55 protein-coding genes, 1 other RNA gene, 1 pseudogene, 1 riboswitch and 1 other annotated feature (2 of these 59 cut by a window edge) are annotated in these 57,671 nt (G+C 36.1%); of the genes and pseudogenes, 7 read left to right on the top strand and 50 right to left on the bottom strand.

Annotation, left to right across the window (positions count from 1 at the left end):
• The 5 genes in view from ruvB to U8526_RS11595 are tightly spaced (at most 15 nt apart) and all read right to left on the bottom strand, a layout consistent with a single transcriptional unit that may run on beyond the window.
• A protein-coding gene (gene ruvB, locus U8526_RS11615; RefSeq protein ID WP_334342127.1) for a Holliday junction branch migration DNA helicase RuvB crosses the window boundary here: on the bottom strand, positions 1-170 show its beginning. The gene continues 880 nt to the left of window position 1, outside the view; only the first 170 of its 1,050 coding nucleotides appear in the window; the start codon lies at positions 168-170; the stop codon falls past the left edge of the window.
• 13 nt (positions 171-183) lie between these two features.
• Entirely contained in the window at positions 184-777 is a 594-nt protein-coding gene (ruvA, locus tag U8526_RS11610) for a Holliday junction branch migration protein RuvA (RefSeq protein ID WP_334342126.1), read from the bottom strand.
• A 2-nt stretch (positions 778-779) separates the two neighbouring features.
• Positions 780-2,738, bottom strand: a complete 1,959-nt coding sequence (gene mutL / locus U8526_RS11605) for a DNA mismatch repair endonuclease MutL (protein WP_334342125.1) — start codon at positions 2,736-2,738, stop codon at positions 780-782.
• A gap of 15 nt (positions 2,739-2,753) precedes the next feature.
• On the bottom strand, positions 2,754-5,402 hold the full coding sequence (gene mutS / locus U8526_RS11600) for a DNA mismatch repair protein MutS (RefSeq protein WP_334342124.1): 2,649 nt from the start codon (positions 5,400-5,402) through the stop codon (positions 2,754-2,756).
• A 13-nt stretch (positions 5,403-5,415) separates the two neighbouring features.
• Positions 5,416-6,219: a TIGR00282 family metallophosphoesterase gene (locus tag U8526_RS11595; protein WP_334342123.1), complete on the bottom strand. Its 804-nt coding sequence runs from the start codon at positions 6,217-6,219 to the stop codon at positions 5,416-5,418.
• A 431-nt stretch (positions 6,220-6,650) separates the two neighbouring features.
• Between U8526_RS11595 and U8526_RS11590 the strand changes: the two are divergent.
• Both U8526_RS11590 and U8526_RS11585 read left to right on the top strand, forming a co-directional pair.
• Positions 6,651-7,163 (top strand): annotated as a pseudogene (locus tag U8526_RS11590) (restriction endonuclease subunit S); the annotation flags it as partial.
• A gap of 87 nt (positions 7,164-7,250) precedes the next feature.
• The gene (locus U8526_RS11585) at positions 7,251-7,877 is read left to right on the top strand and encodes a restriction endonuclease subunit S (protein ID WP_334342159.1); all 627 of its coding nucleotides are present in this window, start codon (positions 7,251-7,253) and stop codon (positions 7,875-7,877) included.
• A 42-nt stretch (positions 7,878-7,919) separates the two neighbouring features.
• Here U8526_RS11585 and U8526_RS11580 read toward each other — a convergent pair whose 3' ends face one another.
• The 7 genes from U8526_RS11580 to U8526_RS11550 all read right to left on the bottom strand — a co-directional run bounded on the left by U8526_RS11580 (position 7,920) and on the right by U8526_RS11550 (position 16,747).
• A complete protein-coding gene (locus U8526_RS11580; RefSeq protein WP_334342122.1) occupies positions 7,920-8,846 on the bottom strand; it encodes a site-specific integrase in 927 nt (308 codons plus the stop codon).
• Between the two features lie 89 nt (positions 8,847-8,935).
• Entirely contained in the window at positions 8,936-9,676 is a 741-nt protein-coding gene (locus U8526_RS11575) for a restriction endonuclease subunit S (RefSeq protein ID WP_334342121.1), read from the bottom strand.
• Between the two features lie 40 nt (positions 9,677-9,716).
• Positions 9,717-10,187: a restriction endonuclease subunit S gene (locus U8526_RS11570; protein WP_334342120.1), complete on the bottom strand. Its 471-nt coding sequence runs from the start codon at positions 10,185-10,187 to the stop codon at positions 9,717-9,719.
• Entirely contained in the window at positions 10,180-11,829 is a 1,650-nt protein-coding gene (locus tag U8526_RS11565; protein ID WP_334342119.1) for a type I restriction-modification system subunit M, read from the bottom strand. The genes U8526_RS11570 and U8526_RS11565 overlap by 8 nt, the downstream gene beginning before the upstream one ends.
• 8 nt (positions 11,830-11,837) lie before the next feature.
• Complete coding sequence (locus U8526_RS11560) at positions 11,838-14,912, bottom strand: type I restriction endonuclease subunit R (protein ID WP_334342158.1); 3,075 nt, start codon at positions 14,910-14,912, stop codon at positions 11,838-11,840.
• A gap of 250 nt (positions 14,913-15,162) precedes the next feature.
• Positions 15,163-15,858 carry a DUF554 domain-containing protein gene (locus U8526_RS11555; RefSeq protein ID WP_334342118.1) on the bottom strand — a complete coding sequence of 232 codons (696 nt, stop codon included), beginning with the start codon at positions 15,856-15,858 and terminating at the stop codon, positions 15,163-15,165.
• 76 nt (positions 15,859-15,934) lie between these two features.
• Positions 15,935-16,747, bottom strand: a complete 813-nt coding sequence (locus tag U8526_RS11550; RefSeq protein ID WP_334342117.1) for a MerR family transcriptional regulator — start codon at positions 16,745-16,747, stop codon at positions 15,935-15,937.
• A gap of 166 nt (positions 16,748-16,913) precedes the next feature.
• On the opposite strand from U8526_RS11550, the gene U8526_RS11545 reads away from it, so the two are divergent.
• Both U8526_RS11545 and U8526_RS11540 read left to right on the top strand, forming a co-directional pair.
• On the top strand, positions 16,914-19,532 hold the full coding sequence (locus tag U8526_RS11545; protein WP_334342116.1) for an isopeptide-forming domain-containing fimbrial protein: 2,619 nt from the start codon (positions 16,914-16,916) through the stop codon (positions 19,530-19,532).
• Positions 19,533-19,788: 256 nt separating this feature from the next.
• Positions 19,789-20,919 (top strand): GGDEF domain-containing protein, encoded by a 1,131-nt coding sequence (locus U8526_RS11540; protein ID WP_334342115.1) that lies wholly within the window; start codon positions 19,789-19,791, stop codon positions 20,917-20,919.
• A gap of 261 nt (positions 20,920-21,180) precedes the next feature.
• On the opposite strand, the gene U8526_RS11535 is transcribed toward U8526_RS11540, so the two are convergent.
• The 4 genes from U8526_RS11535 to groES form a co-directional block, all read right to left on the bottom strand.
• Positions 21,181-21,741 (bottom strand): hypothetical protein, encoded by a 561-nt coding sequence (locus tag U8526_RS11535; RefSeq protein ID WP_334342114.1) that lies wholly within the window; start codon positions 21,739-21,741, stop codon positions 21,181-21,183.
• Between the two features lie 116 nt (positions 21,742-21,857).
• Positions 21,858-24,254, bottom strand: coding sequence for a phosphoenolpyruvate synthase (gene ppsA / locus U8526_RS11530; RefSeq protein WP_334342113.1), 2,397 nt, complete (start codon positions 24,252-24,254; stop codon positions 21,858-21,860).
• A 962-nt stretch (positions 24,255-25,216) separates the two neighbouring features.
• Positions 25,217-26,854, bottom strand: coding sequence for a chaperonin GroEL (groL, locus tag U8526_RS11525; protein WP_334342112.1), 1,638 nt, complete (start codon positions 26,852-26,854; stop codon positions 25,217-25,219).
• A 55-nt stretch (positions 26,855-26,909) separates the two neighbouring features.
• Positions 26,910-27,194 (bottom strand): co-chaperone GroES, encoded by a 285-nt coding sequence (gene groES, locus U8526_RS11520; protein WP_334342111.1) that lies wholly within the window; start codon positions 27,192-27,194, stop codon positions 26,910-26,912.
• Between the two features lie 142 nt (positions 27,195-27,336).
• Between groES and U8526_RS11515 the strand changes: the two genes are divergently transcribed.
• Positions 27,337-27,963 (top strand): CPBP family intramembrane glutamic endopeptidase, encoded by a 627-nt coding sequence (locus U8526_RS11515; protein WP_334342110.1) that lies wholly within the window; start codon positions 27,337-27,339, stop codon positions 27,961-27,963.
• A gap of 81 nt (positions 27,964-28,044) precedes the next feature.
• Here U8526_RS11515 and U8526_RS11510 read toward each other — a convergent pair whose 3' ends face one another.
• The 5 genes from U8526_RS11510 to U8526_RS11490 all read right to left on the bottom strand — a co-directional run bounded on the left by U8526_RS11510 (position 28,045) and on the right by U8526_RS11490 (position 32,915).
• Positions 28,045-28,647 (bottom strand): NADPH-dependent FMN reductase, encoded by a 603-nt coding sequence (locus U8526_RS11510; protein WP_334342109.1) that lies wholly within the window; start codon positions 28,645-28,647, stop codon positions 28,045-28,047.
• An 11-nt stretch (positions 28,648-28,658) separates the two neighbouring features.
• Positions 28,659-29,618: a quinone oxidoreductase family protein gene (locus U8526_RS11505; RefSeq protein ID WP_334342108.1), complete on the bottom strand. Its 960-nt coding sequence runs from the start codon at positions 29,616-29,618 to the stop codon at positions 28,659-28,661.
• 141 nt (positions 29,619-29,759) lie between these two features.
• Complete coding sequence (locus tag U8526_RS11500; protein WP_334342107.1) at positions 29,760-31,040, bottom strand: cation:dicarboxylate symporter family transporter; 1,281 nt, start codon at positions 31,038-31,040, stop codon at positions 29,760-29,762.
• A 236-nt stretch (positions 31,041-31,276) separates the two neighbouring features.
• Positions 31,277-32,245, bottom strand: coding sequence for a mannose-6-phosphate isomerase, class I (gene manA / locus U8526_RS11495; RefSeq protein ID WP_334342106.1), 969 nt, complete (start codon positions 32,243-32,245; stop codon positions 31,277-31,279).
• A 19-nt stretch (positions 32,246-32,264) separates the two neighbouring features.
• Positions 32,265-32,915, bottom strand: a complete 651-nt coding sequence (locus tag U8526_RS11490) for a redox-sensing transcriptional repressor Rex (RefSeq protein ID WP_334342105.1) — start codon at positions 32,913-32,915, stop codon at positions 32,265-32,267.
• A 136-nt stretch (positions 32,916-33,051) separates the two neighbouring features.
• On the opposite strand from U8526_RS11490, the gene U8526_RS11485 reads away from it, so the two are divergent.
• Together U8526_RS11485 and U8526_RS11480 are read left to right on the top strand one after the other, a co-directional pair.
• Positions 33,052-34,962 carry an ABC-F family ATP-binding cassette domain-containing protein gene (locus tag U8526_RS11485; RefSeq protein ID WP_334342104.1) on the top strand — a complete coding sequence of 637 codons (1,911 nt, stop codon included), beginning with the start codon at positions 33,052-33,054 and terminating at the stop codon, positions 34,960-34,962.
• A gap of 81 nt (positions 34,963-35,043) precedes the next feature.
• Positions 35,044-35,895 carry a DUF368 domain-containing protein gene (locus U8526_RS11480; RefSeq protein WP_334342157.1) on the top strand — a complete coding sequence of 284 codons (852 nt, stop codon included), beginning with the start codon at positions 35,044-35,046 and terminating at the stop codon, positions 35,893-35,895.
• 257 nt (positions 35,896-36,152) lie between these two features.
• On the opposite strand, the gene U8526_RS11475 is transcribed toward U8526_RS11480, so the two are convergent.
• The 29 genes from U8526_RS11475 to rlmB form a co-directional block, all read right to left on the bottom strand.
• Positions 36,153-38,624, bottom strand: coding sequence for a hypothetical protein (locus tag U8526_RS11475; protein ID WP_334342103.1), 2,472 nt, complete (start codon positions 38,622-38,624; stop codon positions 36,153-36,155).
• Positions 38,625-38,833: 209 nt separating this feature from the next.
• Positions 38,834-39,526 carry a hypothetical protein gene (locus tag U8526_RS11470; RefSeq protein WP_334342102.1) on the bottom strand — a complete coding sequence of 231 codons (693 nt, stop codon included), beginning with the start codon at positions 39,524-39,526 and terminating at the stop codon, positions 38,834-38,836.
• A 219-nt stretch (positions 39,527-39,745) separates the two neighbouring features.
• Positions 39,746-40,747, bottom strand: a complete 1,002-nt coding sequence (gene tsaD, locus U8526_RS11465; RefSeq protein ID WP_334342156.1) for a tRNA (adenosine(37)-N6)-threonylcarbamoyltransferase complex transferase subunit TsaD — start codon at positions 40,745-40,747, stop codon at positions 39,746-39,748.
• A 32-nt stretch (positions 40,748-40,779) separates the two neighbouring features.
• Positions 40,780-41,319 (bottom strand): ribosomal protein S18-alanine N-acetyltransferase, encoded by a 540-nt coding sequence (gene rimI, locus U8526_RS11460; RefSeq protein ID WP_334342101.1) that lies wholly within the window; start codon positions 41,317-41,319, stop codon positions 40,780-40,782.
• Positions 41,294-42,019 (bottom strand): tRNA (adenosine(37)-N6)-threonylcarbamoyltransferase complex dimerization subunit type 1 TsaB, encoded by a 726-nt coding sequence (gene tsaB / locus U8526_RS11455; protein WP_334342100.1) that lies wholly within the window; start codon positions 42,017-42,019, stop codon positions 41,294-41,296. Before tsaB ends, rimI begins: the two co-directional genes overlap by 26 nt.
• 62 nt (positions 42,020-42,081) lie before the next feature.
• A complete protein-coding gene (locus U8526_RS11450) occupies positions 42,082-42,606 on the bottom strand; it encodes a folate family ECF transporter S component (protein WP_334342099.1) in 525 nt (174 codons plus the stop codon).
• 54 nt (positions 42,607-42,660) lie between these two features.
• Positions 42,661-42,757: riboswitch (THF riboswitch) on the bottom strand.
• A 599-nt stretch (positions 42,758-43,356) separates the two neighbouring features.
• Positions 43,357-44,100, bottom strand: coding sequence for an acyl-[acyl-carrier-protein] thioesterase (locus tag U8526_RS11445; RefSeq protein ID WP_334342098.1), 744 nt, complete (start codon positions 44,098-44,100; stop codon positions 43,357-43,359).
• The gene (gene rsmI, locus U8526_RS11440) at positions 44,100-44,969 is read right to left on the bottom strand and encodes a 16S rRNA (cytidine(1402)-2'-O)-methyltransferase (RefSeq protein WP_334342097.1); all 870 of its coding nucleotides are present in this window, start codon (positions 44,967-44,969) and stop codon (positions 44,100-44,102) included. The genes U8526_RS11445 and rsmI overlap by 1 nt, the downstream gene beginning before the upstream one ends.
• A gap of 18 nt (positions 44,970-44,987) precedes the next feature.
• Positions 44,988-45,350, bottom strand: a complete 363-nt coding sequence (locus U8526_RS11435; RefSeq protein ID WP_334342096.1) for a DNA replication initiation control protein YabA — start codon at positions 45,348-45,350, stop codon at positions 44,988-44,990.
• Between the two features lie 11 nt (positions 45,351-45,361).
• A complete protein-coding gene (locus U8526_RS11430; protein WP_334342095.1) occupies positions 45,362-46,315 on the bottom strand; it encodes a DNA polymerase III subunit delta' in 954 nt (317 codons plus the stop codon).
• A gap of 2 nt (positions 46,316-46,317) precedes the next feature.
• On the bottom strand, positions 46,318-46,644 hold the full coding sequence (locus tag U8526_RS11425) for a cyclic-di-AMP receptor (protein WP_334342094.1): 327 nt from the start codon (positions 46,642-46,644) through the stop codon (positions 46,318-46,320).
• 2 nt (positions 46,645-46,646) lie between these two features.
• Positions 46,647-47,297: a dTMP kinase gene (gene tmk / locus U8526_RS11420; RefSeq protein WP_334342093.1), complete on the bottom strand. Its 651-nt coding sequence runs from the start codon at positions 47,295-47,297 to the stop codon at positions 46,647-46,649.
• A gap of 724 nt (positions 47,298-48,021) precedes the next feature.
• A complete protein-coding gene (locus U8526_RS11415) occupies positions 48,022-48,309 on the bottom strand; it encodes a YaaL family protein (protein WP_334342092.1) in 288 nt (95 codons plus the stop codon).
• A 1-nt stretch (position 48,310) separates the two neighbouring features.
• Positions 48,311-48,910 carry a recombination mediator RecR gene (gene recR / locus U8526_RS11410; protein WP_334342091.1) on the bottom strand — a complete coding sequence of 200 codons (600 nt, stop codon included), beginning with the start codon at positions 48,908-48,910 and terminating at the stop codon, positions 48,311-48,313.
• A complete protein-coding gene (locus U8526_RS11405; RefSeq protein WP_218960995.1) occupies positions 48,910-49,218 on the bottom strand; it encodes a YbaB/EbfC family nucleoid-associated protein in 309 nt (102 codons plus the stop codon). The genes recR and U8526_RS11405 overlap by 1 nt, the downstream gene beginning before the upstream one ends.
• A 33-nt stretch (positions 49,219-49,251) precedes the next feature.
• Positions 49,252-50,967: a DNA polymerase III subunit gamma/tau gene (dnaX, locus tag U8526_RS11400; protein WP_334342090.1), complete on the bottom strand. Its 1,716-nt coding sequence runs from the start codon at positions 50,965-50,967 to the stop codon at positions 49,252-49,254.
• A gap of 131 nt (positions 50,968-51,098) precedes the next feature.
• An RNA gene (gene ffs / locus U8526_RS11395) (signal recognition particle sRNA small type) lies at positions 51,099-51,196 on the bottom strand.
• 35 nt (positions 51,197-51,231) lie between these two features.
• A complete protein-coding gene (locus U8526_RS11390; RefSeq protein WP_334342089.1) occupies positions 51,232-51,708 on the bottom strand; it encodes a nucleoside deaminase in 477 nt (158 codons plus the stop codon).
• A gap of 6 nt (positions 51,709-51,714) precedes the next feature.
• Positions 51,715-52,029: a hypothetical protein gene (locus U8526_RS11385; RefSeq protein WP_334342088.1), complete on the bottom strand. Its 315-nt coding sequence runs from the start codon at positions 52,027-52,029 to the stop codon at positions 51,715-51,717.
• A 44-nt stretch (positions 52,030-52,073) separates the two neighbouring features.
• The gene (locus U8526_RS11380; protein ID WP_334342087.1) at positions 52,074-52,676 is read right to left on the bottom strand and encodes a class I SAM-dependent methyltransferase; all 603 of its coding nucleotides are present in this window, start codon (positions 52,674-52,676) and stop codon (positions 52,074-52,076) included.
• Positions 52,677-52,747: 71 nt separating this feature from the next.
• The gene (gene rplL / locus U8526_RS11375) at positions 52,748-53,116 is read right to left on the bottom strand and encodes a 50S ribosomal protein L7/L12 (RefSeq protein WP_334342086.1); all 369 of its coding nucleotides are present in this window, start codon (positions 53,114-53,116) and stop codon (positions 52,748-52,750) included.
• A 38-nt stretch (positions 53,117-53,154) separates the two neighbouring features.
• Positions 53,155-53,661 (bottom strand): 50S ribosomal protein L10, encoded by a 507-nt coding sequence (gene rplJ, locus U8526_RS11370; protein ID WP_054642518.1) that lies wholly within the window; start codon positions 53,659-53,661, stop codon positions 53,155-53,157.
• A 47-nt stretch (positions 53,662-53,708) separates the two neighbouring features.
• Positions 53,709-53,828 (bottom strand) — a sequence feature (ribosomal protein L10 leader region).
• A gap of 30 nt (positions 53,829-53,858) precedes the next feature.
• Positions 53,859-54,539 (bottom strand): 50S ribosomal protein L1, encoded by a 681-nt coding sequence (gene rplA, locus U8526_RS11365; RefSeq protein ID WP_334342085.1) that lies wholly within the window; start codon positions 54,537-54,539, stop codon positions 53,859-53,861.
• Positions 54,540-54,642: 103 nt separating this feature from the next.
• Complete coding sequence (rplK, locus tag U8526_RS11360; protein WP_010018673.1) at positions 54,643-55,065, bottom strand: 50S ribosomal protein L11; 423 nt, start codon at positions 55,063-55,065, stop codon at positions 54,643-54,645.
• A gap of 119 nt (positions 55,066-55,184) precedes the next feature.
• Positions 55,185-55,733 carry a transcription termination/antitermination protein NusG gene (nusG, locus tag U8526_RS11355; protein ID WP_334342084.1) on the bottom strand — a complete coding sequence of 183 codons (549 nt, stop codon included), beginning with the start codon at positions 55,731-55,733 and terminating at the stop codon, positions 55,185-55,187.
• A gap of 94 nt (positions 55,734-55,827) precedes the next feature.
• On the bottom strand, positions 55,828-56,013 hold the full coding sequence (gene secE / locus U8526_RS11350) for a preprotein translocase subunit SecE (RefSeq protein WP_025085250.1): 186 nt from the start codon (positions 56,011-56,013) through the stop codon (positions 55,828-55,830).
• 14 nt (positions 56,014-56,027) lie between these two features.
• Positions 56,028-56,177 carry a 50S ribosomal protein L33 gene (gene rpmG, locus U8526_RS11345; protein ID WP_075887434.1) on the bottom strand — a complete coding sequence of 50 codons (150 nt, stop codon included), beginning with the start codon at positions 56,175-56,177 and terminating at the stop codon, positions 56,028-56,030.
• An 81-nt stretch (positions 56,178-56,258) separates the two neighbouring features.
• Positions 56,259-56,822 (bottom strand): sigma-70 family RNA polymerase sigma factor, encoded by a 564-nt coding sequence (locus U8526_RS11340; protein ID WP_334342083.1) that lies wholly within the window; start codon positions 56,820-56,822, stop codon positions 56,259-56,261.
• A 181-nt stretch (positions 56,823-57,003) separates the two neighbouring features.
• Positions 57,004-57,671, bottom strand: partial view of a 23S rRNA (guanosine(2251)-2'-O)-methyltransferase RlmB gene (rlmB, locus tag U8526_RS11335; RefSeq protein WP_334342082.1) — the 3' portion only. The gene runs 121 nt beyond the window's last position; only the last 668 of its 789 coding nucleotides appear in the window; its start codon lies off the right edge, out of view — the gene reads right to left on this strand; it ends in the stop codon at positions 57,004-57,006.

Raw genomic sequence — 57,671 nt, 5'->3', positions numbered from 1 at the left:
ATATAGACATCCAATTCCTTCTTAGCTTTCTCTTGACCTAAATACTGGTCAAAAGTTTGCGGACGGAGTGTTTGTTCAATGACATCTTCAGTGTTATCTAGTGAATCAGCGTCTGTTAAACGTTCACTTTCATCATTTTCGTTATTTTCGATTTTTAACACTCCCTTCATTTCAAAAATTCATTTACTTGCTTAATAATTTAAGACCAGCACGAAGATACTCATCAGCACTCTTCAAATGTTCCTTTTCAAGCGTCGACTTGACCTTACTGATTTCTTTAGGTGAGTAACCTAAGGATTCCAAGGCTGCCAAGCCATCTTCTAATTCTTGACTCAAACCACTACTGAATTCAACTGGTGCTTCACCAAGTGTCATTTGACCCTCAGCGGTAAATTTACCGGATAGATCCAAAATAATTTGTTGAGCTGTTTTCTTACCAATCTTTGGAAACTTGGTTAGGAATTTGACGTCATCATTTTCAATCGCATGAATTAAACCTTGCAAGTCCTGACCGGCTAAAATAGCTAGCGCACTCTTAGGTCCGATTCCGGAAACACTGATCAAATGCAGAAAAATATTTTTCTCATTTAAATCGTAGAATCCGTAAAGCGACTGTTCATTATCACGGACGATCTGTTCGACATAAACCTTAGCATCCTGATTTTCTTCATAACGATAAGGGTTAGCCACTTGGACTTTGTAACCCACGCCGTTAACATCCACAACAACATATGAAGGGGTAACTGCTGTAATTAAACCACTTAAATATTCAAACATAATTATTCACTCTCTCTAGTATCATGTGGATCTTGAATTCTCTTAAACATCTTTTCCAAATCTTTATTACTGAATTCAACCAAAACCGGACGTCCATGAGGACAATTATACGGATTCTCAGCTTTAGTCAGGTTATGCAACAACTGCACAGCTTCACGATCGTCGATATGATGATTAGCCTTAATAGCTCGTTTACAACTCATCATGATGGCATTCTTTTCACGGAAACTAGCAACACTGATTTTAGAATCATTTAACACATAGTCAACCATTTCTTTGATAGTCGATTCCTCTTGTCCCGGAACAAACCATGTGGGATGGGTGTTGACGACAAAACTATTTTGTCCAAAATCATCCAGATAAAGTCCGATACTTTCTAGAACGGGTTTCTTTTCACGAATCAAAATGCTTTCAGAATTTGGATAATCTAAAACAATAGGAACTAATAACTTCTGTTGATCATTGGAAACTTTACCGATCTCTTTACGATAATATTCGTAATTAACACGTTCTTGAGCCGCATGTTGGTCGATCAAATAAAAGCCATCGCCACTTTCGGCGACCAAATAAGTTCCATGAATCTGACCAATATAACGTAAATCTGGAAAGCCGCTCTTCTCTTCTTGGTTGATCGGTTCAGCTTTCGGAGCAGCTGTCTTTTGTGACTCATTATCTAAAACTTTAACCTTATCAGTAGTTTCTGCTTGCAAACGTTGATCCCAAGATTTCAAATGTTTTGGATCTTTAAAAATTGGCATCCCAGTCATCGGTGTTTCAAAGGTTTCATTTGTTTCCATTGGCTGTGGTTGTTCTTGTGGAGTAGCTGGCTCTACTGTTTTAGTAGGTGTACTCAAAGGTTCACTGATCTTATCAATCGTTGCAATATCATTGAAACTGATCTGTTCTGGCTTGTAAGTATCAACCGGCTTTACTGGTTCTTTTCTGCCTAAGTTCTTAACCGCATCTGGAATCAAGTTTTGATCTGACAAACGATTCTTAATTCCATTACTAATCAAATCACCGATATGTCCTTCATTTGAAAGACGTACCTCTTGTTTTGTCGGATGAACGTTGATATCAACCAAACTAGGATCCATTTTGATGTCGATCACTGCTACCGGAAATCTAGCTACCATTAATTTTGAACCATAGCCCCGAATTACCGCATTAGTTAATTGGAAATTACGGATGTAACGTCCATTCAAAATCAGTGAAATGTAGGAACGATTTGACCGTGTCGTATCTGGTTTAGAGAAGAATCCGTGAATCTCGTAGTCGGGATCAGAATTTTCAAACTCCAACATATGACTGGCAATCGTTCGTCCATAAATACCAGCAATTGTCTGTTGAAGATTGTCATTGCCAGAGGTCCAAATTAAATCTTTTCCTTCATTAATTAATCTAAAGGAAATATCAGGATGTCCCATGGCTAGTCGATCAACGATATCGACAATCTTATTCAACTCAGTATGAAGCGACTTCACATATTTCAAACGAGCTGGTGTGTTGAAAAACATATCTTCAACTGTAATTGTTGTTCCTTTAGAACGGGCAAAGGTTTCTTTTTTAACTAACTCATTTCCTGAATACTTAGCACGGATAGCTGACTTGCCATCAGTACTGGATACGGCAGTTAACTTGGAAATAGACGCAATACTGGCCAAAGCTTCACCACGGAAACCGAGTGTCCTGATATTGAATAGATCACGGTCGTTGGCAATTTTACTAGTTGTATGTGGCAAAAAGGCTACTTCCACATCATCTGCGGAAATGCCTTTACCATTGTCATTGACTTCGATTAATTTTAATCCTGCTTGCTGAATCGTGATCAGCACTTGTGTTGCTTGTGCATCGATGGAATTTTCCACCAGCTCTTTAACGACTGATGCGGGGCGTTCAATAACTTCCCCAGCCGCAATCTGGTTACTCAATTCAACTGGCAGTTCATGAATTATACCCACGTTTTCCACCTTCTTTTATTTAAGTTTCTTTTGCCATTTGTATAGTAAGTTGATGGCATCAATTGGAGTGACACTCATTAAATCTTGATTGTTTAATTCTTTGAGAACTTGATTCTCTTTTGTTGATAACTTCTTAGTTGTCTTTTCTGGTTCAGGGAATAATGACATTTGCGTATCTTCTTCCACTTCAGGTTCTGGTTCAGCACTTGCTTCAGGTACATTTTCTGATACTGATTGAGCAACGACTGGTTGAACATCTTCATGAATACTGTCAGAAGTAGTTGTATGAACTGAAGTCTCTTCCAAACTACTCAAAATTTTATCAGCTCGGACCAAAACATCATCAGGTAACCCTGCTAATTTAGCAACGTGGATACCATATGATTTATCTGCTGGACCGGGTAAAACTTTATGAAGAAAGACTAAATCGCCATTCTCTTCAGAAGCGTCAACATGGACATTCTTTAGACCTGGCAACTGACTTTCTAGTTCTGTCAATTCATGATAGTGAGTTGAGAACAGTGTCATCGCTTTGACATGCTTATCAATGTATTCAATGATTGCTTGCGCTAAAGCCATTCCGTCATAAGTAGCCGTTCCTCGACCAATTTCGTCAAAGATAATCAAACTGTTTGGAGTCGCATTCTTCAAGGCATCATTAGCTTCACGCATCTCAACCATGAAAGTTGAATCACCGGAAATGAGATCATCGGCGGCACCAATTCTAGTAAAGATATGATCAAAAATTGGCATTTGAGCTGAATCAGCTGGTACGAAACAACCGATTTGAGCCATGATAACTGTCAAGGCCATCTGACGCATGTAAGTACTCTTACCAGACATGTTAGGACCAGTAATTAAAAGAATATCCGTCTGGTCGTCAAAGTTAACATCATTAGGAATATAACTGTTATTACTCAAGACTTTTTCCACAACTGGATGACGTCCATTTGTGATATTTAACTCATGTTTTTCGATGAATTCTGGTGCTACGTAGTGATATTCCTCACTGACAACCGCAAAACTCTGTAAAACATCTAGGCGAGATACGATGTTAGCAAGGGATTGAATTCGTCTAATTTGATCTTTAATTTTGCCTCTAATTTGATCAAATAAGTGATATTCCAAACTTTTAGATTTTTCCTCAGCTTCAAGAATCAAGCTCTCTTTATCTTTTAATTCTGGGGTGATATATCTTTCCGCGTTAACCAATGTTTGCTTACGTTGGTAACGATCTTCTGGAACTTTATCGATATTGGCACGACTGACTTCGATGTAATAACCGAAAACCTTGTTATAGCCGATCTTCAAGTTATTGATACCAGTCAATTCTTGTTCCTTAGCCTTTAAAGTTGCTAACCACTGTTTACCATTCTTAGAGGCGTCAAGATATTTATCAAGTTGGTCATTATAACCTTCTTTAATCAAGCCACCGCCAGTAATGGATATCGGAGCTTCCTCCACAATAGCTTTGTCGATCAGTTCACGAATATCAGCCACTTCATCAATTTTTTCCACATAGGCTGTCAATTCATCATCGCCAATGTCTAAAAGAATCGATTTGATTTCTGGAACTTGTTCAAGCGAGGTCTTTAATTGAATCAAGTCACGGCCATTAACCGTTCCATAGGCAACTCGTCCGGCTAAACGTTCTAGATCGTAGACTTTAGTTAAATAATCTTGGAAGGATGATCTTTGGAAATAATTATCCATGAAAACTTGAACGAAGTGCTGACGTTGTTTTAGCTTGTCGACACTGATCAAAGGACGGGCTAACCATTGTTTCAATAGTCGACTTCCCATGGCAGTCTTAGTTTCATCCAATAGCCACAAGAGCGTTCCTGACTTCTTATTAGTACGGATATTCTTGAACAACTCTAAGTTACTTTGAGCAGAATGATCCATCAACAAATATGAGGAAGTCTCATATGATTGAGCGGCTTTCAAATGATCTAGAGAACGCATTTGCGTCTTGATTAGATAACTTATCAACAACTTAACGGTGGATACTTCTAGTTTCGAACTGATTTGTGAAAAATCAAAGCTGTAGTTATCATCCAGGTCGTCCAATTTTGAAATCAAGATTCCATATTTACGTAATTGATCGAGATATTTTTGTGGGAAACTGCCGGAAACAACGGTTTCTTTGGTATCCAAATTCTGTAGTTCATTCGTTAAATCTAATTGGCTAGTAACCGATGTGACTTTCACTTCACCGGTGGATAAGTCTGCGTAAGCTAATCCAAAAACATCTTTATTAGCTGTAATAGCTGTGATGTAGTTGTTTTCCTTAGCTTGATCGGATTTATCCATGATCGTTCCAGGTGTAACTACTCGTGTAACGCCACGTTTAACCATTTTACCTTGGGCATCAGCAGGATTTTCCAATTGATCACAGACGGCAACTTTATAACCCTTATCCACAAGTGTATCAATGTAACCTTCAATAGCATGGTGAGGAACTCCACACATTGGGATGCCTTCATCGGCTTTTTTATTACGGGATGTCAAAGTCAGTTCTAGTATTTGTGAACCCTTAACGGCATCGTCATAGAACATTTCATAAAAGTCACCAACACGATATAACAAAAAAGCATCTGGATATTGTTTCTTATACTCCAGATATTGCTCCATCATTGGTGTTTCTTTAGTTTTTTGAGGCATGAATTCCCCTCCATTAATTCAAAAAAGATTGATTGTTTGGTGTGATCACGTAATTCTTGATACTACGTGCATTATTTGTTTGATCATTAATTTCGATAACAGCAAAGCCGATCTGCATACGGCCGTCTTCGTCAACATCGAATCTGTTAGGTCTTTGTGTTAAGAAACGATTGATGATTGGTTCTTTTTTATCACCTAAAATACCATCGTATGAGCCAGTCATCCCGACATCAGTTAGGTAAGCTGTTTGCTTGTTGATAACCTGTGCATCGTTTGTTTGAACGTGAGTGTGCGTACCACAGACAGCTGAGACACGGCCGGTCACATAATTACCGAAAGCAATTTTTTCACTGGTTGTTTCAGCGTGGAAATCGACAAACTTGATAGCATCTTCATCTAAAGTCTTGAGCAACTTATCAGCTTCTAGAAATGGATTGTCGATCGGTTGCATCAAGGCCGTTCCCATCATATTGATAACATAGACTTTTTTCGTATTAACATTAATTTCTAGATAACCACGTCCAGGAACATGGTCACCAGGAAAATTATATGGGCGGAGAATATTTTTCTTCGGATCGTCGATGAAGTCAAGAATCTCACGCTTATCCCAAGTATGATTTCCTCCCGTTACGACATCAGCACCGGCACGTGTGATTTTTTGATAATCAGGCTCTTTCGTACCCTTACCACCAGCAGCGTTCTCACCATTAACAATCGTTAATTGTGGCTTAACCTTCTTCTTGATTTCAGGTAGATATGTTTCTATAGCTTTAATGCCGACAGAACCCACGACATCGCCAACGAAAAGTATTTTCATTATATTTTTATCCCCAATCTTTACCTATGATATTGTATCAATTTTAGAGGAAATTAAAAAGGCCAGACGAACGTCTGGTCGTATATTTTAACACTTAAGAAGTTTCTTTTAAATCAAATCGTATTTCCTTCTATATTGTCAAGTTGGACCAGTCCTATTCTATTTTTTGCAATGTCCATTTATTTCGGAATTCTATTTTGAAACTCTTCTTTCTCCAATATTCTAAATTATTAAGTAAATCCGATATACACCGCCCCCAAAAATTTTAAGTCATTACTATCTTGTCCGATTTTTCTCTCAACTACTAATTATCCAAAATAAATTTCATTATTTTGAATATAATAACCTTCATTATTAGAGGAATTTTCTTTCATAAAAAATAATCATTTTTATAAATTTCTATATTTTTTTTATAGACTGAAACTTGGGAACTTCGTAAGTTGTTGGATCTAGCGAATATGAATGCCAGAATCGGTTGGCAAAATCTTAGAACATCAGAATTTCTCGATAACGGCGACTATATGTTAATAACGGGCACAGACTTTAAAGATGGTGAAATTGACTATTCAAATATTCATTACGTGAAAAAAAATCGCTTTGACCAAGATAAAAAAATTCAGATTTCAAATGGCAGTATTTTGATCACAAAAGATGGGACACTTGGTAAAGTTGCTTATGTTACAGATCTACCAATGCCTGCCACGCTAAATGCAGGTGTTTTTAATGTAAGAATTAAAAATGAAAATGAAGTTAATGACAAATATCTTTTTCATTATTTAAAAGCACCTTTCTTATTAAAGTTTTCAAGTGAACAATCAACCGGAGGAACAATTAAACATTTAAATCAAAATGTTTTAGTTAAATTTCCAGTTCCATTACCCGCTCTGGCGGAACAAAATAAGATTGCGGAGTTTTTGACTAATTTTGATAAGCTCATAACTCTACAACAACGGCAGTTAGACCTATATAAGAAACTTAAGAAGGGATTATTGCAAAAACTATTCCCTAAAGATGGGGAAAAAGTTCCTGAAGTGAGGTTTGCTGATTTTCACGAAGATTGGAAACAATTTAAGTTAAACGAACTTAGAGATTTCAATGATAAATATTCATTTACAGGGGGCCCTTTTGGATCAGATTTAAAATCTTCTGATTATACTTCCGATGGCATTAGAATTATTCAGTTGCAAAATATAGGAGATGGTTTCTTTTTAAATAATTACAAAATTTATACATCTAAGGAAAAAGCACAATCTCTCTCTTCAAATTATATATATCCAGGTGAAATAATTATCGCAAAAATGGCTTCTCCACTTGCCAGAGCGACGATTATTCCTAAATTGACGGATATTTTCTTAATGTCTTCTGATGGAATTAGATTAAAAATCGATTCAAAAAAATATGATAATTACTTTGTTTTAACGGCTATAAATAATAGTTCTTTTAGAAAAAAAGCTCTCGCTAATTCGTCTGGGACAACTAGAAAACGAATTGGCTTGGCTGTATTAGGAAATCTTATTTTGAATATTCCAAAATTTCAAGAACAAGTAAAGGTGGGAGGAACTTTTAAACGAATAGATAGGCAAATCACTCTACAATATGAAAAATTAAACAAATTAAACTTTTTTAAGAAATACCTTTTACAAAAATTATTCATCTAACAAAAAGACAAACACGACAAAATCATTGTTATGTTTGTTTTTTTACATTAATTGAGCCATTTGTCTCATTATTTTTTCGCCATCCTGTGTTTCTAATTCTTGAATAATGTGTAGATAAGTATCCTGAGTAGTGGTCATATTAGAGTGACCAAGTCTTCTTGCAACGCTAGCAATCGAAACCCCAGCAAATAAGAGGATTGAAGCGTGAGTATGTCTGAGTCCATGAACAGTTATGACGGGGACTTGGGCACGCTCGCATAGAACAGTTAGACGATTATTTACGGTTGAATTAAAGACACGTCGTTTAACAAAAATCGGTTCATCTTCAGGTAAATCTTTCACCAGTTGTGAGAATTGCATAGCAATTTGCCAATCGAGTTGTACCTTTCTAATTGAAGAAAAGTTTTTTGTTGGTTGAAATCCGCCCTTTGTTGCCCGATAATTCCAGGTTTTGCTGACGCTTAATAATTGTTTGGTAAAGTCAAAATCATTTGGAGTAACCGCTAAAGCCTCTGCAAATCTCAATCCGGTTTTAGCCACTAGTAAAATATACCAATCCCAATTCAATTCCGTCCCTAAATCAAGTTGTCTAATTAGTTGTTGTAATTCGTATTGATTTAAAAATTTCGGCTTTTTATTACCTGGCTTTTTACCCTTAATAACAATTTTTCGAGTAGGATTCTGTTTGATTAATCCTTCGTCTAAAGCATCTATAATTGCACTTTTTACTTGATGGTGAAAATCCTGAGTTGTTTGTTTCTCATGTTCCAAAGCGTAATCATTGATTAATTTTTGATAGGTTCGACGATTCAAATCATTTAATTTTAATTCTGGAGCCAATTTAGTGATCCACTTTAAACACATATAGTATTTATCTAAAGTTACTGATCTAATGGCATTAACTTTGTATAGCTCAATCCATTCTTCATAATACTTATAAAATAATTGTGATGATTTAGTTCTGGGCATAGAAAAAACCTCCGAATAATTTATATGGTATTAAATTTAGATACCAGTATTTATTATCCAGAAGTTTAAATTTCTAGCATTCAATTTTGTTAAATAAATAATTTTTGCAGAAAATATTTTTTTAATTCTTCTAATTTATTTATTTTATATTGTTGTAGAGTAATAACATTTTCAATATTTTTGAAAAAGATACTTAGTTTTTTTTGCTCAAGCTCATTTGGAAACTTTATTATAAAAGTTCTTATTGATTTCATGGACAATGCAGGCTGTGATGAAGAACTGCTTAATGGGAGAACGTTTTTTAAGTAGAACGATGGTGTAGACATATACTCTCTAAAGAAATAAGGAATATACTGTTCATTAAATCTTATTAGTGCAACATTTGGAGCCAAATAAAATGAGTCATTTTGAGGGACCAATGCACTTTCACCCAAGGTTCCTACATAAGTAAATAACATATCATTTTTATATAATTTACTTCGTTTTAGTTTGGCAAAATTAGAATTGTCAATGTATTTAACGTCCGATAGATCTAATTTTCCATTTTTAACATTCAAACCTCTTAATGCAATAATTTTTCCCTTATTTGAATAATGTACATATTTTGTGAATTCAAATCCGGCCAATTTAGTAATATTTGATATTTCTCCTAGTTTGCACTGTTCCCAATCATCATGAAAATCAGCAAATCTCACCTCAGGTACTTTTTCCCCATCTTTAGAGAATAGTTTCTGTAATAATCCCTTTTTAAGTTTCTTATATAGGTCTAACTGCCGTTGTTGTAGAGTAATAGAAATGTCAATTAAATTAAGTATATTTTTTATTAACAACTGTTCATTACTATTCTTAGAATACTTTATACTTATATTTTTAATAAATATCTCCTAAATATATTCCCGGTTGGGCGGATACAACTTGATTTATTTTTAATTTTTTTTGGAAATGTGGTGCCATAATTAAAAATCTTAAAAATTCGGAATCTATATCTTTTGTTCTAAGGTATGCAACACTTCTTTGAAAGGTTATATGTGTATCTCCATTATATATAGCGGTTTGACCAATCGATCCAACAATTGTTAATAGTATGTCTCCTTTTTTTAATCTAAATGATTTATGAATGGATTCAAAATCAGAAATCGATATATGCCTCTCGTTATTACTAATGTTAATTTTTCCATTTTTTATATTTTTTGCACTTAATAAAAGTGGACCATCTACAAAGTCTCTATGTGTACCATGAGTACCATCCTTTAACAAAATAAGATGGGACCCAATGTTATCCTGTTCCCAAGCGTCAGTAAACCCTTTAAATCGGACTTCAGGTACCATTTTCTTATCCATGGTTATTCACCTCATCACTTAACATAGAGATAAATTCATCGAGATCATTCTGAGTCTTTTCATCAGAAGAAGTGAGTTCTTTCATCATTGAAAGTAACTCATTTTTATTTTCCATAATTTTTTTGTTATTTTCTCGAATTTCTTTAGTAACTTCACCCAAGTCAATTTCTGGTTCAGGTTCAAAAGTATCAACATAACGTGGAATATTTAAATTGAAATCATTTTCTTCAATTTCACTCATTGGAGCAATGTGAGCATATTTATCAACATCCTTACGTTCTTTATATGTGTTAATGATCTTGTTAATGTCATCATCACGAAGAATATTTTGATTTTTACCTTTTTCAAAATTATTACTTGCATCAATAAACATGACATCTTTAGTAGTCTTATTCTTCTTCAAGACCATCACTAATGTTGGAATTCCAGTTGAATAGAACAATCCGGCTGGCAATCCAATTACAGCATCAATTTGGTTCTTGTTTAACAATGCCTTACGAATTTTTTCTTCTTTAGCACCACGGAATAAAACACCATGTGGCAATACTATTGCCATAGTACCTTCATTACTTAAATGATATAACCCATGAAGCAAGAAGGCATAGTCTGCTTTAGTCTTTGGTGCTAAACCGCCATATTCTTTAAAACGTGGATCTTTCATTTTATTATCTTCATTATTCCAATGAGCTGAATATGGAGGATTTGCTACAACCATATCGAAACTACGAGGATGATCAACGCCACTGGAATCAACGCCATCAGGCCAGTCGCTCTCTAAAGTATCGGCATTACGTAAGTCCATATTCATATATGAAACGTCATGCATCATCAAATTCATACGAGCTAAGTTATAAGTCGTCGTATTCAATTCTTGTCCATAATAGAACAAACTGCGATTTTTAATTTGTTCTTGAACAGTTAGTAGCAATGATCCAGAACCACAAGCAAAATCATAAACACTTGGTTTATCTTCTTTTGGATTTAGGTCGATAGTCACTAATTTAGCCAGAATTTCTGAGACTTGATGAGGTGTGTAGAATTCTCCAGCTTTTTTACCAGAATTACCGGCAAATTGGGCAATTAAATATTCATAAATGTCACCTAGAATGTCATGTCCATCATCATCTTTGTATTGAACTTCATCAACCAGATTAACGATTTCAACTAAAGCTTTTGCTCTGGCAGCAGTCGTTTGTCCTAATCGTGAATTACCCAAGTTCATATCTGCAAATACACCATGAAAATCTTGTTTAGCATTTTTATTCAAATCAACGTTGTGATTAAAATTATCCAGCATATCTTGAAAATCAGATGGTGCGATTGAATTATCATTTACTTTATCCACAATTGTCTGCCATGTATATTGTGGAGCAATAGCATAACCTAATGAATCAGCCAATTCTTCTAAATAATCATTTAAGTCATCACCACTAGCTTGCTCAATATAAGCATCATTAACACTTTGTCCTTCTTCAACATCGATCAAATCATTTTGTACCATTCGTTGTTCTTGATGTTCTGACAAATAACGATAAAACATAAACCCTAAAATATAATTACGATATTCACTGGCATCCATATTACTTCGTAAACGGTTTGCCATTTCCCAAATTTGACTGGTTATTTCCTGTGCTTTACTCATAATTTCTCCTAATATTTATCAACCATTTGATCTGCAAATTTCTTAAAACTTCTTCTCAAATGAGTACGATACTTAATTTTTGTTAATTTTCTAACTTCTTCAGATTCAGCGTCCATTCGATAAACAACACAGGCTTCTTTAACTATTTCATCTAAGGCCCCATCAATATTTAAATCATCGGCATCTTTTACGTGATCTGAAACTAACTTATTAATATCTTGAGATGCTTCAATGTCAGTTAATCCCCAATTCTTTTTATAATCGAAAATATCATTCCGCAAACGCATGTCATTATGGCCTGAAACTAAATTTTTAACTTCGTTTTGTTTTACGGGGTACGTATCAGAATACTTAAAATTGCCGTTTAAAACATCATCAGTAAATTGATTAATCTGTTCAGCATACTTACGGTTGTCAACCTTATCAGAAATTGATTTAATTTCTTTGGCTGTTTTATTAGCAGTTTCCAAGTCATCGTCATGATATTGATTCATCAAATTAGCAATCAATTCTTCCAAATAATCATAATTAACTCGAATAGCCTTAACATGCTCCATTTGTAGATCAATTTGTGATACATCAACATGATGAATCCTAGCAACTTCTTTTTTCAGTTTATTACTTAAAGTTGTTGTTAACACTTCTTCGGTATTTGTATCCATTCCCAATTCATTTAAAAGAATATCAGGATTCTCATCATCATATTTATCATCTTGTTTAGCCATAGCCATCAAATGATTATATTTGCGTAGTACTGAATACATCTCTTCAATACGGTTGTCATCTTGAGGAATTCTTGTAAAACCATCAGAAAAATCATTCAGCTGTGTAGTAACTTCTTTTAATTCTGATTTAACTTCTTCATAAGGTTTGGCAATCACATCTACCTTACCAGGAAGTTCTATCTGAAAATTGGCCGAATCTCGATTTGCATATATTGCTAAAGCCTCTTTCATTAACTTCTCAGTTTGATGTGGCCAACGATAATTAACTATTCGCCCAAATGGCTTTGTCTGCATGTCATAAACACGATTGGTTCTAGAATAGGCTTGAATCAATGCAGAACCATGTAAAGTACGATCAACGTACAATGTATTCATTTGTGGAGCATTGAAACCGGTTAGTAATTGATCAACAACGATTACAATATCAAAATACTTACCGTCATCAATAGTCCTATTTAATCTGGAAACTACTTGAGCGGTATAATCTTTAACATCCTGATCTCCAAAGCTTGTACCAAACTCTTTGTTGTAATCGGTCATTGCTTCTCGCAAATCTTTATTATTATCTAATTGATTGTCACTATTTGATGTAGTTTGGCTGAAAGTGATTCCTACTTTCAAACCAGAATCACGTTTTTTAAATTCGCGATAATACATCATTGCCATAGGTGTTGAAGCCTTACCACCGCCAACATGGGTTGTTAATATAGCATTATACTTGCCTTGTCTTGAGCGTTTACTCCAATTCTTGATAATGTCATCAACGACTAACTTAATATGTTTAGGATTATTATCATAAACCGATGGCTCAACAGTATCATCCATATCTGCATCAGTCATATTGTCGATACGCATTTCAATATCTTCATCTGAAATTCCCGGATAACGTCCTTTAAAATATTCAGGCAAATACTGATCACGCAAAACTGAATCCGACAGAGTTGTTTCAAAATCAACTTTAAAACCTAAAACATTTCCATCGGCAATAGCATCCCTAATTGTATAAGCATGAATTAAATCACCAAAAACTTCTTGAGTTGTTGGATGTTCATCAAAAACCGGTGTCCCCGTGTAACCAACCCAAGCTGATCTCGGGAATCCATCCTTAATTCGCTTCAGCATATCTCCTGAAGTTGAACGATGAGCCTCGTCAACAATGAAAACAATGTTTTTATCAATAGGTCTGAAATTACTACTTTGAACCATCGAATCCATTTTTTGAGTAGAAGTAACGATGATTCCATTACCTTTTTTGGATAGTTTCTTAGATAAAGCCCAACGATTAGCTGTATCAGTTACAACTCCTCCATTACTTTCATCAGTATTTTCTGGATCATAAGCTTTATATTCATCAACAGTTTGATTAGTTAAAGCAATCCTATCAACTAAGAAAACGACCTTATCAACGTTTGGTAAACGTGAGGCTAACCAAGCAGCTTTGAACGAACTAATTGTTTTACCCGAACCAGTCGTATGCCAAACATAACCTATTCCTTGTTTACCAATACTGAAATCATGTTCACGTATTTTTCTTATAACACGTTGCGTAGCATAAACTTGATATGGTCTCATGGCTTTAATCATTTGATGCTTTGGTGTTCCATCCAGAATCATATAGTTAGTAGCCATTTGATGTGCCATTGGAATAGACAGCATATAATTGGAAAACTCTCTCCAATCAAAGACAGGTTTATTGTCATCAGCTTTTTGCCAGCGAAAAGCAAAATCAGTATTAAATTTGTCTGCAGTAGTATTTGCCATATATCTACTATCATGCGGTGTGATGGCAACCAATATTTGTAAAGTTGAAAAGATATCCGTATATTGACGTTCCTCAATATATTGGTGCATCTGATTTAAAGCTTCTTTAGCATCGTGCCCATCGGCTTTTTCTTCAATCTGTAAAATTGGCAATCCGTTGATCAAAAGAGTCGTATCAAAACGGCGATTTTTGCGACCAGGAATAACTGCAGGCCGCTCAATTTGATTAACTATCTGATAAATTGTATCCCCAGCACCAATATTATCTTGATCAAATATCTTAAGATACACATGTTTACCATTATCCAAGTCCACTTCGACTTGAGAAATTCCATTCATACCGTACAAAAATTGTCCAGCTTGATATGGAGTTTCTAATTGTCCAATAATGACTTTTATTTGTTGAAATTCTGATTTAGTCAGTGGTGCATCTAGGCGATCTTGATTATGTTGCTCAACAATCCTTTTGAAATTAGCCCATAAATTATCAGTCGTTTTAATATTCGGAAGATAACTCCATTGTTTTGTTCCACCTAAATCAACCAAATGATTTATTAACTCGTCTTCAAAGTCTAGTTCATTAGTTTTTATCACAATTTAGTTCCCCCTAAACGAATGTAAAGATTAATTGCGATTGTAAATTTTCTTTTACATACTTGACTTTATCTTATCAAAAAAAGACCCCTAAATTACGAAATAACTGATTAAAAATCAATTCATTTTTGAAATTTTTAGAATAATAATACATTCATAAAAGTATAAAAATCTTGAATAATCTTAATAAACTAAAAATGCTCCTGATAAAAGTTTTCCAAAATGGAATTCTTTATCACGAGCATTTTTTATTTTAAAACAACTGCATAATAGCAATCACAACAATAGGAACCAACAAAGATGGCAATAAGTTCAAAACTTTAATCTTCCGGATGTTCAACAATCCTAACCCCGAAGCAAAAATCAGTACGCCACCGACAATCGTCAATTCCGTGATCATATTAGTATTGATTGAATTTTGTAGTAGCAATGCAATTACATAAATACTACCCTGCCAAGCAAACACAGCAACGGCCGCTAAGGCCATCCCGATACCAAAAGTTGATGCCAATACAATCGAAGTAATACCGTCCAACATCCCATTGGTAAATAAGAAAGTCGAATCATGATTCAAAGCTTCTTGAATCGGTCCCAAAATTGATAACGAACCGATGCAATACAACAGGATAGCAGTGGCCAAGCCTTCGGACAAATTTTTACCGCCATCAGCACTCTTCTTGGAAAATTTGCCTACCAGATTGTCAAAGTGTTTCTCCAGGTCAATCCACTGCCCCAACAATCCACCAATTGCCAAGCTCACGATGAACAAAACAGGATAGTGACTTTTCGACATATTTCCTATAACAGCATTGATTCCAATCATCATCGCGGCTAAACCTAAAGCTTGAGTCAATATCTCATTATATTCGGCTTTGATTCCTTTTTTAAAATAACTACCAGCAAAACTTCCACCAATAATCATCGCTACGTTAAAAGTCGTTCCTATCATGTTTATCCCCCCCCCAATTATTATTTCGTTAATTATAAATTATAAACTCTCTAGTAGGTGGAGGGTCAACAAAAAGTTAATCGGTGATTGGAATTCTTATTTCCGTGACATATTTTGATAGGTCATCGGTGATGCCATAGTCAATTAATGTAGTCTCAATAGCATTGCCATTAATTTCAAAATTATGTTTTTGACAATAATCCATCAATTCTTGATATTCTTTTCCGGCTGTCTCATGTGTTCCATGAAATCTTAATCGTAAATATCGACCTGCTGGTAAGAACGATGTTGCTTTGTTATCGTCACCAGGTTCTAAGATCAATACCAATTCTGTATACTCACTAAATTTCCGTTGATTCAATTGTTCTTTGGAAATGGCTAAAGCTATTTTACCTAAAAAAATATTCTTATTTACTTTATATCTCTGTCGCAGTACTGAAATAGGAAGTTCGATATCCTCATTGGGACGATAATTTTCTTTCAAAGTTATAACCGGTATATCGGGAAGTTCCACTAATTCAATTTTTCCCAAATTACTATTCAAAGCGTCTTCTACTTGTGAAAGTCTTGCCGAAATTCTAGTCTTAACATTTTGTAAAGTTGAGATTTGTCTCTCAACCTGATTTTGTTGTTCCCGCAACATAGCTTCCAATTTGGGAATGTCACGTGCCTCAAAAAAATCTTTAATTGAATCCAACGATAAATCCAGCGTTCGTAAATACGTAATAACATTAAGTCTTTCAAATTGTACCGTCGTGTAATAACGGTAATGCGTCTTAGGATCAACCTTGGCCGGCTTTAATAAACCCACTTCATCGTAATAACGCAAAGTCGATATTTTAGTATTAAATAACTTGGATAACTGTCCAATTGTAAATAATTGTTCCATTTTTCCGTCTCTTTACTTCTTCTACAAATATATTGTGAAATTTAATTCAATCCTTATAAAAATAATCCTCGATAATTGGAACAAATAAATTTTATTAAATTATATAATATAAATAATAATAGATATATTCAGTTATTGTTATATCTTTTTGGGGAGGAAGATATTAATGATTAATAAGTATAAATACATTCGAGGGATCTTGGTGGCTTTTTTTGCCGTGTTTATTTGTATTATTGCCTTTAGCAATAACACTTTAACAGTTAAGGCCGCTACAACTCAGAATGTTATCGATAATACTAATAAAATTGATGACGGATACAGCAATTGGGTGCCAGCCACTTCAAATAGAGGTCTTGTTGGTTCTATTCCAATTAGTGCTAGTAATAATGTTTCACTAGACTATACTTTTGGATCAGCACGTAATAGTTCTGGTAATGTAACTAGCGGTGACGATACTATTACGACCGGCGCATCCAATATAGGCTTGAATACTGGCTATGGTTCCGGATATAGTTATTATTCTAAAATCAATGTTTTTATTAATAATAATGGGAAATATTATAGTATCCTCCATCAAGGTCAAAACTCTTATATCAATGGTAGCCCTCAAAAAACCTCAGATTCATCATTTGACTATGCGCTTGTTACCGGTACATATGGATCAACGGCCAATTATTACAGTAGCCAGGCACTGATGGTTAAAATGGATCAAAAAGTCCTTATGCATACTACTGATAGTAATGGTCGTCTAGTCTTAAAAATTGCTGGATACTTAACTGGTACTGCCGCCGCCGGTGCCTATGCCGAAGTAGTACTAAGACCATCATCTACAGGTGCTCCTGTTGTTCAAAGAGAACTTTATGTCTACAGTCCTAATAAGAAAGTACAATTTCAACCATATTTTGGTGAAGATACAGCAATGAATGAAGACAGCAGAATCTATGACTCTTCTACCAATACCAACGTAGATGCCATTGGTGATGATGTTCCACTTTTTGCTATTGGTGGAGGCCAAGGACTTTACATCAATAATGCTAAGAATACTAACAGTAGTAAATCTAAACTATTTGTCACTAATAATGTTCCCGGTGGCTTCGAAAACTTTATGGGTATTGCTTTCTCAAGTAGTTACTCTCCAGATATCAAAGGTAAACCCCTTAGTGCTAATGCTGGTAGCGTATTAACGCCAAACCTTAAACCAGGTGGTAGTGATCCTGGTGATACTGATAAAAAGGCCGGACAACCACTCCTATTCGCTAAAACACAATATGGAGGTTCTGATCTCATTGCAATTGTGGATGCTGATGGTCGTCAAAATTCTGCATATACCTTGAGATGGCCTTACCAAACCTTAGATACGGGTGCCACCGGTCATTACTCCTCAACAATAGGTGCAACAGTCTCTCCTTATGCTGTACCTATCGTAACCAAAACTTATACCAATAGTAATCAAAACTCTGATGGAACAAATAACGTTGGTGACACGCTCCACTTTAAACTTAAAGTAGTCAATAATGGTCTAAATTCACATTGGAACTTGAGTAAAATAGTTGATAGTTTACCTAAGGGATTACAAATAAATCCAAATACTATTAACTATACTGTCACCCATGCGGTACCATCAAGTGACACTGGTTCCAATGAACATGATATAGATCAAGTTGTTGATAGTGGCTTTATACCATCCTCTTCAGTATCAGGTAATAAATTTGAATTTGAACCTAACACTGTAATTCCTGACAAGGGTACTTACACTGTTAATCTTAATGCCACAGTTACCTTTGATGCCGCAGGCACTGGTAGTCTAACTAATACTGCTTCCTTCTCAGGTAATAACCAGACCTCAAGCGGTGTAGCTCTTGATACTACTACTGACTATACTGATCAGGTAAAAATTCCTATAAGAAATCCTAATCTGAATATTTCATTTGATAAGAAATTACGTAACGTTACTAAAAATACTAATTTCTCTAATACTGAAAGTGGCTCTAAAGGCGACATTATTGAATACCAAACTACGATTCATCCTACCGGTACCGATACCATAAAGAGCGCTACTTTCAACGATACCTTACCAGATGGAATCAAATTAGTACCTGGCAGTATTACTGTAAATGGCGTTAAACAGAGTTACAATACTGATATTGATGGTCTTAAATTAGGTGCTATCGCAAGTGGCAGTTCAGTACCAATCGTCTTTCAAGCCAAGGTTACATCTCCCCTTGAACTAACCGCTACCAATATTGCCGTCTTGAACAATATTCAAACAGCTTCTGGTAAAACATATAACAATCGTCTATCGACAGCTGCTATTTTAAATATTTCCGCAACAGCCCCAACAATGCAATTTGAAAAAGTCCCTAGTTCAATAGAATTTGGAACTATCAATAGCACTGGTTCTGAAAGAGTACTCCCTAATATCAGAACTGATGGTCTGTTAGTCATAGATCATACTAGTGATAATCCTTTCCAAATTACTGTAGGTTACGATAATAACGGTGGGGGTTCTATCGTAAATCAAAAGGACAAAACAACGAAACTAATTCAAGACAACAATGATGCCATTTATCTGAATCAAGCCAACGATGCTAATAAGGAAAATTGGGTACCTCTTTCAACCGGTGGTATTCCAATCAAAAGTGAAGGTTTCTCTGGATCTTATACAGGAGAAAACTTTACTAAGTATGTTGATTTAGGTAAGTGGAAATTGCGTGTTCCTGGAACAGCTTCCGCTGGTCAATACTCGGGTACAATAACTTGGGGAATGCAAGATACTCCACAATAGGCACTTTATTAACTATAAAAACAACAATATCCAGTAACTCGAACTAAAGAGTTGCTGGATATTTATTTTTCCTCAAAAATACTAATACTCCACAGTTCTGACCAATCCGTGTATTATGCAACAAATATTTCAATCGTTCTGTTATAAAACTATTGCTACTTATGTATAATATCTATGGTATCAAAAATTTAAAAATATATTTTCACTTATTACGTAAGGTCATCGAAGCATATTTCATGAGGGAGGTTAATAAAAATTGTTAACAAAATATGTTCTACAAGAGATGCCTTTACTCGTCAGTCTCTTCTTTATTCTTGGCGTTTTTATTATTTACGAAATATTATTTGATGGAATAAAATCGGTCCTATCTATAAGGAAAATTGAGATTGAATCGAATATTCTCAAGGCTCAACTGGGTATTATGTACCTGTTCATTCTCTTATTCGGACTTCAAACTCTGGTTGTCAATCAGGAAACTACATGGATTTTCATAAATTTTCAAATTATTGCTTTAATATTCTGTGCTGTCTTTTTAGATGCACCGGTCAACTACCCTGTCTTCATACCAATTGTTTTAATATTCATGATTTTTAATTCTGCTATTTTTTACTGGGAATCGTGGTGTTTTGCTTTAACACTCTTTGCCTTTTATTTTTCACTTAAATATATCAAGAAAAAGCGAGCAAACTCTTTTCCATTTATTTATTACATTCTCGATGGATTATTGTTTGGTGTCATCCTCTGGACTTTGGCCAGAATCAAATTTTCATTAGATGTAACGACAATTTTTCGTCAAGTATCCTACCTAATCGTTTTCGAAATTTTCGTCTACAGTTACATTGGTTTCTTCGTGCGTGATATTCGAGTCAAACATACACTTTATGAATTTGCTCATTTAGATGCGCTGACTCATGTTAAAAATTTTGCGGCTTTTGATAACGATATTCACGCTCTATTCAATCAATATCAAAGTAACAAAATAGATGTCGCTATGATCATGTTCGATATTGACCATTTCAAAAGTATTAACGACCACTATGGACATTTAATTGGTGACAAAGTTTTGCAACAGGTTGCTGACATTACGCAAACAGTTCTGGCTGCCAATGATAATAACATTAGGTTTTATCGTACCGGTGGCGAAGAATTCAATATTATCTTACCTAGTTATAAGCTGACAGAAATAGATTCTATTACTCAAGAGGTCTTTTCTGCCATCAACAATTCTCAATTCTGTATCAACAACCAAACTGTCGACGTGTCTGTTTCCGTGGGTAGTTCTGAAATACGGGATTCTGATCTCACTTCGGATGAGTTTTATAGTCGGGTTGATGAGGCTCTTTATCAGTCCAAAAGAAATGGTCGTATGCGGATCACTAAAAGTTAAATGATATAAATAAAGACCAGTGCGGTTTTCATCTTTAGTTCTTGATGATTGCCGTACTGGTCTTTTTCTTAACCTTTGTTCTTTTTTGAATAGTTTTGGTTTCTATTCAGGATAACCATGGTTCTTTGCTGAATAGTGGAAACGAGCTACACAAGGGCAACCTCCTGTGGTTTGCTACAGTCCTGAAATTACACGCAAGGTTCGCGTGCGATTCCAGGACTTAGGCAAATCCTCGGAGGCTGAGCGCCCTTACTCCGCTCTCTATGATTGTTTCACCATTTCTGCACCTATCTCTGCTCTATCACAAATAACTGCAATAACGTACTCTATTGTCTCTGTATCATCCCAATCGGCTGACAAATCCAAATTAACTTCTCGTCCGTCTTTTAACTTTATTTCCAAATAATATGGTGTCGGCAAATTGAACATAATTTTCTTGGGTGCATAAAATGAACCGCCTAATATATTGGCTGGTGCGTTCATTTCTCTTCCTACGACTACTCTCAATGATTTTATATCGTCATATTTAAAGGTCATCTGATCTTCACTAAAGGGCATCAATACTGACTGGAATTTGACGCTGAAATTTAAATAGTCGTAGCATCTGATTCCTTCTTCGGTAAGTTCCCAATATCCATAGAAATCCGATAAACTTTTGGCAAAAATCAAAGCACATATTACGATAACTGTGATTCCTAAAATTACTGCTAACAACGCTTGATGTGCAAATACTGCTATCACTAAACCAACTATCACGCCGACAGCTAAACTTATTGTCATTGGCACATAATTGATTTTGCGACCAAACTCAATACTATCCATTCTGATTCTCTCTTCTTTTTATACTATAGTAACCAATTCTATACTTTTCATATACACAATCATAACAAAAAATAAGACTGCACGTTGTATGCAGTCCTATCTTTGTAACTATTCAACTATTTCCAATCATAGTCAGTTGGATCATTTAGGCCCCTCCCAGTTGCCTTATCCAACATAATTCTTTGTTCGAAGTGTGCTACATTACGTTTCGTTTCCTTGACCATATCTGGGTTAACTGAAACATAATCAATACCACATCTAATTAAGAAGTCGGTGAAGTCTGGATACTCTGATGGTGCTTGTCCACAAATACCAACTGTCTTACCATCTTTGTGAGCTGTTTGAATCAAGTGATTGATAGCACGTTTAACAGCTAGGTTACGCTCATCGAACAAACTAGCAACTGTATCATTGTTACGATCACAGCCAAGAATCAACATTGCCAAATCGTTTGATCCGATTGAGTAGCCATCAACATACTTGTTAAATTGATCGGCTAAAATAATATTTGTTGGAATTTCAGCCATCATGTATACGTGGAAGTCAGCACTACGTACGAGGCCTTCGCCACGCATAATATCGGTGACTTTTTGAGCTTCGTCAACAGTTCTAACAAATGGAATCATGACATTCAGGTTCTTCAAACCAAATTCATTACGTACTTTCTTAACAGCAGCTAATTCAAGTTTGAAGGCTTCGATATATTTAGGGTCGTAGTAACGAGAAGCACCACGCCAACCTAACAAATCAGCTGGCTCATGTGGTTCATACTTGTCGCCACCCTTTAAGTTACGATACTCACTAGACTTGAAGTCTGAGAAACGTAATACCATTGGACGAGGAGCCATAGCACGGGCAACTTTAGAAATTCCGTCAGCTAACATGTCGACAACTTTTTCTGGATGTCCTTGCTCGATCAAATACAGTGGATGCTCATGAATAAAGGTTGTCCATAAGAACTCTTCACGCATCAAGCCAATTCCGTCAGCTGGTAATGTTGAATATTTGTCAGCCAAATCAGGATCACCAAGGTTCATCATGACACGTGTAGCTGTTGGAGCAAATGTTTCGGCGGCAACTACTTGTCCACCTTGGGCAGCAGGTTCTGGTTTCTTAAGCATGCTCTCAACTTTACCCATGTAAACAATTCCGTTAGTAGCGTCAACTGTAACAACATCGCCTGTCTTCAAAACATCAGTTGCGGCAACTTTCATACTCTTTGTACCAACGATACATGGAATCTGCATTTCACGAGAAACGATAGCAGCGTGACAGGTCATACCACCATTATTAGTTACAATGGCAGCGGCTTTCTTCATGGCTGGAACCCAATCAGGTGAAGTCATCAATGTAACTAAGATCTCGCCTTCCTTAAATTGATCAATATCTTTTGGATCATCAATAACGTGAACAACACCACTAGCTAATCCTGGACTTGCTGGTAATCCACGAACCGCAACTTTAGCGTCTGATTCTGCAACCACGTTATCATCCCCATCGTTATTTTTATTCTTCTTACGTTGTGACCATACTGTCTCTGGACGAGCTTGGACGATCCACAATTTATTAGTATTGCTATCAAGAGCATATTCCATATCCATGTAGCAACCGTAGTGACGTTCAATTTCTTTTACATAGCCGGCTAATTCGATTACTTGGCTATCAGTAAGTGCTTGCTCATCTTGTAATGCCTCTGGAACAGGCTCTTCTTTTGTACCTCCATCAGGAAGTCTTACTAATTGAATAGGTTTCTTAATAATATTCTTTTCAACAATCTTCATTGATTGTTTATCAATAACAAAGTGATCTGGTGTAACCTTTCCTAAAACGATGTACTCACCTAAACCATAGATAGCGTCAATAACGATCTTGGATTCATCACCGTTAGCAACGTTAACTGAGAACATGATACCTGATGCCTTAGAGAAGACCATCATTTGAACGGCAGCTGACAAAGCAACTTTTTCATGTGGGAAGTGTTGCTTGTGTCTGTAGTATGTTGCACGATCTGTAAAGAGTGAGGAGTAACATTGCTGTACACGGTTAACAACGTCATCGGCTCCTTTAATATTTAGATAAGATTCTTGTTGGCCAGCAAACGAAGCATTAGGTAAATCTTCGGCTGTAGCAGATGATCTAATAGCTACGAATGGATCTGTCTGTCCCATCTTGTCAGAAAGCTCGGCATATGCTTCCTTAATATCATCAGCCAAGTCACTTGGCATCGTTGCTCCGACGATCAAATTACGGATTTGTTCACAAGTCTTGTGAAGTTCGTCTGAATTCTCGTAGTCATTTATACTCTCCAATAATGCGTTAACCTTATCGTTTAATCCGGTTTCTTGCATGAAGTATTGATATGCGCGTGCGGTTGTTGCGAAACCATATGGTACCGGTACATCCATTGATGAAGTCATTTCTCCCAATGAAGAAGACTTTCCACCAACTAAATTAACATCCTTACGGTGTAATTCATTGAACCATAGAACATTTGCAGTATCGCGACTACTCATGATAATATTGCCTCCTTTTATATTCTCCGATTTGAATCTATTTCTATATAGATGAAATCGTCTCTTGTAAGCGATTTCATTACAACCACATTATAGTTCATTTAATCACAAATAGTAACTATATTTGGAAACTTTTTAGTTCAGAATTCTATCTTAATTTTATTGATATATAGCGTTGTTTTCGTCACAATCGCTGTTATCACTGGTATATACAGCTATATTGATTAAATTATATTAATTAAAGTATTCATATTTTACGGTTATTATAAAAAGTTCATTCAATCACAAAATTCTTCAAAATGCAAAATAAAGATTTGCTTAACTTGCCGTCCTCCACAAAAATTACTTCTATTGCTTGTATGCTTTTAAATATTAGATAGTAAGACAGTAGTGAATTAAAGTTATTTCATCAATATATATTTAAACCAAATTTTTTTAGAAACGATAAATCACTAAGTATAAATTTGTGCTGAAACCAATCGGGCTTGTTGCTCCAGATTAATATTCTGCCCTGTTATTTGTATACTTTCAAATTACTAAATAGCAAAAATAACATTTACTCAAAATTTTAGATAGATTCACAGATACTACGCCCTTTCTTATGACAGAATTCATAAAAATCGTTTGATTACACGTAACTAGAACCATTTAAGCATCGCAGCTTTATTAAATAGAATCAGAAATATAGTCGGTAGAAGAAAATCTGTGGGCCCTCAGTGGTGAAGTTCTGGTTAGCTTGCGAAGCAAGGTTACCAGAAGACCGAACTTGAAGATCCATGATTTTGCACGAAGTGTAAAATTATTAGCTTCAAGTCGTGTCCACCACGTTCCAGAGGTCCACAGATTTTCTTCTACCGACGGCATCCTTCCACTACATCAAGATAACAAAAAAACAGTACCTATTCAAAATTCAAATAGATACTGTTAATTTTTAGTATTTAATTTTTAGATGAATCAAAAGATTACATCATGCCGCCCATTCCACCGGCTGCAGGGTTAGCTGCTCCAGCGGCTGCATTGTTATCCTTTGGTTCTGGCTTGTCAGCAACAACTGCTTCTGTTGTTAACAATAGTGATGCAACACTAGATGCATTTTGCAATGCTGAACGTGTTACCTTAGTTGGGTCGATGATTCCGGCGTCAACCATGTTCTCCCACTTGTTAGTTGCAGCATTGAAACCAATTTCGTTATCTTGGTTCTTAATGTGTTCAACGATAACTGAACCTTCAAAACCAGCATTTTCAGCGATTTGACGTAGTGGTTCTTCAAGAGCACGTGCAACGATATTGATACCTGTTTGTACGTCTCCTTCTTCTTTAAGAGCTGTAACCTTGCCAAGTACATTCATCAAAGCTGTACCACCACCAGCAACGTAGCCTTCTTCAACAGCGGCACGTGTGGCATTTAGAGCATCTTCGATTCTGTATTTACGTTCTTTCAATTCTGTTTCAGTAGCAGCACCAACTTTAACAACAGCAACACCACCAGCTAATTTAGCTAGACGTTCTTGTAGCTTTTCCTTGTCAAAGTCAGATGTTGATTCACTGATTTGCTTCTTGATTGTTTCAACACGTTCCTTGATGGCGTCCTTGTTACCGGCACCTTCAACGATTGTTGTGTTGTCTTTTGTAACTGTAACCTTACCAGCTTGACCTAATTGATCCATTGTTGTGTCTTTTAGTTCAAGTCCAAGGTCAGAAGTAATAACTGTACCACCAGTCAATGTAGCGATATCTTCAAGTTGAGCCTTACGACGGTCACCAAAACCAGGAGCCTTAACAGCAACAACGTTGAATGTACCACGGATCTTGTTCAAAACAAGTGTTGGTAGAGCTTCACCATCAATATCATCAGCGATGATCAATAGTGACTTACCTTGTTGAACAATCTTTTGTAGCATTGGTAGGATATCTTGAATATTTGAGATCTTCTTGTCTGTGATCAAGATGTAAGGATTGTCGAGGTCAGCTTCCATCTTGTCATTATCTGTAACCATGTATTGTGAAATGTATCCACGATCAAATTGCATACCTTCAACAACATCAAGTGTTGTATCAATACCCTTTGATTCTTCAATTGTGATAACACCATCGTTACCAACTTTTTCCATGGCATCAGCAATTAATTTACCAGTTTCTTCACTAGCTGATGAAACTGAAGCTACTTGAGCAATATCATTCTTGCCAGAAACTTTATGTGAAATCTTGTGAAGTTCATCAACAGCAGCGTTTGTAGCCTTTTCGATACCACTTCTGATACCAACAGGGTTAGCACCGGCTGTAACGTTCTTCATACCTTCTTTAACAATTGCTTGTGTCAAAACAGTAGCTGTAGTAGTACCGTCACCAGCAATGTCATTTGTCTTTGAAGCAACTTCGGAAACAAGCTTTGCACCCATGTTTTCAAAGTGATCTTCTAATTCAATACTCTTAGCAATAGTAACACCATCATTTGTGATCTCAGGTGAACCATAACTCTTTTCAAGAACAACGTTTCTACCCTTAGGTCCGATTGTTGTCTTAACTGTGTCAGCTAGTTTGTTAACACCGTCCATCATCTTTGAACGTGCATCTTCTGAAAATTTAATTTCTTTTGCCATTAATTTTCACACTCCATAATTAAATTCTTTTAGTTAAAATTTTTTAAGTTTAAAATTAATCAATAACTGCCATGATATCTTTTTCATGAAGGATTAAATATTCATTGTCTTCATACTTAACTGTTGAGCCTGAGTATTTATCAAAAAGAACTTTATCACCTTTTTTAACGTTCATAGGTAATTTCTTTCCGTCTTCAGTAACTAAACCGTCACCAACGGCAACGACATCGGCTGTTTGTGGCTTCTCCTTAGCGTTGTTTGCTAAAACAATGCCACCAACTGTCTTTTCTTCTTCTTTATCGACTGTTACAATGACTCTATCTCCAAGTGGTTTTAACAATTTAAATCCCTCCGATTATTATTTTTCTATGTTTATTTTTATCTTTAGCACTCGAACATCTCTTGTGCTAATCACAAGTTTTATATTAACATTATATTGAAAACATGCAAGTATTTACCTTTAAAAATGTAAGGAGTTTCTCATGAATTTTCCCAAAAATCAATTTTTCACCCTGTTAACATATATTCTCTTATTGTTATTGGGTAGCGTTTTAAACATGTTATCGATCACTGGTTCCATTTATTTCATCATTCTCACCTTAGGATCGCTTTTAGCTACCGGTATAATGATGTATCTGGTGAAATTAAATGGTCCCAATGAATTCGAAGAGAAAACCGATTTGAATCATAATTTGCAGTGGATTATCTTAGGAACCATCGGTGCTATCGCCCTTCAATATGGAGTCGGATTTATTGATCAGTTAATTTTCCATACTAGCACTCATTCGCAAAACACGATGCAGTTATTATTGATGGTCAAAACTTATCCATACTATTTCATCTATGTTTTGATCTGCGCACCTATCATGGAGGAAATCATCTTCAGACGTATCTTCTTCGCCAATTTGATTAAACCAACTAACATTTATATTGCTGCTATTATTTCAGCCCTATTGTTTGCCTTTATGCATCAGGATACGAGATTTATTGTTTACGTAGCAATGGGACTTTGGTTCTCATTTGTCTATTACAAATCAAAAAATATCTATGCTAGTGCCGGTAGTCATATTCTGATGAATGCTATTGTTTTAACTTTAGGAACAATGTAACTCATTTAAAATTACATCTCTGAAACCAACTAGTCGATGACTAGTTGGTTTTTTGTATCCAGTAATGTAGAAAAAAAGCGCCTAATTAGGCACTCTCTTTAAACGACTATTTTCCTTTAAAACTTTACTATAAAACTCAATATCTTCGAAAATTTCATTCAACCTAGCTTCAAAATGATCACTATTTTTGACTGGCAATAATTGACCATCTTCAGAAAAATTATCGTTTGCATTCCACAAAAGTAGCGGAGTTGGTAAAACGATCATCTTCAACATCTGCAAAATTGGCACCAACGAACTAGCCGCTAACATCCCACCGTCACTATAGTAAGAATAAGTTACGATTTGAACTGGCTTTGACTCTACTTCAGGGCCAATAAAGTCCAAGGCATTCTTCAGACCACCAGGGATTGCATGATCGTATTCTGGTGACATGATAATATATCCATCTTGCTGTTTAATGATATCTAGCCACTTAGATTCTACTTTATTTAAGCCTGACAGATTCCCCTCTAAGGGCGTTTCTTCATGATTATAAAGTGGCAATGGATAATCCTTTAAATTGATCCAAGTAAAGTGATACTCTTCTGTTTCTGATTCGGAATTTTTCAAAAAATCAAAAATCCGTTTTCCTAATGAATTACTTCTCACTGTTCCTAGAATAATACCAATATTTATAGCCATTAAATTATCTCCTATATTGTTAAAATTAATTTTTTACCATTTGTTTGATGTGTTTCTAACATCCTTTGAGCCTCACTTGCTTGAGACAGTGGCAGCGTCATAACTTCGTCTCTTAGTAACTTTCCTTTAGAAAAATTACGGTTTAAAAATTCGGCTGTCTGCGCTAATTGATACTCAGTAGCATGACTAATAACGAACCCCCGAATAGATTGAACACTCGTGTAAAATTTTTGAAAATCGATTTCTTGAGCAGATGCTTTTGGTGCCGTTATCATACCGATTTTTCCATGAAGATTTAATTTACTCAAATTAATTGGTAAGGAAATTTTCCCTGAAGTATCGACAATATTATCAAAATCATCTTCAATTTCAGCTACTGGCTGATGATAATCATAATAATGGTCAACTTGCAATTCTCTCATCAAATTGAAATTACGTTGATTACTAGTCGTTGTAGTTTGTAATCCTAAAATTTTAGCAACTTCAGTCAGCTTTTGACCAACATGACCTGCGCCACCTTCAATCAAAATATTTTGTCCGGATCGTACTTGAAGAACATCCCTCAACAAAATAACAGCCGTCGCTGCAGAATGAACTGCTGCAATCAATTGCGTTGTATCGACTCCTGTAGGGACCTTATACAGACGTTTTGCTGGAACTGCTGTGTACTCGCTACTGACACCCACACGTCCGTCGTAACCCATGCTATTGGTCCAAACAACGTCCCCAATATTAAAGCTCGTTACCTCAGATCCAATTTGACTGACAGTTCCAACGGCGTCACGTCCAATTACAAAAGGAAAAATTACATTGGCCTTAAATCCACCTGATCGTACAAAAGTATCAACAAAGTTAACTGCTATTTTTTGTACTTTGACTAAAACTTCATTTGAGTTAATTACTGGCACTGGCAATTCGCCATACTTTATTTCTGAGTACGAACCTAGATGTTCAATAAAAGCTGCCTTCATTTCAACGCTTCCTTACATAACAATATTTATATTTTATATTAAATTTATAACTATTTTATATAGAATGCAAAAAAAACAGCCTACCAAATATTTAGTAGACTGTTCTCGTGTGTTTAAATCGTTTTAACTACGCGGATTTTTTTATTCCCCACGCTTGTAGGATGCAACGTACTTTTCCCGTTTATCCTCATCAAATTCTTTTTCGCTCTTGGCAATAATAATAGTTGCTAGAGAGTTACCGACGACGTTAACGGCGGTACGTCCCATATCTACGAGACGGTCGATACCGGCAATGAAGGTCAAACCTTGCATTGGCACACCAATAGTTGATACCGTGGCTAAGAGTACAACAAACGATGCTCCCGGTACTCCGGCCATCCCCTTAGATGTTAACATCAATACCACAACAAGGGTAATTTGTTGTCCTAAACTTAAATGGATATTGTATGCCTGAGCCAAGAATAAGGCTGCTAATGACTGATAGATAGCTGATCCATCCAAATTAAAAGTATATCCTGTTGGAATGACGAATGAGACGATACCTTTAGATGCTCCGTACTTTTGCATTTTTTCAATCATCTTAGGTAAAGCTGCTTCTGAACTAGCTGTTGTAAAAGCTAACGTTACTTCATTTTCAATAATTCTGAACAATTCGTAGAAACGTACATGGAACAGATGACCCACACCTGCCATAACTACGAAAACAAAGAATGCCATAGTTGCATAGGCAATTAAAATGAACAGTGCCAATGGTTTCAAAGAGTTAAAGCCCATTTCACCAACCGTTACACCAATCAAGGCACAAACACCAATAGGAGCTAAACGCATAACCCAGTTAGTAACCTTGAACATGACATTAGCGACAGCATTCAAAGTATCAGTAATGATTTGACCTTGTTTGCCGATTGAAGCTGTTCCTAAACCAAATAGAACTGAGAAGAAGATAATTGGTAACATATCCCCTTTACCCAACGATTCGAAGATATTGGTTGGGATGATACTCATCAAGATTGACCAAATACCCGAATGTTTGGCTGTTTTAGCCGTAGCTGTATATTGACTAATATCCGAACCTTTTAGACTATGTACATCAATAAAGGTACCGGGATGTGTAACATTAGCAACGATAATACCAATAATAATCGCTAATGTTGTCATTATTTCAAAATAAATTAAAGTCTTTAATCCGATTCGACCTAATTTCTTAATATCACCCATATTGGCGATACCGACTGTCAAACAAGAGATAACAATTGGTAAAACAATCATCTGAATCATTGAGATAAACATTGTCCCAATGTTCTGCATCACTTGAATAGCAGCTTTATTCTGGTAAAAAATTTGTCCTAGAACAATTCCTAGAACCAAACCAATAATAATTTGCCAACCTAAGCTGACTCGAAAAAATCGTTGCTTTTGCACTTTAAAGTCCCCTTTGAAATCAACATAGTTTTAATTATAGAAGACTTTTTGTAAAAAATGAAATTGATAACGGTTTCAGATTAAAATATTTTTCATTCATATCATTTATACGAACAAAATTGCTAGGCTGTGCTTAAATCGTTCTTGTTTTGCTTAATTTCACCAATAAAAAAAGCAGAACATCCGGTTTTCTCAAATCGACATTCTGCATCTTTTTAGCATATCTTAATTTTTATCTAATTTTCACCTGATTCAGAAGCGATAATATCCAAATCACCAGAAAGTGTCCAAGCATCAACAGTTGCTGGAACGATCAAATGGATACCCTTTTCCAAATCATAGTCTTTTCCATCAACGGTAATCTTACCTTGACCATTGATTACAGAGATCAAAGTATACTTACCGATTTGATGATGGAGTTCAACTGGTTCTTTAATTTCCCAGTGATAAACTGAGAAGAATGGTGAAACGGGTGGTTGAACAAATGTTGTAAACTTGTTCTTGCCCTCTTCTTTTGATTCAATATTTAATTGTGGATCTTTATGAGGAACCGTAATTGTATCCTCAGATTGTTTGATGTGAAGATCACGTTTCTTACCAGTAGACTTTTCAACACGGTCATAATCATACAAACGATATGTTGTATCACTACTTTGTTGTGTCTCTAAGGCCATGATACCCTTGTTCAAAGCATGAACGGTACCACTTGGTACATAGTAAAAATCACCAGTCTTAACTGGAACCTTTCTCAATAGATGGTCCCAGTCGCCTGATTCGATCATTTCATCAAGTTCAGCTTTATTCTTGGCATTGTGACCATAAATCAAGTATGAACCTGGTTCAGCATCGATGATGTACCAGCATTCAGTCTTACCTAATTCATGTTCATGCTTTGCAGCATACTCATTATCGGGATGAACTTGAACTGATAAACTAGCTTCAGCATCCAAAATCTTTGTTAGAAGTGGGAATACTTTACCCTTAGGATTGCCAAATAATTCACTGTGATTCTTCCAAAGATCATCAACATATTGACCAGCAAATTCACCATTTTCAACTTGTGATCTACCATGTGGATGACCTGAAATAGCCCAGCATTCACCAATAGTTCCATCTGGAATCTTGTAACCAAACTTAGTTTCTAGCTTTCTTCCACCCCAGATCTTTTCGTGGAATACAGGCTTTAAGAACAATGGTTCACTCATAATACTTTCCCCCAAAAAATTATTCTTGCTCTTCTTTCAATGACTTATCACGATCTAAGAAGAAAATTAGTGTCTGCAATTCATTAGCCAAATCGACATAATGAACGCGGATACTGCTTGGAACGTTAATGATTACCGGTGTGAAGTTTAAAATACCTCTAACTCCGGCATCGGCTAATAAGTCAGCTGTCGTTTGAGCCGCATTTGAAGAAACTGTCAAAATGCAGACATCGATCTGTTGCAAATGAAGTTGTTCCTTCAATTCGGAGATGTCATAAACAGGCACTCCACTCTTAACTGTACCGACAATTTCCTTATTAATATCAAAAGCTGCCGCAATTCGAACATTATTAGTCCGAGAAAAGTTATAATTTAGTAAGGCGTTACCTAAATTACCAACACCTACTAAGGCTACGTTAGTACGCTTGTCTTGATTCAAGAGCTTCTTAAAGAAAGCTACTAAATCGTCTACATCGTAGCCATAGCCACGTTTTCCAAGTGCTCCTAGATATGAGAAGTCACGTCTTATTGTAGCACTATCTATCTTGACCCCTTCTGATAATTCTCCAGAAGAGATTTTTTTTGTACCTTCATCTTTTAAAAATTGAAAATACCGATAATAAATTGGTAAACGCTTTATTGTTGCGTTTGGAACTGTTGTTTTTGTCATAATTTACCACCATATGTGTGTCATTTCACTAACATTTATAGTAAATAAAAATCGACAAAAACGCAACACGTTAAACCTATAAAGACATAATTTATTGAATAATGATAAAATTGTGAATATATAAAGGAGTTCAAAATTGATTTTATTACAAGCACAAAACATAACAAAGAATTTTGGTACTAAAAGGCTATTCTCTAATGTCAGCTTTGAAGTACAGGATAATAGCAGGATTGGTCTAGTCGGCCGTAATGGTGTCGGCAAGTCAACTATGCTCAAAATTATTTCCGACCAAGAAAGTTACAACAGTGGAAATATTGCTCTCAAGAAAGACACAAATATCGGTTATCTAGCTCAGGATTCCGGTTTAAACAGTGAAAATAAAATTTTCGACGAAATGGAACAAGTTTTCGACTATCTAAAAGAGCAAGAAAAAAAGATGCATGCTCTGGAAGAAAAACTTGCTAATCCTAATGTTCAAGACTATGACGAAATTTTAAAACAATACGATCAATTGCAAAATATTTTTCGTCGAGAAAATGGTTACGGCTATCAATCAGAGATTCGCAGTGTCCTCAAGGGATTTGGCTTCGATGAGGATGTTTGGCAAGCTCAAATTTCAACCCTCTCTGGTGGTGAACGTTCTCGTCTAGCTATGGCTAAAATGTTACTAGAACATCATGATATTTTGCTTTTGGATGAACCAACTAACCATTTGGACATTAATACCGTTGAATGGCTTGAAGGCTACCTCAAGAATTATCGTGGTGCTTTAGTCATTGTCTCCCATGATCAGTATTTCTTAGACAAGGTCGTAACTGAAATCGTTGAAATAAATCATCACTCTTCAACACATTATTCTGGTAACTATACTTTCTACTTACAAGAAAAGAAAAAGAATCAAGAAGTTGCCTGGAAACATTACGAAGAACAACAAGCTGAAATCAAGAAAACTGAGGAATACATTCAAAAGAATATTGTCCGTGCTTCTACTACTAAGATGGCCCAAAGTCGTCGTAAGAAACTGGAACATATGGATGTCCTAGATCGTCCCGATAGTGATCAAGGCTCGGTTCATTTTAGTTTCCAGATTGATAAGGAAAGTGGAAATGATGTCTTGCTCGTCAAAGATGCAGCGATTGGTTACGATGATCAGATCATGTCTGAACCAATCAATCTTGATGTCAAAAAAGGTGAACGTGTTGGTATCATTGGTCCCAATGGTATCGGTAAGTCTACTTTCTTAAAGTCGATTCTGGGTCAAATTCCTATGATCAAAGGAACAACTCAATTTGGTGCTAACGTTCAAGTTGGTTACTACGATCAGAATCTTAAGAATCTTGATCCTAAAAAGGATGTCCTTCACGAAATTTGGGATATCTACCCTCGTTTGGATGAACAAGTTATCCGCAACATGCTGGGAGCCTTCCTTTTCAGTGGCGATGATGTTCTTAAACCCGTCGCAGGATTATCCGGTGGTGAAAAAGCTCGTTTAACTTTGACGAAACTAGCTATGGAACACGACAACTTTCTAATCATGGATGAGCCAACTAACCATTTGGACATCGATAGTAAGGAAGTTCTTGAAGATGCTCTGAAGAATTTTGAAGGAACAGTTCTCTTCGTTTCCCATGATCGATACCTTTTGAATACTTTAGCTGATCGAATTGTTGACATCGGTGAACACGGTAGCAAGATCTATCTTGGCGATTACGACTACTACGTAGAAAAAACGACTGACCAACCAACTGAAGAAACAGAAAAGACTTCAAATGTCAGTGAAAAGAAAGTTCAGTATCAACAATCTAAGGAACAACAAAAGCAAGAACGTAAACTTCGTCGTCAGGTTGAAGATTTAGAAGCACAAATTGCTGAATTAGAAGAGAAGAATGCCGCCATTCAAAAAGAAATGACAAAAGATGAGAATTTAACTTCCTATAGCAAATTGGGTGATCTTCAAAAAGAACTCGACGAAAACAAGCAACAACAAGATAAAATTGAAGAAGAATGGACTGAGAAATCCATTGAACTAGAAGAGTTTTCTGAATAAGCAGACCATTGAGTCTGCTTTTTTGTTGCTCGGGTTCATTAAATTTGATAACTTAATTTATAAAGAACGTTCATAGGGAGAATAAAAATAAAACAAGAAAATTTCTTAATAAGATTTTTTAAAGGTGTCATCATTGCTTTAGGATTTATTTTGCCAGGAGTTTCCGGTGGTGTCTTAGCTGCAATCATGGGCATTTACGAACGCATGCTGAGTTTTATGGCTCACGTTCGTCAGAATTTTAAGCGAGATTTCCTCTATTTTCTTCCCATCGGAATTGGTGGAATTGTCGGTATCGGAATTTTATCCAAGCCACTCGATTACCTTTTACAAAATTATCAGGTCATCGTCCTCTGGGGTTTTGCTGGAACCATCATTGGAACCTTGCCGACACTATTAAAGGAATCCACTTCTCGAACTAGCCGAGATAAGTCAGATGTTATCTGGTTTTTAGCTAGTTTTGTCGGTGGTGGTGTATTTCTCTTCTTCATGAGTGAAATCCTAGGGACCATCCCCGCTAACTTTTTCGGCTTCGTCATCGCTGGTATCTTAATCGCCTTAGGTGTGCTGGTACCCGGATTGAGTCCGTCAAACCTTTTGATCATCTTGGGATTATATACACCAATGCTCAAAGGCTTTAAAACCTTCGATCCAATGGTTTTCATTCCAATTGCCATTGGTGGAGTTATCTCATTATTAACCTTCTCTAAAGCCATGGAAAAATTAATCTTCCATCATCATTCCAAGGTCTACCACTTCATCTTAGGAATCGTCTTAGCCAGTACCGTATTGATCCTAGTTCCTAATCCTTACATGGACGACGGTATTTCCTATATCGGTACGACCGGATTCGATATTGTTTTAAGTTTGACATTCTTTATTGCTGGATGCTTATTGGCACTTTGGATGAGTGGACTGGAAGAGAAGTACAAATAAAAACAGAGAGCGCAACAGGGGCGGTCAGCCCACGAGGATTTGCCTAAGTATCGGAATTGCACGCGTACTTGGCGGGCGATTTCGATACTGTAGCAAACCGGAATGGGTTGCCCCTGTGTAGCTCATTTCCACTATTAAAGATAGAACATTGGTTATTTTATTCAGAAAAAATACAAACAAAATAGCAGTGAGACAAAAATTTAATGTCTTACTGCTATTTTTTATATAGTCTATTCTATTTTTTAATAACCATAGTTCTATGCAATATAGTCAAAACGAGTTTCACTCAAAGTCCATTCAATTTCCCCTTTATATTCACCTGCAAGGTTCGGATTGACATTCTTCAATAGAATACCGTCATTCTCACTCCAAGCGTCTGTAACGTCCGTATTTTGGCTTTCAGTACTACTTATACTATCTTCTTGTGCAATTAAAGTATCACTACTCAAAGATTTGGCATTCAAATTCTTATCCAAGAAATATAACGGTTCAGAATAGCTACTATCTTTTTCACTAAACAATCCCGCTGATTTTGCCGTTAACTTCCAATTTAACCCTGTACTATTAACGTTGACATCCCAATCACCAGAACGTTTAATGTATTCGCCTATTTTAGAACCCATGTTAATCGTCTGGAAACGATAGTTATCAACTGTTAATGCTAAATTTTTGTCAGATTTAATTTTAACTTGATACTCCAAAGTATTAGAAATCCGGTCTTTGGAATCAGACAATTTTACTTTAAAAGTATACGTCTTACCTTTTTCCAATCCATCTAAAGTATATGGAATATCATATGTTCCAGTCTTGGCATCTTTATCGACTTGAATATCGCCTTTTTGAACACCAGGCAATTTATTACCATCTTGATCATAGACTTCCACATGACTTAATAATTCTTCACCGTCAAACAATGATCCTTTTAGATACGAAATATTACCTTGAAAATGTGCTTCATCGCCTTGATTTAATTCTTGCGATAAAGAATTAGTATTCTCAATATGCAACACTTCATTATCAATAACAAAGTCTGGACTCATCGTATCACCAGTATAATTATCAGCTTTATAACTGGTATTGATTCCTGAAACTTTGGTCGTTATCAACGTTGAGCTTTCGGGCCCCTTAACTGTTCCATAGACCTCAATATTGGAATTATCACCAACTGCACTCATCGATGGAATCGTGACGTCAAAACCTTTTACCGTTTTATAGCTTGGTGGATCGGCTTCAGTTTTACCAGGTATGGTTATGGTAACGTCTTTTAAAGCTGACTTATTGATTTCTTTAGTTTGAGTGGTGCCATCCGCCGCTTGATAAGTCAGTTTACCTATAACTCCATTGGCATCGCCGTTATACTCAACGTGTTCTGGTAATCCCACTGTAGCTGTAATTTCACCAGATTCAGAAATACCACCACTATAAGATAGTTTCTGTTCTAACTTAATTTCATCACCATCACTGGTATACAATTCTTTTGAACTACCGAGTGTTTTACTACTATTTTTAGTGACGTCCGTAATCTGCGAAGTTCCCTTCATATCAACAATAGAAGGCATCTTTTCAATTACCATTGCAAAGTCGTCGATTGAAGATGCTGGAGAACCTGTCGAAGCCGTAAAGCCCCAACGAACTTTCTGGTCATCATTAGTGCCGACTAATTTAGAAATATCGATACTGAAAGTCTTGCTATCTTGAGCCGTCAATTCTTTATCTGTACCATCAGGAAACTTATCATTAATCAAATAAGTTAAAGTTCCTACTGTTCCTGTTTTTGGTGGCGTATAAGTAATTTTTAGATGACGCCATGCGTTACGTGGATCTTGGGTTGCCGAAGAGGAAAGCTCAATACCATCGTAACCCGTGAAATAAGAGTTGTTCTGCACTGGACCACGGTGCGTTAAATTGTAAAAATAATGGTCCTGCCTAAATGGCCAAATACCAGTGGTATAACTATTTTGCATATATGTAGCAGCATCCCCAGGATAATTCCAAGCAATGTGGCTACTCTTCAATTGGTTAGTAACGATTCCACCACCTGGTGGATTAAACCCGTCATAATCCAAGTAATCATTCAATGAATTACTTGATGTACCTGCTGTTTTATTCACATAACGATCAAACTCAATGGCAACACTTTTCTGGATACCATCAGAAGCACCAGAGAGTGGTGTTGTGACACTCTTATTATCGGGTGTTCCGCCACCCCAAACTCCCAGTGTTTCACCAGCAGTGGGCGCACCATCACTACGAGAAATAGCCTGATCGCCTAAAGCATCATTTTGAAGAACAAAAGAAAAGCCATCAATACCGTCGACTTTACTCCCTCCGTAAAACCAAACTGAGATTTCCTGTGGTTTACTTAAATCAAAATAGTTATAAGTTTTGTTACCATTGCTGTCTTTCACAGTCCCCCAGAAGGAACCAATCTGTTTTGCTTGTGTACTGGAACCATCCAATAATTGAATGATATCAGTTGAATCGTTGTTGGAATCACCTGCTTTGATTATCTTGTTCGAACTTTTAAAAGCTGTGGTATTGTTCGTTTTCGTATTCGTATAATATTCTGGTGCCGTAATAAAATCATTCAGTTTCATACCCTTAGGAGCATGCTCATACACGCTAGTTCTATCTGGAACTGAATAAGCTTGAACCGTGGTAGTTTTGAAGATCTGAATGACCGGCAAAAGAAACGCAATCAGATAAAGAAATCTTGTTTTTTTCTTCATGAGATTAACCTCCTCGTCAGACATTAATATCTTATATTGTACAAATATTATATACGCTATATTATTTTTTAATATCTCATATTTAACTAAAATTATTATTGAAATATAATATCAGATAGTTAATATGTTCATATTAATAATAACAAACAAATATTTATTTAAGAAAAAATAAGCTCCCACTTCAAATTAATCAGAAGTGGAAGCTTACTTTACCTTTGGAGATACTTATTTTTTATTTTATAGGAGGTTTCATCAATAGCCTTAATCGCGTCTGAATATTTATTTTCGAACGCTAGAGCCGTTTTAAGACTATTGTTATTAAAACCCAACAATTTTTGATAGTGCAATACTTCTTTTTGTGTGAACTCAGTTCCTGACATCAATCCCAATATGGGAAATTGTTGCGTCTCTTGAGCTACAAAATGCATAATATTACAAAAATCAATTTGATCATTCATAGAATTATTAGCGACATACTCATTGAATGATGTATCTTTGATTTGAAAATCACCGACATGTTCCATGCCACTTTGCCATGTTAGGTCCCAGGCTTTATTACTCTGGTCGTACTTAACTCGATACCAAGACTCATCCTCCATTGTAGCAAAAACATCTTGATCCGATTCAAAGACTAATACCTGATAATTATATATTTTATAGTCCTGCGAAACAGACAAGCTAGTGAAAGGAATAAATAAGTGATCGATATCAATACCTGGATCAAGCATTTTCAATCTCTCAATAATATGCATCTTCAATTCTGTTGATGTCTCGTTCTCATCAGGATTAATTTCAAAACCAGGTATCTCAAAAATTGTGTCATTTGTAGCTTTCGTATAAATCCCATCAGTCCTCTTATCATACTTTAAAAGCACGTATGAAATAACCGTTCTATTTTCCATTAACTACACCTCTCATCTTTTTTACCACAATTTGCAAGATTTATTAATCCTTTTTTACAAATAATCGATATTATTGGCAATTTGTATATAATTATTTATCTGAGAGGTTAACGATGATAATAGAAATTCACGGGTTCTATTCTCGTAGTTCGCTTTTAATAGTTCGGTACAAAAATACCCTGAAACCAATGTTTACAACATTAATTTCAGGGTATTAGTTTATTCCATATCAAAATCCAAACTAGGATCAGCGTTCAAATCTAATTTAGCGAAATCGCCCTTGTCATATTGAATCTGAGCCATCGCACCGATCATTGCAGCGTTATCGCCACAAAGTCTCAATGGTGGGAAAACTAATTCCATATCCAAATGACGTTTTTCGATTTCTTCAGCCAAACGTTTTCTTAGGCCTTGATTAGCGGAGACACCTCCACCTACAATCAATTGCTTAACGGGATGTTGTTTCAAAGCTCTGAAAGTCTTGTTACTCAAGATATCCAAAACAGCGGCTTGGAAACTGGCGGCCAAATCATCCTTATTCAATTCTTCATGAATCTGATCAGCATGATGAACACGGTTGATAAAGGCACTCTTCAAACCACTGAAACTGAAATCCAAGTTATCTTCTTGAACCATTGCTCGTGGAAAATCGAAAGTATCCTTACCTTTAGCAGCCATTTGATCGACTTTTTTACCAGCTGGATAATTAATACCTAAGATCCGGCCAATTTTATCATAGGCCTCACCAACAGCGTCATCTCTAGTGTCTCCAAGCGTGTGGAAAACTCCTGGTTCTGTAACTAGAACAATCTCTGTATGTCCACCGGAAACTAACAAGGACATGAACGGATATTGTAGATCAGTCACAAAGTTAGCTGAATAGATGTGACCAGCCAAATGATTAACTTTGATCAATGGTAGATTGTGTGCGAACGCTACTGTTTTAGCAGCCATGATTCCAATCAACAATGAACCAACTAGTCCAGGACCATAAGTAACAGCCACAGCATCAAGATCACTGTAACCAACTTTAGCTTCATCCAAAGCCATATTGATACAACGCGTAACTTCCTCAACATGATGGCGACTGGCAACTTCGGGAACTACACCACCGAAACGTTGATGACTCTTTATTTGTGTTGCAATAATATTTGATAAGATTTCTTTACCATTTTTAATAATAGCGACGGAAGTTTCATCACAACTACTTTCAAATGACATTATTAACGTATCTTTTTCCAAAATGTTCTCCCCTACAAATCAACCATCATCTCTAAAGCATCGTGATGATTTCTAAAATAATACTTTTTATGAACTGTTTTAACCTTGAATCCAAAGGCTTCGTACAAAGCGATTGCAGCATCATTAGTTACATCGACTTCCAAAGACATTTTCTCAAAGTTTCGTTTACGACAATAATTAAAAGCCTGATTCAATAGCAGATGGCCGATACCTAAATTCTGGTAATCACTGTTCACTGCTAAATTAGTGATATGCGATTCTTCTTTATCGCTCAAGGAAATACCAATAAAAGCTACAACTACGTCTTTATTGACCAGAGACAAATAGAGCGCATTCTTATTGCCAATTTCCATTTCTACGATATCAATTGGCCATGGTACCGGAATTGGATAAATTGTTTCTTGAACTCGCATATATTGGATCGAATCATCAGGAATAGCTTTTCGTAAAGTGAATTCCTGTCCGTCGATCGTAACTAATTGTTTTTCAAAATCGAATTTTTCCTTTTTATTGGACAAGATATTTTTAAATTTCTTCAACATAGGAAACATTTTTGTCTTCCTTATTACCTTTAGCGTACCAATCGTGTTCAGCCTGAGTTAAACGTAAATATGTTGGGATAAAGTTATCAATATCCTTAACAGCTCTAGTTGTCTCCGCAATCTCTGCCAATTTGCCAGCATCTGGCAATGAATCTTCACTCATAATTATTGTTGCAGTTGGAAATTGTTTTTGAATCAATTCCTGCAACCTAGGTGTTACATTAATGAATTCCAATTCACCGGGCTCATATTGTTTTAATGTTTCAAATAGATTGGCCATTGAAGTGTGATGATCAGCAATAACAGTCAACAATCTGTTATCACGATTTGTTACATAAACACCAGCAAAAGCATTATCATTTCTTGCGTCCATTAGAGGAACCAAGAGATGTTTTTTATCGCCATTGGCAGCCAACAGTTTCAAGCTTGAAACTCCAACTAACTTCTTATTAAGCGTATCAGCTAAGGTCTTAGCCACCGTCACAGCAATTCTAACCCCTGTGTATGAACCTGGACCCTTAGCAACGGCAATTAAGTCGATATCATCCATTGTTAGTCCGGCCTCTTGCAAACCATTTTGAATATCAGGTAGCAAAGAAACACTGTGTGTCTTCTTTTCAGTTGATTCTATATGTGCTAAAACTTTACCATCCACTACCACGGCAACGGATAATGGCTTATTCGATGTGTCAAATGCTAATATTTTCATACTTATCCCTCATTCTTAATAGAATTATTTTAACACATAATTTCCAACAAAAAAAAATCGACCTATCGGCCGATTTTATTAAATTTCGAATTATCTATCCATCTTAAAACGATGAAGAGAAGTCCAGTTTGATAAACCAAACTAAATGCCTCTTTACCAAGTCTTGGTATTAACAACGTCATGTAAGGTATATCAGTCATCATGTGAATCCACAAAGTATTAAGTCCCGTATTAACAACTACTGTAATCAGCAAGACTGTAATAAAAGTTCTTAGAACTGTAACTTTGTGATTATACAACATGTAACCATAAATCACTCCAGATACTAAAGCAGTCAAGGTAAAACCTAGAAAGAAACTGCCACCAGTTGCCAGAATCGTATGACTGATGATATCTGCTAAAACATTAGCGACACCAGCCTTAACGGGACCAAAGTAGTATCCCAACAATCCCACAGCAATGAAGCTAAAACCTACTTGCAACACGTTGCTACCAAATGAAAGCTTTGCTAATACCATTTGTAGAGCTATTAACAAGGCCATCCACGTAATCTCTTGAACACTAACGACTTTCGTTCTACTGTTCATAATCGACATCTCCCAACGGAGCTGCCACCGAATATAAAAAAGAGACATATATAAAGTGGCGAATGCGGAAACAAGATCGCGAGATTAATCTCTTCGTCCGATGTTCACATTCCGTTCCATCAGCACTTAACGCCTTGAATCCTACCCCAAATATTTTTAAATACTTAAATATGGTAGCACAAATCAATAACTATACAAGTAATTGGTTTTGGATAAGTATGTCGCCCTCCGCAACAAGAAAATTTGGCTGGAACGCCATGGGCCGACTGGAAGCTAATAATTTTGTACTTCGTACAAAATCATGGATCTTCAAGTTCGACCTTTACCTAAGCAATAAATTGCTAAGGTAAATCTCATGGCTGAGCCAATTTTCTTGTTGCTCCGGGCTGAATAGTAACTCTATTTTGTATTTTTCTTTCTAAATTTTTAAACAAAAATAAACAGTATCTATTCGAGATTCTACACAATCGGAATTCTAAATAAATACTGTTTTTAATTTTCGAAATTTTCTAATTAATAGAACTAGATAACAAAAATTAGAACACTATCTAATCCGGAGCAAGAATTGGAAATGCATTCAGCCGTGAAATCATTGTTAATGGCTTTGCCATTTACAATGAGGCCGAGCTTGGAGATCCAGTATTTTACACAGAGTGTAAAATACTTAGCTTCAAGTCGGCCCACAGCGTTCCAATGCATTCCCAATTCTTGTGGAGGATGGCATCAAACACTAACCAAACTAGAGAATTACTATTTATCTTCCCATCCCAATTGAGCAACAACATTCAAAACATCACCATTCTTTATCCAATGAGTTGAAGTGTTATTTTCTGAATTCATTTTAGCAAACAACAATGGTTCACTTTCTAAATTCAATTCTTTCTCATACTTAATATCCATAGTCTTCAAATGATGATTGGCAATATAATCTGCATCGAGTGTATCTACCATCCAATCGAAGTAATAAGAGTTATTAACATGTTTATTGACATCAATATTGTAATAGCCAATGTGTTGTGGTTGTTTAAAATCGTACTCGTCCGGTACGCGTAACCGTGTAAAACGTTGAATTCGGTTAACTTCTTCGGCACCAAATTTATTTTCCAAACGGTCAGCAGCACTGACAATCTTGCGTTCCTTGATATCAATCAAAACAAAGGCACTCTGAGCTTTGACCATGACGTTTCCATCCATGTCTTCAACCCAGAAATCACGATAGAAAAAGTACTTATTATAACTTGTTGCTTGTGTCGTAACTTTTAACTTTTGACCTAAACGTGGCATCTGATTAATATCCATATGATATTGAACAACTACCCAGCCTAGGCCATTGTTCATAACCATTTCTGTACTATCAGCGTCTGCTTGATGTAATTGTTTTTCGGAAGTTAATAACATAATATCAATTAAAGCTGATAAACGAATATCGCCTGTAAAATTGACAAAATAATATGGTACTTCTACTTCCATTGAATATGTTTCTCTCTCAGTCACTATTCTTCTCCAATTCCATGATAAAGGTTATACACAGTTTGCTTCTTCAAACCGTTGTCGGCTGCTACCTCTTTGATAGCTTTATTAGGCTTTTTACCGTGATCTATTAAGTTATCCACAGCTGCGACTAAATCAGCATCTGAGCTAGCTTCTGTTTGATCAGCTGGTTTTCCAGCAATTATCAAGACGTACTCTCCTTTAGGATCATTCTCTTCATAATATTGAGCAACGTCTTGCAGTTTTCCACGTAAGAAGGCCTCATGAATTTTCGTCAATTCGCGGGCCAAAGTTATCTGGCGGTCTGGTCCAAATTTAGCAATTAAATCCTGAATCGTCTTTTTCACACGATATGGTGATTCATAAACGATTGTGGTTTCACTACGATTAGCTAAATCAACCAAGGCTTCGGTTCTCTCTTTACCCTTTCGTGGTAGAAAGCCAAAGAAGTAGAATGGCTGTGGTTCAATACCAGAGGCTATCAGAGCTGTTATTGAAGCAGTAGCGCCTGGTAATGGGACTACCGGTATCCCTTCTTTAATAGCAGCTTTAACGAGCTCCTTACCGGGATCACTGATCGATGGTGCCCCGGCGTCACTAACTTGAGCAATTTTTAAACCTGAATTCATTTTTTCAATCAATTCCGGAATTCTTTGAGCCGTATTGTGTTCATGAAAACTTATTAATTCCGTTGGAATCTCAAAGTGATTCAACAGATTCTTAGTATTACGTGTATCCTCAGCCGCAACTAGATCTGCTTCTTTTAAGGTGTTGACAGCTCGAAAGGTCATGTCTTCTAAATTACCAATAGGTGTTGGCACTAAAAAAAGGCAGCCCTTCGAATTATCAACAAAACTCTTTTGTTCCTTCATTCAAATAGCTCCCCTTACTTAAATCTTTTTAACTTTTTTGTTCTTGTTCCAGTTTGTTCCATATAAAACGTTCATACAGAAAAGGCATTCTTCATCATTATCACGGTGTGAACCATAATACTGTTGGCAAACGTGAAATCCTTTGCGATAAAGCTTTTCCAAATTCAATCGCGAATCGGATAACGTGTTACCATTAAAATCCTTTTCTTCATAGCCAACCTTTTCTAAATGTTTCCTGAGATTCTGATTCTCTAACTTAATCTCTTCGTTTTTTTCCAAAGTATCGGATAGTTCCTCTTTTAGCAAAGAAACCTTTTTACTTATATCATTTAGTTGATTTGTGATTGTTTCAAATTCATCATATAAATCTTTCTCTGCCATGATTTCACCTACTAATCCACAAATTTTAATGACAAATCTTCTAAAATTGCTTGAAACGATACATTACTTTTCCACATCTGTTGGGCTGTGAATAAGTCATCAGACATCCCTACAACTCGTTTGATTCCTTTATTTGAGAGCAAATCTTGTGTCGTTAATGTTGATTTTTCCAAATTGTACCTAATTGATAATATATCACTAAAAATTTGATTCAACATGTCGAATACCAAATGTTGCTGATTTTTATTCTCAACTAAAGGCATGATATCAGTCTGGACGTCTATAAAACTATTTATTTTTTGTTTATTAATTTCTTTTAACCAATTCGTAATAGCGGTCAATAGCGATTGGTATTTATCACCAGTAACGTTATCCAAATATTTAATATCGGTAACTTTCAAGGCATTCTGTGCTTGTTCTTTTTTGAAGCCTTCATTGATTAGACTATCAATCTCATCTTCATTACTTTTGTTCGATAAATGAAAAATCTGCACACGCGATTGAATGGTTGGCAAAAGCTGCTTAGCAGAATCAGCCAATAAGATGATCATCAAATTACCTTCTGGTTCTTCAATAGTTTTCAACAAATTATTGCTAGCAGCATTAGTCATCTTCTCAGCTTCATCGATAATGAGAATTCTTCTTTTACCTTGAGTAGCCGTCATATTAGCTTCTTTTTTAAAGAATTTAATATCATCGACACCAATACTCTGCTTTTCAGTTTCCACTTCTAATACATCAGGATTGTCACCCAAGGCAATCGTTTGGCATTTTTGGCAAGTTTGATCAGGAGCACCATCTTGAAGGTTCTCACAGAATTGACTTTGAGCTAACCAAATCGCCATCTGTTGTCTAACTTTAGAAGAAGCATTATCGATTAGATACGCGTGCGACAGCATATTGGAAGAAATAATTTTTTGAAATTCTTGAACAACTCTAGGTTGCTCAACCTGTAAACTTTCCATCCTTAGAATCTCACAAATTTATCAACAGGTAAAATGAAGCAAGTAGCACCGCCAACTTGAACTTCAATAGGTTCAGCTAGACTAGAAGCTGCTTCAGGCATTAAGAATGTTGGAGTAACGTATTGTGAACGTGTGTGACAGTTCTTCTTGATAATTTCCAAAGCACCATCAACCTTTTCATCCTCGACACCAATAATAAAGGTACAGTTACCAGCCTTCAAAAATCCACCAGTAGATGGTAATTGAGTAGCTCTAAAACCTGCTTTAACAAGTTTTGATTGTAGTTGTTGGCTATCTTTATCTTGAACAATGGCTAAAATTAATTTCATGGTTATTCTCCTTTGGTAAAAATTTCAGGAAATTTTTGTACAATTATATCAACAGCATCTTGAACCACCTTTTCAGGAGTCTGTGCTGCATCGACTGTTTTGATACGTTGTGAATTATTCTTAACGATCTCTTTGTAGGAATCGTAGACGCGTTCATGAAAACTCATTGCAGCTTTTTCCAAACGGTCCATCTCTCCAGCATGATCTTTTTTAATTCTTGCTAATCCTACATCGGGTGTCACATCAAAGTAAATTGTTAAGTCTGGCAAGTGTCCTTCAATGGCGAAATTGTTGATATCAGCAACTTCTTTAGTACCAATTTGACGTCCACCGCCTTGATAAGCAATAGAACTGTCAACAAATCTGTCGCTTAACATGATTTTATTTTCAGCTAGAGTGGGTAAAATCACATCAATTAAATGTTGACGTCTAGCTGCGGCATACAGCAAAGCCTCAGTTCTGGCATCCATTTCTTCATCATGAATGTCTAAGATAATTTTTCTGATTTTTTCAGAAATTTCACTACCACCAGGTTCCCTTGATAAGACGATTTCTCTGTCCGTCTTGGCCTGTAACAATGGCATAATTTTTTTCAGAGCCGTAGTCTTACCAGCTCCGTCTGGTCCTTCAAATGAAATAAATATTCCTGACATATAATCTCTCCTAATGATTACTACTATTTTACTTGAAATTAGAAATAAATGAAACTTCCTAGGATATTATTCTGGGAGAATGGGTAGGAGAAGTATGCCGTCCTCCACAAAAATTGGGAATGCTGTTGGAACGCTATGGGCACCATTTTGAACTAATTATTTTTCACTTCGTGCAAAATAATGGATTTCAAAAGTCGGCCTTATTGTAATCGGCATAGCCGATAACAATAATTTCATAGCTGAACGCATTCCCAATTTTTGCTCCGGACTGAAGAGTGCCTCTAATATTTGTATGTTTTCAAATATTAGATAGTTAAGTCTAATTTCACAGATGAGACCAATCAGACCTGTTGTTCTAAATCGAATAACCACTCTTATTTTAAATTTGTCTTTCTAATTTTTTAAAGCAAAAAAAATAAACAATATTCATTCAGATTTTCTTCCATGAAACGAAATTCTGAATAAATATTGTTTTTTATTTTAAGTTAACTTGAAACCAAACAATTGAAACACTATTTAGTCTGGAATAAAAATTGGAAATGCCTTCAGCCGTGAAATCATTGTTAATGGCTTTGCCATTTACAATGAGGCCGAGCTTGGAGATCCAGTATTTTACACAAAGTGTAAAATACTTAGCTTCAAGTCGTGCCCACGGCGTTCCAAGGCATTTCCAATTTTTATGGAAGACGGGAACCTAAACACACCCCCATCTTACCCAAACTAATTACCAGTGTTTTTCAGCACGGCTAGGTTGCTTCAAAAATGTATCTTCATCTCCAAAGATAATATTAGTCGTAGCCTTAGCTTTAGCTTTTCTTCTTCTTGCTTCGAGATACAAGAATTGATACTTCAACTGATCAAGTTTCAACTTAATTCTTGTCGTATCATCGATATCAACTGAATTGTTCATCATTCTTTGCGTATTACCAATTCTTTGTTGAATCTGGTGAATATTATCTAAGAGACGATCATCTTCCATTTTCTGGACAGATATTTTTCTTTTACCAAACATGTTAAATCTCCCTGCGACCTAGAACCGCACTCTTCAAAGTCATTTCATCCGCATATTCAATATCAGATCCAACAGCTAATCCATGTGCTAATCTAGTTACTTTTATTCCTGCTGGCTTAACTAATTTGGCTAAATACTGAGCAGTTGCTTCTCCTTCTGGCGTCGCATTGGTTGCAATAATCAATTCTTTAACATTCTGATTAGTCTTCAAGCGATTCAGCAACAGCTTAATATTCAAATCTTCTGGGCCAACTCCATCGACTGGCGATAGAACCCCTCCTAGAACGTGATACAAGCCATTGTAGCCGTTCATATCATCTAAAGACATAATGTCCTTAGCTTGTTCAACAACTAAAATGGTCGATTGATCACGGCTCTTATCACTACATATATTACAAATATCCTCAGTAGTAATATTTCCACAGATCTTACAACTCTTCAAATCTGTTTTTGCGGAAATTAAATTATCGGCAAATTCTTGCACTTGGTCTTTATCCATACTAAGTGTGAAGAATGCCATTCTGGTTGCAGTTTTGCGACCAATTCCTGGTAACATCATATAACTATCAATTAATTTTGATATTGGTTCTGGATATTTCATTACATCAACCCGTTTGTGTATTTACCTAATTTAGCTTGTTTATCATTATCAACTGCTTCAAAGGCATTATTTAAAGCATCGATCAACATATCTTGTAATGTGTCAGGATCATCTGGATCAATGATCTTTTCACTGATTGTCATATCAGCAATTTTCTTATCACCAGTTACTTTAACTGTGACAAAGTCATCAACTGACTTACCTGTGTACTCTGTTTTGTTAAGTTCTTCAGTTGTTGCTTGAACTTCTTTTTGCATCTTTTGGGCTTGGCGCATAATGTTGGCCATGTTGCCACCCATTCCACCCATATTTGGCATACCTTTACTCATAAATAATTCCTCCTAGTCATTTTTTATATCAACTATATCGTCACCAAATAATTTTACAGCTTCATCAACGGTGGGATCAGTCTTCTTTTTTGGTTCTTGCTTTGATTCTACATTGCCTTGATTGTTTAAATCAATATTATTATCAATATATTCTTTACGGATCTTTGGCCAATCAGCTTTAGGTACTAAAACAATTTGACTGTCTTTTTTCATTAAGCGACTGACATTGTTTTCTAATTCTTTCAAAAATTCTGAATCATCTTGAGCCTGTTCAAACCACATCTCGTAATCAAAGGCTACTACAACACCTTCAGAAGATGCGGCCACTGGTTCAGCGACCTTCATCATAGCACGTTGGGTTATAGAAAGCATACTCATTAAGTCTGGCCAAATTTCTTTAGCAGCCATCAAATCTTTCTTTGTGGCACTACCTAACACTTTGTAAATAGCAGTCTTATTCAAGCGCGTATTAGTGTTAGCTCGACGATGAGTTTTCTTAGGTTCAGCTTTTTTAATGACTGTTCCATTGGAAAGGTCTTTGACTTCATTTTGTAAATGCGAAACTTCATCTCTTAATTTATCTAACTCTGCACTTCCAGCTTTTTCTTCATTGTCAGCAGTCGGTGCTGTACTCTGTTCAATAACCTTAGGTTCACTGATTTTAACAGTTAAAATCTCCATATAAATATCAGTCTGATTAGAGTTCTTTAAATTCTTTTGAGTAGCGCTGACTTGATCAACAATATAAAACAGACGTGAATTATCAAACTTATCCGAGATAGCCAATAATTCATTAGTCATAACTGACTTATCCATTTTGTTGGATAAATCTGAATCCGAATTATACAGGATCAAATTTCGACAGACACGAATGATCATTTCCGTGAAACGCAATGCCGATCGACCACTGGCCAAAATTTGATATAAATTGGTCAATGCTTCGGCTGGATTGTTGTCAGCAATTGCTGTCATATAGGAAACAATTTGCTCATTACTCAACGCACCCGTGACTTCTTGGGCGTTCTTTAAAGTCAACTCATCGTCACCGTATGACAAAGCCTGATCCAAAATACTTAAAGCATCACGCATTCCACCTTCTGCGGAAGCAGCAATAATATTTAAAGCCTCTTCATCGTACTTGATATTCTTATCATTTAAGATGAATTCCATGCGCTTCAAAATATCTTGACGTGAAATACGACGGAAATTAAAACTCTGTGTTCTTGAAATAATTGTTGCGGGAATCTTTTGTGGTTCAGTTGTAGCTAAAATGAACATGACATTAGCTGGTGGTTCTTCCAAAGTCTTCAATAAAGCATTGAAGGCACCTTGTGAAAGCATATGAACTTCATCAATAATGTAAACTTTAAACTTGGCTTCAGTTGGTGCATATTTTACTTTGTCACGAATATCACGAATCTCTTCAACACCGTTGTTTGAAGCCGCATCAATTTCAATTACATCATTTAAACGATTCTCATTGGCAGCCTTACAGATCTCACATTCATTGCACGGTTCACCATCATGTGGATTGAGGCAATTCACCGCTTTGGCTAAAATTTTGGCACAGGATGTTTTACCAGTACCACGTGGTCCACTGAACAAATAAGCATGACTGGTCATTTGACTAGCAACCGCATTGCGCAGTGTCTGAGTAATAACATCTTGGCCGATTACATCAGAAAAAGTTTGGGGACGCCAAACTCGATAAAGTGCTTGATATGCCATTTTGTCTCCTTTAAAAATCTAATATGTAAATTTTACCACAAGATTTTTGACAAATACTGCTTGGCAAAAAATTACATCATATTTCAAAATAACTACAAAAAAACTCCTAACCGAAATTGGTTAGGAGGCTTATATACATAACAAAAGGCACATGACACACCCTGCTTAGTGCTGCTTCCTTCCGGATCTGACACAATTCACAAGAGCATCATTGCCCTAAGGCCTTACGGCAATAACTATCATACTATAAATAATAGTTTTTTTCTACTTTTTGCGCCGAATTTCTCTAAAGAAATTTCTCAAGAGATCTCCAGCCTCTTGTTCCTTCACACCTCTTAAGACCTCTGGTTGATGATTGTAGCGTGTCTCAGCAAGTAAGTTATTGATTGAACCAACTGATCCAGCTTTAGGATCACTAGCTCCAAAAATAACTTCTTCGACCCGACTATTGATAATCGCACCAGCACACATTGGACATGGTTCCAATGTCACAAACAAACTCGTATGTTCCAAACGCCAACTGCCGATTTTCTCACAGGCAGCCTCAATAGCAATAATCTCAGCATGCTTGATAGCATTTTGTGTCTCTTCACGTTCATTTGAACCTACTGAGATCACTTCTCCAGTTTGATTGTCGACAATGATACAGCCGATTGGAACTTCTCCACGGTCGCCAGCCTTTTTGGCTTCATCTAAAGCTAGGTCCATGTACTTATTTATTTCATCTTCTGAAAATATCATATTAATTTAATTGAGTAATTGAGTTACTTTCTTTTCCAAATATTCAGGAATTGCTGGTGATTTCAACTTTAATTGGTCTCTTTGTCTTTGAATTGAGTCCAAAATCTCAACCAATTCTTTAACTTGAGCATCCGATAAAGTTCCAACGAATTCTAGTAATTTTTCGTTGCCGTGTAGATACTTACCAACTAAGGATTCCAACTTTTTACGGTCTTCTTTGATGGCCTTATCCTTCATAAAATGACTTAATTTGCGTACTGCTAAAAATGATCCCGCTGAAACGGCGGATAATATCGTCAAAATAATTAATTTCTTCTTCATATGTAAACGCCTCCAACACAAAATATACCATATTAAGCAAAAATTTAAATCAATTTACTTTTTAAAATATAATATCCTTTATCACGTGTAACGATTTCAACATTGCCAAAAGTCTTTTCCATTAACTTCTTAGCTGATGGAGCACCTTGCTTTTTCTGCAAGACAATCCAGAGTTCACCACTATTCAATAAGTGATCTTTTGACTCTTCCAAGATTGCTGTAACAACATTTTTTCCCGCACGAACTGGCGGATTTGAAACGATCAAAGCATACTTTTCGTCAACATTCTTATAGACATCTGACTCAAAAATATTTACATTTTCAATATTATTGTTGGCAGCATTTTGCTTGGCTAGGTCTAAAGCCCTGAGATTAACATCAACCATCGTAACTTGGCGTGTCTTCTGTTCTTTTGCTAGAGCTAGCCCGATAGGTCCGTATCCGCAACCGACATCTAAAATATTACCTTCAGGAATACTTTGAAAATCAATCGCTTCAATCAAAACTCTCGAACCATAATCAATTGTCTGACGTGAGAAAACCCCACTATCAGAAATAAAGTTGAGATTGTGCTTTCTAAGCGTAAAATCGAACTTCTTTAATTCATGCTCTAGATCTGGCGTATTATCAAAATATTGATTAGCCATAATTTTCCCCTTTCTCTATTTGAGGGTAAAAAAAAATCCTCTTACGAGGATTAATTTTAACATAAAGTGAATTACTTCAATGTAACTGTTGCACCAACAGCTTCAAGTTTAGCCTTCATGTCGTCAGCGTCAGCCTTAGCAACGCCTTCCTTGATAACCTTAGGAGCACCATCAACAAGGTCCTTTGAGTCCTTCAAGCCAAGTCCTGTGATACCACGAACTTCCTTGATAACCTTAACCTTTTCTTGACCTGCTTCTGTAAGTTCAACGTCGAATGAGTCCTTTTCTGCAGCAGCGTCGCCACCAGCAGCACCGGCAGCAGCAACTGGAGCAGCAGCCTTAACATCGAATTCTTCTTCGATAGCCTTAACAAGGTCGTTTAGTTCTAGAATTGAAGCTTCTTTTAAATCATCGATAATCTTTTGTGTATCTAAAGCCATTATTGTATCCTCCAAATATTATAAGTTTTTTTAATTAATTATGCTTCTTGTCCAGCGTCTTCTTTATCTGCAACGGCCTTAACAACCATAGCAAAGTCACGAACAGGAGCTTGTAATACAGATACCAACATTGATAGCATACCATCTCTGTCTGGTAATGTTGCTAATTCTTGAATTTGATCAAGAGTTGCGGCTTTACCTTCGATGATTCCACCTTTGATTTCAACGGCGTCAACATCTTTAGCAAATTTAGCAGCAATTTTAGCAGGTCCAACAGGATCTTCTTCAGAGTAAGCAATAGCTGTAGGTCCAACAAAGAACTTCTCTAGACCTTCAACACCAGCTTTTTCAGCTGCACGTCTCAAGATTGTATTCTTAACAACTTGCATAGTAGCATTTTGTTCACGTAATTCAGCACGCATTTCTGTTACTTGTTCAACAGTTAGACCTAAGTAGTCAACAACGATAACTGACTTTGCGCCTGTAAGTTGCTTAGCAATTTCGTCAACTTGTGCTTGTTTTTGTGCTAATACTTCTTGCTTCATTATTACATTTCACCTCCACAATTTTTTAGTTAATATCTACAAATTCGGCTTAAAAAATAAAATCTCTGTGCCCAAGGGACACAGAGATTAAGTGAAATAATCTTCTGGCCTCGGCAGGATATTAAGACTTTCATCACCTGAGTCTTCGGTAGAAATCAACTATATTAATCTATCATTATTTTGGTTATTAGTCAACATTAAGCGTTAATTTTTAGACCAGGTCCAAATGTAGATGTCAAGTTAACACTTGTTACATAATTACCTTTAAGTGATGCAGGGCGAGCCTTCAAGATTGCACCATAAAATGCATCGAAGTTAGCTGCAACTTTGTCTGTATCAAATGAAAGCTTACCAATTGGTGCATGAATAAGACCATTTGAATCAACACGGTATGTAACTTGTCCGGCTTTAATATCATTAACAGCCTTTGTAACATCCATTGTAACTGTACCTGTCTTAGGGTTTGGCATCAAACCTTTAGGTCCAAGAACACGTCCTAAACGACCAACTTTAGCCATCATAGGTGGTGTAGCAACGGCAACATCAAAGTCTAACCAGCCGTCTTGGATCTTTTCAACAAGGTCATCTGAACCAACAACATCAGCACCGGCTGCTTCTGCATCCTTTGCTTGTTGGCCTTCAGCGAAAACGATAACCTTTTGTGTCTTACCAGTACCATTAGGTAGTACTAGAGCGCCACGAATTTGTTGATCAGCTTGCTTAGGATCTACATCCAAGTTGATAGCAACTTCAACAGTTGCGTCAAACTTTGCGTAGTTAACCTTCTTAAGTAAGTCAACAGCTTCTGTAGCAGAGTATTTCTTGTCTTTATCGACTTGTTTCATTGCTTCTAAATATTTTTTTCCATGCTTAGCCATGCTAAGTTCCTCCTTGCTTTGTGGTCTTTCGGAGAATCAAATTTTCTCCTCCCACTTGTTAAGAATGCTTTCACATCCCTGTAAACTGCTTAAATCTAGTCTTTTACTTTACTTCAAAGCCCATACTTCTTGCAGTACCAGCAACCATACGCATTGCAGATTCAACACTAGCAGCGTTTAGGTCTTTCATCTTGGTTTCAGCAATTTCGCGAACTTGGTCTTCAGTAACTGTGGCAACCTTATTTGTGTTAGGTTCGCCAGAGCCCTTTTCAACGCCAGCAGCTTTCTTCAATAGAACTGCAGCTGGTGGTGTCTTAGTAACGAAATCGAATGAACGGTCTTCATATACTGAGATAACAACAGGGATAATCATACCCTTTTGATCTTGTGTACGTGCATTGAAGTCCTTTGTAAAGGCAACAATGTTAATACCAGCTTGTCCTAAAGCAGGACCAACTGGAGGAGCTGGAGTAGCCTGTCCAGCAGGGATTTGTAATTTTACTACGTTAGCAACTTTTTTAGCCACGGTGCATACCTCCTTGTTCCGTGATGTGGTCATGATGAGAATCTAAATTTTCTCTCCCACATGTATGTGTCAAAAACATACCGTTATATAGTAGCACGGTCTACTCGTCTTATCAATAACTATTTTTGTTTTTCAACTGATGTGAAATCAACTTCAGCTGATGTCATACGACCAAACATATCAACGTCAACCTTAAGTTTTCTGTGTTCATCATCAATTTCAGTGATCTTACCAGTAGTGTCTGTGAAGGCACCATCTGTGATCTTAACTGTTTCACCGACTTCAAAGTCAGATGGTTGGTTTTGAGCGCTCATACCAAATTGACTTAAGATGTTATCAATTTCTTCAGGTAATAGTGGTGCAGGCTTACTACCAGAACCGTGACTGCCGACAAATCCGGTAACACCTGGTGTATTACGAACGATAAACCATGATTCATCGGTCATAACCATTTCTACTAAAACGTAACCAGGGAAAGTTTTTTCCATTTCTTTCTTTTCTTTACCGTTTTTCATTTTTGTTTCTTCTTCTTCAGGAACAACTGCACGGAAAATGTAATCTTCCATACCCATTGATTGGGCACGTGATTCTAGATTTTCCTTAACTTTATTTTCATATCCTGAATAAGTATGCAAAACATACCATTGTTTTTCGCCAGCTTCAGCCATAATTTCCTCCAAAATTCAAAATAAAAAAACTCCGAACCAAGTCGAAGTTTTTTCCATTAATTCCATAATAGCAAATTTTTTGCGTACTTACAATCTATTTACCCATTACGAAGTGTTGTAGCAATGTAATTAGACCCCAATCAACTAATGCAAAGAAGATTGCATACATCAATGAAGTACCAATAACAGTCCATGTATCGCGTCTATTTTCTTTGAATGTAGGCCAAACGACTAATTTCATTTCGTCTTTGACACTACCGAAAAATTTAAATAGTTTCATGTAATCCTCCAGAGTTATCTTGTTTCTTTATGTAGTGTATGTTTACCACAGTGCTTACAGAACTTTTTAACTTCTAGACGTTCTGTTCTATTTGGGTTCTCAGTAATTGTGTAATTACGTGAGCCACAAACAGTACAAGCAAGGGCGACTTTTCTTAATCCCATCTTTATCTCCAAAACTAATTTGTTTTAATCTTATTAATTGTAAACTCTGGAAGGTATTTTGTCCATTGCAATCTCACATGACTATATCTTATGGTCATGTTTTATTTTCTTTTTACAACGATTAGTTGCCTGTATGATCTGTTTCATATTGCATCGTGCCTTCAAACAAGCGTCATACATCGATAATTTGCCTAACAAAAATTGGAAAGCCACTAATTCTATATTGCTCATTCTAGTCATAATCTTTTCCAATTCATTAGTCATATCTACACAATCGTTATTTTCCGCAATTTTGTCGTCAAATTTTCCGTTATCAAGCAATTCATCATACGATTCCGTACCATGATTAGCTTTACGTTTGACGGCATTCTCACGTCTAATAATATCTATTATATGATTTTGAAATTTTAATTTGAAAAAACTGCCGAATTTGGAGCCACTGTTGCCATCGAATAATTTACAAGTTTGGTAACACACTAAAAAAGCTTCTTGATACCAGTCGTTACGATCGTAACCCTCAATAAAGTAACTAGTGTACATGTTATCGATCATGGGTCGGTATCTTCGAACTAATCTATCTAGTGCTATAGAGTCATCATGTTCTTTAATCAATTCAATCCATTGGTTTTCTTGTTCGACTTTCATTTCACTTTTTACGGATAATAATTTTGTAATTTAAAAATACCATCTAGGTTCTAACATTTTAAGCGAACGTATGTTTACAATGATTTAAATACAATCTAAAAAAATAGTTTCATAAATCACTCTAAAAATCCTTAATACAAAAAAATTCTAAGTAGAATTTTTCTCTACTTAGAATTTTTTATTAAGCATTACGTGAAGCAAAAGCTTGATACAACAGAATACCTGTTGCAACTGAAGCGTTCAAACTTTGGACATGTCCGACCATCGGAATATTCAAAGTTTGATCAGCTTGTTTCAATACTAATGGTGAAATACCTTTACCTTCATTACCAATAATTAGAGCAACTGCTCCTTTGGCATTCCAGTTACGATAGTTGTCACCTTCCATAGCTGTACCAAAGACCCACACGTTACGTTTCTTTAAGTCTTTGATGGTATTAACTAAATTAGTTACACGAACAACTGGCACGTGTTCAATGGCACCTGTTGATGTCTTAGCAACGGTTGAAGTTAATCCTGTTGAACGATGCTTAGGAACAATAATTCCGTCTACACCTACGGCATCAGCTGTACGCATGATTGAGCCTAAATTATGAGGATCTTCAATTTTATCCAGAATCAAAATAAATGGATCAGTACCTTTCTTCTCGGCACTCTTGAAGATATCTTCCATTTCAGCGTATTGATAAGGGGCAACGTAAGCAGCCATCCCTTGATGGTTACCGCCGTTACTAATATCATCTAACTTATTCTTAGGTACTTCTTGAACAATCAAACGATCACGTTTAGCTAACTTGATAGCTTCAGCAATATGTTCACTAGAAAGTCCTTTTTGAACTAAAACTTTGT

This window comes from Companilactobacillus sp. HBUAS56275 (assembly GCF_036913655.1).
GTDB classification, from domain to species: domain Bacteria; phylum Bacillota; class Bacilli; order Lactobacillales; family Lactobacillaceae; genus Companilactobacillus; species Companilactobacillus pullicola.
This window is presented reverse-complemented; position numbering and strand designations above follow the sequence as displayed.

What these genes read in the sequence shown, in the direction of transcription:
- ruvA (WP_334342126.1), bottom strand. Translation starts at nt 777, where the DNA reads ATGTTTGAATATTTAAGTGGTTTAATTACAGCAGTTACCCCTTCATAT.
- mutS (WP_334342124.1), bottom strand. Translation starts at nt 5,402, where the DNA reads ATGCCTCAAAAAACTAAAGAAACACCAATGATGGAGCAATATCTGGAG.
- U8526_RS11595 (WP_334342123.1), bottom strand. Translation starts at nt 6,219, where the DNA reads ATGAAAATACTTTTCGTTGGCGATGTCGTGGGTTCTGTCGGCATTAAA.
- U8526_RS11580 (WP_334342122.1), bottom strand. Translation starts at nt 8,846, where the DNA reads ATGCCCAGAACTAAATCATCACAATTATTTTATAAGTATTATGAAGAA.
- U8526_RS11570 (WP_334342120.1), bottom strand. Translation starts at nt 10,187, where the DNA reads ATGGATAAGAAAATGGTACCTGAAGTCCGATTTAAAGGGTTTACTGAC.
- U8526_RS11565 (WP_334342119.1), bottom strand. Translation starts at nt 11,829, where the DNA reads ATGAGTAAAGCACAGGAAATAACCAGTCAAATTTGGGAAATGGCAAAC.
- U8526_RS11555 (WP_334342118.1), bottom strand. Translation starts at nt 15,858, where the DNA reads ATGATAGGAACGACTTTTAACGTAGCGATGATTATTGGTGGAAGTTTT.
- U8526_RS11550 (WP_334342117.1), bottom strand. Translation starts at nt 16,747, where the DNA reads ATGGAACAATTATTTACAATTGGACAGTTATCCAAGTTATTTAATACT.
- U8526_RS11545 (WP_334342116.1), top strand. Translation starts at nt 16,914, where the DNA reads ATGATTAATAAGTATAAATACATTCGAGGGATCTTGGTGGCTTTTTTT.
- U8526_RS11535 (WP_334342114.1), bottom strand. Translation starts at nt 21,741, where the DNA reads ATGGATAGTATTGAGTTTGGTCGCAAAATCAATTATGTGCCAATGACA.
- ppsA (WP_334342113.1), bottom strand. Translation starts at nt 24,254, where the DNA reads ATGAGTAGTCGCGATACTGCAAATGTTCTATGGTTCAATGAATTACAC.
- groL (WP_334342112.1), bottom strand. Translation starts at nt 26,854, where the DNA reads ATGGCAAAAGAAATTAAATTTTCAGAAGATGCACGTTCAAAGATGATG.
- U8526_RS11515 (WP_334342110.1), top strand. Translation starts at nt 27,337, where the DNA reads ATGAATTTTCCCAAAAATCAATTTTTCACCCTGTTAACATATATTCTC.
- U8526_RS11510 (WP_334342109.1), bottom strand. Translation starts at nt 28,647, where the DNA reads ATGGCTATAAATATTGGTATTATTCTAGGAACAGTGAGAAGTAATTCA.
- U8526_RS11505 (WP_334342108.1), bottom strand. Translation starts at nt 29,618, where the DNA reads ATGAAGGCAGCTTTTATTGAACATCTAGGTTCGTACTCAGAAATAAAG.
- manA (WP_334342106.1), bottom strand. Translation starts at nt 32,245, where the DNA reads ATGAGTGAACCATTGTTCTTAAAGCCTGTATTCCACGAAAAGATCTGG.
- U8526_RS11490 (WP_334342105.1), bottom strand. Translation starts at nt 32,915, where the DNA reads ATGACAAAAACAACAGTTCCAAACGCAACAATAAAGCGTTTACCAATT.
- U8526_RS11475 (WP_334342103.1), bottom strand. Translation starts at nt 38,624, where the DNA reads ATGAAGAAAAAAACAAGATTTCTTTATCTGATTGCGTTTCTTTTGCCG.
- U8526_RS11470 (WP_334342102.1), bottom strand. Translation starts at nt 39,526, where the DNA reads ATGGAAAATAGAACGGTTATTTCATACGTGCTTTTAAAGTATGATAAG.
- tsaD (WP_334342156.1), bottom strand. Translation starts at nt 40,747, where the DNA reads ATGTCATTTGAAAGTAGTTGTGATGAAACTTCCGTCGCTATTATTAAA.
- rimI (WP_334342101.1), bottom strand. Translation starts at nt 41,319, where the DNA reads ATGTTTCCTATGTTGAAGAAATTTAAAAATATCTTGTCCAATAAAAAG.
- tsaB (WP_334342100.1), bottom strand. Translation starts at nt 42,019, where the DNA reads ATGAAAATATTAGCATTTGACACATCGAATAAGCCATTATCCGTTGCC.
- U8526_RS11450 (WP_334342099.1), bottom strand. Translation starts at nt 42,606, where the DNA reads ATGAACAGTAGAACGAAAGTCGTTAGTGTTCAAGAGATTACGTGGATG.
- rsmI (WP_334342097.1), bottom strand. Translation starts at nt 44,969, where the DNA reads ATGAAGGAACAAAAGAGTTTTGTTGATAATTCGAAGGGCTGCCTTTTT.
- U8526_RS11435 (WP_334342096.1), bottom strand. Translation starts at nt 45,350, where the DNA reads ATGGCAGAGAAAGATTTATATGATGAATTTGAAACAATCACAAATCAA.
- U8526_RS11430 (WP_334342095.1), bottom strand. Translation starts at nt 46,315, where the DNA reads ATGGAAAGTTTACAGGTTGAGCAACCTAGAGTTGTTCAAGAATTTCAA.
- U8526_RS11425 (WP_334342094.1), bottom strand. Translation starts at nt 46,644, where the DNA reads ATGAAATTAATTTTAGCCATTGTTCAAGATAAAGATAGCCAACAACTA.
- tmk (WP_334342093.1), bottom strand. Translation starts at nt 47,297, where the DNA reads ATGTCAGGAATATTTATTTCATTTGAAGGACCAGACGGAGCTGGTAAG.
- U8526_RS11415 (WP_334342092.1), bottom strand. Translation starts at nt 48,309, where the DNA reads ATGTTTGGTAAAAGAAAAATATCTGTCCAGAAAATGGAAGATGATCGT.
- recR (WP_334342091.1), bottom strand. Translation starts at nt 48,910, where the DNA reads ATGAAATATCCAGAACCAATATCAAAATTAATTGATAGTTATATGATG.
- U8526_RS11405 (WP_218960995.1), bottom strand. Translation starts at nt 49,218, where the DNA reads ATGGGTGGAATGGGTGGCAACATGGCCAACATTATGCGCCAAGCCCAA.
- dnaX (WP_334342090.1), bottom strand. Translation starts at nt 50,967, where the DNA reads ATGGCATATCAAGCACTTTATCGAGTTTGGCGTCCCCAAACTTTTTCT.
- U8526_RS11390 (WP_334342089.1), bottom strand. Translation starts at nt 51,708, where the DNA reads ATGATATTTTCAGAAGATGAAATAAATAAGTACATGGACCTAGCTTTA.
- U8526_RS11385 (WP_334342088.1), bottom strand. Translation starts at nt 52,029, where the DNA reads ATGAAGAAGAAATTAATTATTTTGACGATATTATCCGCCGTTTCAGCG.
- U8526_RS11380 (WP_334342087.1), bottom strand. Translation starts at nt 52,676, where the DNA reads ATGGCTAATCAATATTTTGATAATACGCCAGATCTAGAGCATGAATTA.
- rplL (WP_334342086.1), bottom strand. Translation starts at nt 53,116, where the DNA reads ATGGCTTTAGATACACAAAAGATTATCGATGATTTAAAAGAAGCTTCA.
- rplJ (WP_054642518.1), bottom strand. Translation starts at nt 53,661, where the DNA reads ATGAAGCAAGAAGTATTAGCACAAAAACAAGCACAAGTTGACGAAATT.
- rplA (WP_334342085.1), bottom strand. Translation starts at nt 54,539, where the DNA reads ATGGCTAAGCATGGAAAAAAATATTTAGAAGCAATGAAACAAGTCGAT.
- nusG (WP_334342084.1), bottom strand. Translation starts at nt 55,733, where the DNA reads ATGGCTGAAGCTGGCGAAAAACAATGGTATGTTTTGCATACTTATTCA.
- secE (WP_025085250.1), bottom strand. Translation starts at nt 56,013, where the DNA reads ATGAAACTATTTAAATTTTTCGGTAGTGTCAAAGACGAAATGAAATTA.
- rpmG (WP_075887434.1), bottom strand. Translation starts at nt 56,177, where the DNA reads ATGGGATTAAGAAAAGTCGCCCTTGCTTGTACTGTTTGTGGCTCACGT.
- U8526_RS11340 (WP_334342083.1), bottom strand. Translation starts at nt 56,822, where the DNA reads ATGAAAGTCGAACAAGAAAACCAATGGATTGAATTGATTAAAGAACAT.